The sequence below is a fragment of the Arthrobacter sp. 05T47 genome, assembly GCF_056395825.1.
In genome coordinates, this window is record NZ_JBFTKG010000011.1 from 1 (window position 1) to 57671 (window position 57671).

55 protein-coding genes and 3 tRNA genes (1 of these 58 running past the window's edge) are annotated in these 57671 nt (G+C 66.4%); 26 read left to right on the plus strand and 32 right to left on the minus strand.

Going from position 1 to position 57671, the window contains the following annotated elements; all coding sequences use genetic code 11:
* The 3 genes from AC1DEY_RS09960 to AC1DEY_RS09970 form a co-directional block, all read right to left on the minus strand.
* On the minus strand, positions 1-686 hold a 686-nt coding region (locus AC1DEY_RS09960), incomplete at its 3' end, for a 5-oxoprolinase subunit B family protein (RefSeq protein WP_476867898.1).
* A 198-nt stretch (positions 687-884) separates the two neighbouring features.
* The gene (locus AC1DEY_RS09965) at positions 885-2222 is read right to left on the minus strand and encodes an MFS transporter (RefSeq protein WP_476867798.1); all 1338 of its coding nucleotides are present in this window, start codon (positions 2220-2222) and stop codon (positions 885-887) included.
* Between the two features lie 112 nt (positions 2223-2334).
* Positions 2335-3093: a LamB/YcsF family protein gene (locus AC1DEY_RS09970; protein WP_476867799.1), complete on the minus strand. Its 759-nt coding sequence runs from the start codon at positions 3091-3093 to the stop codon at positions 2335-2337.
* A 107-nt stretch (positions 3094-3200) separates the two neighbouring features.
* On the opposite strand from AC1DEY_RS09970, the gene AC1DEY_RS09975 reads away from it, so the two are divergent.
* Positions 3201-3893, plus strand: a complete 693-nt coding sequence (locus AC1DEY_RS09975; protein ID WP_476867800.1) for a GntR family transcriptional regulator — start codon at positions 3201-3203, stop codon at positions 3891-3893.
* A gap of 36 nt (positions 3894-3929) precedes the next feature.
* Here the strand turns inward: AC1DEY_RS09975 and AC1DEY_RS09980 are convergent, their stop codons facing one another.
* Positions 3930-4979 carry a LacI family DNA-binding transcriptional regulator gene (locus AC1DEY_RS09980; RefSeq protein WP_476867801.1) on the minus strand — a complete coding sequence of 350 codons (1050 nt, stop codon included), beginning with the start codon at positions 4977-4979 and terminating at the stop codon, positions 3930-3932.
* A gap of 1 nt (position 4980) precedes the next feature.
* Complete coding sequence (locus tag AC1DEY_RS09985; RefSeq protein WP_476867802.1) at positions 4981-6246, minus strand: Gfo/Idh/MocA family protein; 1266 nt, start codon at positions 6244-6246, stop codon at positions 4981-4983.
* Between the two features lie 171 nt (positions 6247-6417).
* Here AC1DEY_RS09985 and AC1DEY_RS09990 point away from each other — a divergent pair, with 171 nt between their 5' ends.
* The 6 genes from AC1DEY_RS09990 to galK all read left to right on the plus strand — a co-directional run bounded on the left by AC1DEY_RS09990 (position 6418) and on the right by galK (position 14364).
* The gene (locus AC1DEY_RS09990) at positions 6418-7374 is read left to right on the plus strand and encodes a carbohydrate ABC transporter permease (RefSeq protein ID WP_441409119.1); all 957 of its coding nucleotides are present in this window, start codon (positions 6418-6420) and stop codon (positions 7372-7374) included.
* Between the two features lie 11 nt (positions 7375-7385).
* Positions 7386-8312 (plus strand): carbohydrate ABC transporter permease, encoded by a 927-nt coding sequence (locus tag AC1DEY_RS09995; protein WP_441409120.1) that lies wholly within the window; start codon positions 7386-7388, stop codon positions 8310-8312.
* Positions 8313-8365: 53 nt separating this feature from the next.
* Entirely contained in the window at positions 8366-9739 is a 1374-nt protein-coding gene (locus AC1DEY_RS10000) for an ABC transporter substrate-binding protein (protein WP_476867803.1), read from the plus strand.
* Positions 9740-9859: 120 nt separating this feature from the next.
* Positions 9860-12025, plus strand: coding sequence for an alpha-galactosidase (locus tag AC1DEY_RS10005; RefSeq protein ID WP_476867804.1), 2166 nt, complete (start codon positions 9860-9862; stop codon positions 12023-12025).
* A 30-nt stretch (positions 12026-12055) separates the two neighbouring features.
* Entirely contained in the window at positions 12056-13195 is a 1140-nt protein-coding gene (galT, locus tag AC1DEY_RS10010; protein ID WP_476867805.1) for a galactose-1-phosphate uridylyltransferase, read from the plus strand.
* Positions 13192-14364 carry a galactokinase gene (gene galK, locus AC1DEY_RS10015; RefSeq protein WP_476867806.1) on the plus strand — a complete coding sequence of 391 codons (1173 nt, stop codon included), beginning with the start codon at positions 13192-13194 and terminating at the stop codon, positions 14362-14364. The genes galT and galK overlap by 4 nt, the downstream gene beginning before the upstream one ends.
* Here galK and AC1DEY_RS10020 read toward each other — a convergent pair whose 3' ends face one another.
* From AC1DEY_RS10020 to AC1DEY_RS10065, 10 genes are all read right to left on the minus strand, one after another.
* Positions 14365-15420: a HoxN/HupN/NixA family nickel/cobalt transporter gene (locus AC1DEY_RS10020; protein WP_476867807.1), complete on the minus strand. Its 1056-nt coding sequence runs from the start codon at positions 15418-15420 to the stop codon at positions 14365-14367. It abuts the gene before it with no gap.
* Positions 15420-16250 (minus strand): urease accessory protein UreD, encoded by an 831-nt coding sequence (locus tag AC1DEY_RS10025; protein WP_476867899.1) that lies wholly within the window; start codon positions 16248-16250, stop codon positions 15420-15422. Before AC1DEY_RS10025 ends, AC1DEY_RS10020 begins: the two co-directional genes overlap by 1 nt.
* Positions 16251-16384: 134 nt before the next feature.
* A complete protein-coding gene (gene ureG, locus AC1DEY_RS10030; RefSeq protein ID WP_476867808.1) occupies positions 16385-17002 on the minus strand; it encodes an urease accessory protein UreG in 618 nt (205 codons plus the stop codon).
* A gap of 47 nt (positions 17003-17049) precedes the next feature.
* Positions 17050-17718 (minus strand): urease accessory protein UreF, encoded by a 669-nt coding sequence (locus AC1DEY_RS10035; RefSeq protein ID WP_476867809.1) that lies wholly within the window; start codon positions 17716-17718, stop codon positions 17050-17052.
* Between the two features lie 135 nt (positions 17719-17853).
* The gene (gene ureE / locus AC1DEY_RS10040; RefSeq protein ID WP_476867810.1) at positions 17854-18336 is read right to left on the minus strand and encodes an urease accessory protein UreE; all 483 of its coding nucleotides are present in this window, start codon (positions 18334-18336) and stop codon (positions 17854-17856) included.
* A gap of 19 nt (positions 18337-18355) precedes the next feature.
* On the minus strand, positions 18356-20101 hold the full coding sequence (gene ureC, locus AC1DEY_RS10045) for an urease subunit alpha (RefSeq protein ID WP_476867811.1): 1746 nt from the start codon (positions 20099-20101) through the stop codon (positions 18356-18358).
* Positions 20098-20493 (minus strand): urease subunit beta, encoded by a 396-nt coding sequence (locus AC1DEY_RS10050; protein ID WP_476867812.1) that lies wholly within the window; start codon positions 20491-20493, stop codon positions 20098-20100. Before AC1DEY_RS10050 ends, ureC begins: the two co-directional genes overlap by 4 nt.
* A 9-nt stretch (positions 20494-20502) precedes the next feature.
* Positions 20503-20805 (minus strand): urease subunit gamma, encoded by a 303-nt coding sequence (locus tag AC1DEY_RS10055; RefSeq protein ID WP_476867813.1) that lies wholly within the window; start codon positions 20803-20805, stop codon positions 20503-20505.
* A gap of 201 nt (positions 20806-21006) precedes the next feature.
* Entirely contained in the window at positions 21007-21573 is a 567-nt protein-coding gene (locus AC1DEY_RS10060) for a DUF805 domain-containing protein (protein WP_476867814.1), read from the minus strand.
* A 350-nt stretch (positions 21574-21923) separates the two neighbouring features.
* The gene (locus tag AC1DEY_RS10065; RefSeq protein WP_476867815.1) at positions 21924-22244 is read right to left on the minus strand and encodes a DUF6221 family protein; all 321 of its coding nucleotides are present in this window, start codon (positions 22242-22244) and stop codon (positions 21924-21926) included.
* Between the two features lie 97 nt (positions 22245-22341).
* Between AC1DEY_RS10065 and AC1DEY_RS10070 the strand changes: the two genes are divergently transcribed.
* Positions 22342-22677, plus strand: coding sequence for a hypothetical protein (locus AC1DEY_RS10070; protein ID WP_476867816.1), 336 nt, complete (start codon positions 22342-22344; stop codon positions 22675-22677).
* 34 nt (positions 22678-22711) lie between these two features.
* Here the strand turns inward: AC1DEY_RS10070 and AC1DEY_RS10075 are convergent, their stop codons facing one another.
* Positions 22712-23455 carry a LysR family substrate-binding domain-containing protein gene (locus AC1DEY_RS10075; RefSeq protein WP_476867817.1) on the minus strand — a complete coding sequence of 248 codons (744 nt, stop codon included), beginning with the start codon at positions 23453-23455 and terminating at the stop codon, positions 22712-22714.
* A 102-nt stretch (positions 23456-23557) separates the two neighbouring features.
* Between AC1DEY_RS10075 and AC1DEY_RS10080 the strand changes: the two genes are divergently transcribed.
* A complete protein-coding gene (locus AC1DEY_RS10080) occupies positions 23558-23962 on the plus strand; it encodes a DUF5997 family protein (RefSeq protein WP_476867818.1) in 405 nt (134 codons plus the stop codon).
* 140 nt (positions 23963-24102) lie between these two features.
* Entirely contained in the window at positions 24103-24711 is a 609-nt protein-coding gene (locus AC1DEY_RS10085) for an NADPH-dependent FMN reductase (protein WP_476867819.1), read from the plus strand.
* Between the two features lie 47 nt (positions 24712-24758).
* Here AC1DEY_RS10085 and AC1DEY_RS10090 read toward each other — a convergent pair whose 3' ends face one another.
* Positions 24759-25136 carry a VOC family protein gene (locus AC1DEY_RS10090; RefSeq protein WP_476867820.1) on the minus strand — a complete coding sequence of 126 codons (378 nt, stop codon included), beginning with the start codon at positions 25134-25136 and terminating at the stop codon, positions 24759-24761.
* Between the two features lie 131 nt (positions 25137-25267).
* Between AC1DEY_RS10090 and AC1DEY_RS10095 the strand changes: the two genes are divergently transcribed.
* Positions 25268-25903, plus strand: a complete 636-nt coding sequence (locus AC1DEY_RS10095; protein WP_476867821.1) for a hypothetical protein — start codon at positions 25268-25270, stop codon at positions 25901-25903.
* Positions 25904-25955: 52 nt separating this feature from the next.
* Positions 25956-26594 (plus strand): NADPH-dependent F420 reductase, encoded by a 639-nt coding sequence (locus AC1DEY_RS10100; protein ID WP_476867822.1) that lies wholly within the window; start codon positions 25956-25958, stop codon positions 26592-26594.
* Between the two features lie 34 nt (positions 26595-26628).
* Here the strand turns inward: AC1DEY_RS10100 and AC1DEY_RS10105 are convergent, their stop codons facing one another.
* The 5 genes from AC1DEY_RS10105 to AC1DEY_RS10125 form a co-directional block, all read right to left on the minus strand.
* Positions 26629-27771 carry a hypothetical protein gene (locus AC1DEY_RS10105; RefSeq protein ID WP_476867823.1) on the minus strand — a complete coding sequence of 381 codons (1143 nt, stop codon included), beginning with the start codon at positions 27769-27771 and terminating at the stop codon, positions 26629-26631.
* Positions 27768-29936, minus strand: a complete 2169-nt coding sequence (locus AC1DEY_RS10110) for a multicopper oxidase family protein (protein WP_476867824.1) — start codon at positions 29934-29936, stop codon at positions 27768-27770. Before AC1DEY_RS10110 ends, AC1DEY_RS10105 begins: the two co-directional genes overlap by 4 nt.
* 329 nt (positions 29937-30265) lie before the next feature.
* Complete coding sequence (locus AC1DEY_RS10115) at positions 30266-31795, minus strand: APC family permease (RefSeq protein WP_476867900.1); 1530 nt, start codon at positions 31793-31795, stop codon at positions 30266-30268.
* 14 nt (positions 31796-31809) lie between these two features.
* Positions 31810-32733, minus strand: a complete 924-nt coding sequence (locus AC1DEY_RS10120; RefSeq protein WP_476867825.1) for a universal stress protein — start codon at positions 32731-32733, stop codon at positions 31810-31812.
* A 43-nt stretch (positions 32734-32776) separates the two neighbouring features.
* A complete protein-coding gene (locus tag AC1DEY_RS10125) occupies positions 32777-34171 on the minus strand; it encodes a flavin monoamine oxidase family protein (protein ID WP_476867826.1) in 1395 nt (464 codons plus the stop codon).
* A 177-nt stretch (positions 34172-34348) separates the two neighbouring features.
* On the opposite strand from AC1DEY_RS10125, the gene AC1DEY_RS10130 reads away from it, so the two are divergent.
* Together AC1DEY_RS10130 and AC1DEY_RS10135 are read left to right on the plus strand one after the other, a co-directional pair.
* Positions 34349-35059: a TetR/AcrR family transcriptional regulator gene (locus AC1DEY_RS10130; protein WP_476867827.1), complete on the plus strand. Its 711-nt coding sequence runs from the start codon at positions 34349-34351 to the stop codon at positions 35057-35059.
* Between the two features lie 299 nt (positions 35060-35358).
* Positions 35359-35832, plus strand: coding sequence for an alpha/beta fold hydrolase (locus AC1DEY_RS10135; RefSeq protein WP_476867901.1), 474 nt, complete (start codon positions 35359-35361; stop codon positions 35830-35832).
* Between the two features lie 334 nt (positions 35833-36166).
* On the opposite strand, the gene AC1DEY_RS10140 is transcribed toward AC1DEY_RS10135, so the two are convergent.
* Positions 36167-36249: transfer RNA gene (locus AC1DEY_RS10140), tRNA-Leu, on the minus strand.
* 385 nt (positions 36250-36634) lie between these two features.
* Between AC1DEY_RS10140 and AC1DEY_RS10145 the strand changes: the two genes are divergently transcribed.
* From AC1DEY_RS10145 to pknB, 7 genes are read left to right on the plus strand one after another with little or no spacing between them, the layout of a single operon-like run.
* Positions 36635-37387 carry an FhaA domain-containing protein gene (locus tag AC1DEY_RS10145; RefSeq protein ID WP_476867828.1) on the plus strand — a complete coding sequence of 251 codons (753 nt, stop codon included), beginning with the start codon at positions 36635-36637 and terminating at the stop codon, positions 37385-37387.
* A complete protein-coding gene (locus AC1DEY_RS10150; RefSeq protein ID WP_441409146.1) occupies positions 37384-37866 on the plus strand; it encodes an FHA domain-containing protein FhaB/FipA in 483 nt (160 codons plus the stop codon). Before AC1DEY_RS10145 ends, AC1DEY_RS10150 begins: the two co-directional genes overlap by 4 nt.
* Before the next feature lie 2 nt (positions 37867-37868).
* Complete coding sequence (locus AC1DEY_RS10155) at positions 37869-39644, plus strand: PP2C family protein-serine/threonine phosphatase (RefSeq protein ID WP_476867829.1); 1776 nt, start codon at positions 37869-37871, stop codon at positions 39642-39644.
* The gene (locus tag AC1DEY_RS10160; protein ID WP_476867830.1) at positions 39641-41086 is read left to right on the plus strand and encodes an FtsW/RodA/SpoVE family cell cycle protein; all 1446 of its coding nucleotides are present in this window, start codon (positions 39641-39643) and stop codon (positions 41084-41086) included. The genes AC1DEY_RS10155 and AC1DEY_RS10160 overlap by 4 nt, the downstream gene beginning before the upstream one ends.
* The gene (locus AC1DEY_RS10165) at positions 41083-42540 is read left to right on the plus strand and encodes a peptidoglycan D,D-transpeptidase FtsI family protein (RefSeq protein ID WP_476867831.1); all 1458 of its coding nucleotides are present in this window, start codon (positions 41083-41085) and stop codon (positions 42538-42540) included. The genes AC1DEY_RS10160 and AC1DEY_RS10165 overlap by 4 nt, the downstream gene beginning before the upstream one ends.
* A complete protein-coding gene (locus tag AC1DEY_RS10170) occupies positions 42537-44378 on the plus strand; it encodes a protein kinase domain-containing protein (RefSeq protein ID WP_441409150.1) in 1842 nt (613 codons plus the stop codon). Before AC1DEY_RS10165 ends, AC1DEY_RS10170 begins: the two co-directional genes overlap by 4 nt.
* Before the next feature lie 6 nt (positions 44379-44384).
* Positions 44385-46511: a Stk1 family PASTA domain-containing Ser/Thr kinase gene (gene pknB / locus AC1DEY_RS10175; RefSeq protein WP_476867832.1), complete on the plus strand. Its 2127-nt coding sequence runs from the start codon at positions 44385-44387 to the stop codon at positions 46509-46511.
* Here the strand turns inward: pknB and AC1DEY_RS10180 are convergent.
* The gene (locus AC1DEY_RS10180; protein ID WP_028278232.1) at positions 46421-47062 is read right to left on the minus strand and encodes an anthranilate synthase component II; all 642 of its coding nucleotides are present in this window, start codon (positions 47060-47062) and stop codon (positions 46421-46423) included. The genes pknB and AC1DEY_RS10180 overlap by 91 nt on opposite strands.
* Positions 47063-47538: 476 nt before the next feature.
* Here AC1DEY_RS10180 and AC1DEY_RS10185 point away from each other — a divergent pair, with 476 nt between their 5' ends.
* Entirely contained in the window at positions 47539-47793 is a 255-nt protein-coding gene (locus tag AC1DEY_RS10185) for a cell division protein CrgA (protein WP_390201411.1), read from the plus strand.
* 183 nt (positions 47794-47976) lie between these two features.
* Positions 47977-48582 carry a DNA-3-methyladenine glycosylase I gene (locus AC1DEY_RS10190; protein WP_476867833.1) on the plus strand — a complete coding sequence of 202 codons (606 nt, stop codon included), beginning with the start codon at positions 47977-47979 and terminating at the stop codon, positions 48580-48582.
* 1090 nt (positions 48583-49672) lie between these two features.
* Here AC1DEY_RS10190 and AC1DEY_RS10195 read toward each other — a convergent pair.
* Both AC1DEY_RS10195 and AC1DEY_RS10200 read right to left on the minus strand, forming a co-directional pair.
* Positions 49673-50542, minus strand: a complete 870-nt coding sequence (locus AC1DEY_RS10195) for a rhomboid family intramembrane serine protease (protein ID WP_476867834.1) — start codon at positions 50540-50542, stop codon at positions 49673-49675.
* 9 nt (positions 50543-50551) lie between these two features.
* On the minus strand, positions 50552-51097 hold the full coding sequence (locus AC1DEY_RS10200; protein ID WP_476867835.1) for a peptidylprolyl isomerase: 546 nt from the start codon (positions 51095-51097) through the stop codon (positions 50552-50554).
* Positions 51098-51252: 155 nt separating this feature from the next.
* Here AC1DEY_RS10200 and AC1DEY_RS10205 point away from each other — a divergent pair, with 155 nt between their 5' ends.
* Both AC1DEY_RS10205 and AC1DEY_RS10210 read left to right on the plus strand, forming a co-directional pair.
* Positions 51253-52239: a hypothetical protein gene (locus AC1DEY_RS10205; protein WP_476867836.1), complete on the plus strand. Its 987-nt coding sequence runs from the start codon at positions 51253-51255 to the stop codon at positions 52237-52239.
* A 219-nt stretch (positions 52240-52458) separates the two neighbouring features.
* Positions 52459-53301: a glycosyltransferase family 2 protein gene (locus AC1DEY_RS10210; protein ID WP_476867837.1), complete on the plus strand. Its 843-nt coding sequence runs from the start codon at positions 52459-52461 to the stop codon at positions 53299-53301.
* Between the two features lie 7 nt (positions 53302-53308).
* Here AC1DEY_RS10210 and AC1DEY_RS10215 read toward each other — a convergent pair whose 3' ends face one another.
* Positions 53309-54253: a DMT family transporter gene (locus AC1DEY_RS10215; protein ID WP_476867902.1), complete on the minus strand. Its 945-nt coding sequence runs from the start codon at positions 54251-54253 to the stop codon at positions 53309-53311.
* Positions 54254-54413: 160 nt separating this feature from the next.
* Here AC1DEY_RS10215 and AC1DEY_RS10220 point away from each other — a divergent pair, with 160 nt between their 5' ends.
* Positions 54414-54782 carry a cupin domain-containing protein gene (locus AC1DEY_RS10220; RefSeq protein WP_441409159.1) on the plus strand — a complete coding sequence of 123 codons (369 nt, stop codon included), beginning with the start codon at positions 54414-54416 and terminating at the stop codon, positions 54780-54782.
* 103 nt (positions 54783-54885) lie between these two features.
* Here AC1DEY_RS10220 and AC1DEY_RS10225 read toward each other — a convergent pair.
* From AC1DEY_RS10225 to gyrA, 5 genes are all read right to left on the minus strand, one after another.
* Positions 54886-54961, minus strand: a tRNA-Ala gene (locus AC1DEY_RS10225).
* A gap of 72 nt (positions 54962-55033) precedes the next feature.
* Positions 55034-55189, minus strand: coding sequence for a DLW-39 family protein (locus AC1DEY_RS10230; protein WP_476867838.1), 156 nt, complete (start codon positions 55187-55189; stop codon positions 55034-55036).
* A gap of 30 nt (positions 55190-55219) precedes the next feature.
* Positions 55220-55293: transfer RNA gene (locus tag AC1DEY_RS10235), tRNA-Ile, on the minus strand.
* A gap of 98 nt (positions 55294-55391) precedes the next feature.
* Positions 55392-56018, minus strand: coding sequence for a DUF3566 domain-containing protein (locus tag AC1DEY_RS10240; protein WP_476867839.1), 627 nt, complete (start codon positions 56016-56018; stop codon positions 55392-55394).
* A protein-coding gene (gyrA, locus tag AC1DEY_RS10245; RefSeq protein ID WP_476867840.1) for a DNA gyrase subunit A crosses the window boundary here: on the minus strand, positions 56015-57671 show its 3' portion. It continues 1058 nt past the right edge of the window; only the last 1657 of its 2715 coding nucleotides appear in the window; the start codon falls outside the window, past its right edge — the gene reads right to left on this strand; its stop codon occupies positions 56015-56017. Before gyrA ends, AC1DEY_RS10240 begins: the two co-directional genes overlap by 4 nt.

Below are 57671 nucleotides of genomic sequence, written 5' to 3' on the forward strand. Positions count from 1 at the left end.
GCGCCGGCGCTGTGGACCGTAGGTTCAGCGCCAGACTGCGCGGCTGGCTGTGCCACCGGCTCCGCGGCGGACTCGGTTCCGAGGGTGACCGCGTCCCGGACCGGCCGGAACTGCACCCGGTGGCCGGGCGCGGCCAGGGCGGGCTGCTCCCGGTCCAGGTCCCACATCCTGGCGCTGGTGCGCCCGATCAGCTGCCAGCCGCCGGGGGAACGCCGCGGATACACGGCCGAGTAGKTCCCGGCCAGCGCCACGGAGCCTGCGGGGACGGCCGTGCGCGGCGAGGTGCGGCGGGGCACTTCCAGCTGCTGGTTCTCCCCCACCATGTACCCGAAGCCGGGCGCGAAGCCTGCGAAGGCCACGGTCCAGACCTGGCCGGAATGGGCGGCGATCACGCCCTCGGCTCCAAGGCCGGTGAGCTGGCCGACTTCGGCGAGGTCTTCGCCGTCGTACACGGTRTCGATGACCACCAGCTCGCCGTCGCGCTGCACCGGTGCGGTGAGATCGAGCTGCAGCAGCCGGGCGGCGATACGCCGGGCCGAGGCCGGGGAATCGGCCGTGACCAGGACGGTCTCGGCGGCGGCCAGCACGTCCTGCTGGCCCGGCAGCGGCTTCTCCMGCAGTAGCGCCTGCAGGGCAAGCACGTCCTGCGTGCCGGAGAGCTCGGCGAGGACCGCGCGTGTTCCCACGGCCCGCACGGAGCGGACCTTCTGAACTGGGTGCTCTAGAACCGTGTGCTCTTGAACCGTGTCCTCTTGAACTGCTGCGTTCTCTAGCTTGGGGGTTTCCCCTGCTGTCTCAATCACGAGGTGCCTCACTCATTGTGCCGGAGAAATTTTGCCGGTGGAATTGTGCCGGTGGACAGGATCCGCTGAACCGGATCCGGGTCAGGCGTGGGCTTCCTGCAGGAGCCGTTCTTCTTCGTCGGTATGCGGGTTGCGCCCGATGRCGAGCCCGATCACCGTCACGATCGAGGCGACCGCGAGGTAGCCGGCGATCAGGAACCAGTTGCCGCTGGAGGCGAAGAGGGCGGTGAAGACCAACGGTGCGATGGCGCCGCCGAACACGCCGGCGATGGTGTAAGCAAGCGAGCTGCCGGCGTAGCGCAGCCGGGCCGGGAATTGCTCGGTGATGTARGCGGCCTGCGGGCCGTACATGAAGGCATGGAACGCCAGCCCGATCACGATGCCGATGGTCAGCGTGAGGACCGACTTGTCCTGGATCATGACGAAGAACAGCGGGATGTACAGGGCGGTTCCGACGGCGGCGACGCCGTATACGAGGCGGCGGTTGATCCGGTCCGTGAGGGCGCCCGCCGCGGGGATCAGGACCAGCTGGAAGGCGGAGCCGATCAGGATGGCGCTGAGTACGTTGCTGGTGGTCATGCCCAGTTGCTTGGTGGCRTAGACGGCCATGAAGACGGTGAGCAGGGAGTACAGCACGTCCGGGCCGATGCGGGACAGGGCGGCGGACACGAGAGCGCGGGGTTCCTTGGTGAAGACCTCCTTGATGGGGGCCTTGGGCGCYTCGCCGTKGGCCTGGATGGCCTTGAAGACGGGGGTTTCCTCGAGCTTGAGCCTGATYAGCAGGCCAAAGCCCACCAGCAGGGCCGAGGCGAGGAAGGCCACGCGCCAGCCCCAGGAGAGGAAGGCCTCGTCGGTGAGCGTCGCRGCGAGGATGGCCAGGACGCCGTTAGCCATCAGGTTGCCGGCGGGCGGACCGATCTGCGCGGCCGAGGACCAGAAACCCCGCTTCCGGGGGTCGCCGAATTCGCTGGAGAGCAGCACGGCTCCGCCCCACTCGCCGCCGACGCCGATGCCCTGCGCCAGGCGCAGCAGCACGAGGATGATGGGTGCGGCTATACCGATGGTGGCGTAGCCCGGCAGCGCGCCGATCACCACCGTTGCGATGCCGATCATCAGCAGGGTGGTCACGAGGACTTGCTTGCGGCCGATCTTGTCACCGAGCCGGCCGAAGATCACGCCGCCGATGGGACGGGCGAGGTAGCCCACCGCAAAGGTCGAGAAGGACAGCAGCAGCCCGACGTATTCGTCGTTACCGGGGAAGAAGACCTTGGGGAACACCAAGGCCGAGGCCACGGAGTAGATCGCGAAGTCGTAGTACTCCAGCGASGTGCCGGTGAGGCTSGCGAYGTARGCCTTRAGGGCGCCGGGYGGCATCCTCTTCTTGCTGGCGGCCGGGGTGGCCTGCTGCGGTGTGGTCATGGTTTTCCTCCAGGTGTGCGGGTGCTGCCTGTTGCTGGGGTGGAGCCAGCGGTAAATACGGGGTGGGTCCGGCACGATGCTGTGAACGCCGGCCGGGACGAAGGCAAGTGCCTTAGACGAACGCKGCGGTTTCGATTCCGGCGGCGTTGAGCGCCYCACGTACTGCGGCGGCCATGGTGACGGCTCCCGGGGAGTCACCGTGCACGCAGATGCTTTCSGCGCGGATTTTCAGGATGGAGCCGTCGATGGTGCGGACGGCGGAATCGGTGGCCATCCGGAGGACATGCTCAGYGACGAGAGCGGRATCCTCCAGCACGGCTCCGGGCAACGTACGGGATACCAATGTGCCGTCCGGGTTGTAGGCGCGGTCGGCGAAGGCTTCGGTGACTGCGCGAAGGCCGGCGGCCTCGGTGAGGCGGAGCACTTCGGAGCCCGGCAGGCCCAGGATCGGCAGGTTCGGGTCAACGGACTTTACGGCGTCGACGACGGCCTTCGCCTGGCCGGTGTGCGCGACAATYGCGTTGTAGAGCCCGCCGTGCGGCTTCACATACCGGACCGTGCCGCCCTCTGCGGCGGCCAGCGCCTGCAGAGCGCCGATCTGGTAGACGACGTCGTCCGCCAATTCGACCGGATCGATGTCCAGGAAGCGGCGGCCGAAGCCGGCGAGATCGCGGTAGCCGACATGGGCGCCAATCACGACGCCGGCGGCGACCGCCTCGCGGCAGGTCCGGCGGATAACGCTGGGGTCACCCGCGTGGAATCCGCAGGCCACGTTTGCGCTGGACACMGAGCGGAACATCGCCGYGTCGTCGCCMAGGGTCCAGCGTCCGAAAGACTCGCCAACGTCGCTGTTTAGGTCAATGGTTGCCATTTGTGATCCTCGTCTCATGATAGCCCCCTACCAAGGATGCAWYATTTTCACGGATTGTTCAACAATCCGACGATTCAACATTGGRACGATCGTGTAGATTCGGCACTATGACGACTCCCGATGCAGRTGCCGGATCAGCCCTCGGCGCGGCCGCGGCACGGCTGCGCGTGGCAGTTCCCTCCGTGGCGGACCGGGTGGCGGCCGAACTTCGCCTGCAGCTGGCCGAGGGAATTCTGCTGCCGGGCGCCCGGCTCACGGAATCAACCATCGCCGAAGACCTCGGCGTCTCCCGCAACACCGTCCGCGAGGCCTTCGCCGAGCTAGCGGCCGAACGCCTGGTGGTGCGGCACCCGAACCGGGGCGTCTTTGTGGCAAGCCTGGAGGCCGGGGACATCCACGACGTCTACACGGTCCGGCGCGCCATTGAAGTCAGCGCGATCCGCGGCGGCGGCAGCCCCGAGCGCGTGGCGGCGGTCCGCGCGGCCGTGGAAGAGGGCAAAGCTGCAGCAGCCGCCAACGACGAAGAGGCCCTGGGCAGCGCCAACCAGCACTTCCACGGCGCCATCGTGGCCYTGGCGGGCAGCAGGCGGCTGGATACGATCATGGCCCAGGTCCTGGCCGAGATGCGGCTGTTCTTCCACAAGGCCACGCTGGACGCGCACTTCTACCGCGGCTGGCTGCCGGACAACGAGGAAATCTGCAAGGCCCTCGAAKCGGRGGATCTGGACCGCGCCGGCGAGCTGCTGCTGGCCTATTTGGACCGGTCAGAGSAGCGCCAGGCCGCCGTCCACGGGGAGTGAACCTGCCCTACAGGGAGTGAACCAGCAGCCCGGACCTTACRCTGCSGGCGCYGCCGGCACGGGCACGCAGCCGCAGGACGCCCGGAGGACCAGGTCCACGGGGAAGGTCCTGTTCCTGGTGGGTRACTCGCTGTCGGAGTCGATGAGCGCCTCGACGGCGGCCTCRGCCATGGCCTGCACGGGCTGCGCGACCGTGCTCAGCGGCGGCCAGCTGTACTCCGCCTCRGCCGAGCCGTCGAAGGAGAAGACGGCCAGGTCCTCRGGAATCCGCAGGCCGGCCTCCTGCACTGCGCGCAGCAGGCCGACGGCCTGCAGATCGGAACTGACAAACACCGCGGTGGGCCGCTCCGCGGCCGCGAGCAGCCGCTGCCCGGCGCGGTAGCCGCCCTGGCGGTCGAAGTCGCAACGCACAATCGGCCCTTCCGGGAGCCCGGCCTCCGCGAGCCCCTGCTGCCACCCGATCTCGCGCCCGTCGAGGTCATTGCCGACATTCATGCCCATGACCAGCGCGATCTTGCAGTGGCCATGGCCCACCAGATGCTCGACGGCGCGCCGGGAGCCTTCTTGCAGCTCCACGCCCACCGAGTTGAAGCCCGGCACCTCGCTGCTGTGGTTCAGCAGCACGGCAGGGATCTCCGAATGCTCAAGCTCGGTCAGGTCGGGTTCGAACAGCACGCTGGAGAGGAAGACGCCGTCCACACGGCGGCTCGCGAGGTTCTTGACCTGGCGGCGTTCGCTGGCCGCCGAGCCGCCCGAGTTGGCCAGCAGCAGCGCATAGCCGCGCGCCGCTGCGGCTTCCTCCACGGCGCGGGCCAGGGTGGCGAAGAAGGGGTTGGTGGTGTCCGGAACCACCATGCCGAGCATCTCGCTGGAGCCCAGTTTCAGTGCCCTCGCCGCGGCGTTCGGCCGGTACCCCAAGGCACTGATGGCCTCGCGCACTTTCGCGGCCGTCCCCGGGGAGACCCGCTTGGGGCCATCGTTCACCACATAACTGACCACGGCGGTGCTGACACCAGCCAGCCGGGCCACGTCTTTGCGGGTGATCGTGGGCCTGGCGGAGGCTGGCGRGTGTGGCACAGTGACCATGCTACCGCCGGAGTTCCCCGGCAAAKCCTTCCCCAACTGATGCTTCGCGGCCGGATCCCGGTGCGTGCAGCCTGGCCGGGGCGTCGCCGTGGTCCGGCACGGGCAGCCGCTCCCCGCCGCGGAGGGCGGACTCGTGCGCCACGATCCCCGGGAGGGTGTAGCGGGCGGCYTCCCAGGCGTTCACCGGCGGCAGCGTTCCCGTGTCGACGGCGGTGGCGAAATCGTCYACCAGGAAGTGGTGGCTGCCTTCGTGCCCGTTGTGAAGTCCGCGGAACTCGGCGGGAAGCCGGCCGGCGTCGTGCACGGGCGCCAGGCCGGARCTGAAGGCGTCCCGCAGGGCCGGTGCGACSTCGGCCAGCGCAGGATCGTCAGCCGCAAGCGTGGCCCCGGTGGCCAGTTCGGCGCTGACATCGGTCACTGATTCCTTGTCCTGCCACACGCTGACCGTGGCCAGCTGCTCGAAGCTGGCTTCGGTGCCGAAGTACCGGAAGCGGCTTTCGCGCAGGTGGGAGGGGTAGCCGACGCGGCGCATCTCGTTGATGCGCATGGACCCGCCGGTTGAGAGYTCGAACAGCGCGGTGGCRTTGGAGAAGTCGTTGCCGAACATGCTSACRTCYTTGTCGAACACGCCGTCGCCGCGCTCGTCGGGGACGCCGATGCAGCTGACGCTGACGGCGTGGCCKCCGATTGCGCCCAGCACCCCGCCGGTGGAATGGGTCGGGTACAGCATGGGCGGGTAGCTGGCGGTGCGCTTCCAGTCCTCCCCGCCGCTGTACTGGTAGGCCTCGTAGAAGCCCAGGTCCATGTCGTGCACATAGTCGCCCTCGGCGTAGAARATGCGGCCGAACGCGCCYTCGGCCCKGCGTTTGCGGGCGTATACCGTGGCGGGGTTGTAGTAGCTCGTCTCGCCCATCATGTAGGTCAGCCCCGTCTCGCGGACGGCSTCGATGATCCGGGCGATTTCGTCCTCGCTGATGGCCATCGGCACCGCCGAGTAGACRTGCTTGCCGGCGCGGAGYGCCTGCAGCACCAGCGGCCCGTGCGTCCAGCGCTGGGTGAAGATCGCCACGGCGTCCACGCCGCCGTCGAGCATGGCCTCGAAGCTGGGATAGGTCCCGGCCAGGCCGAGCCGCTCCCGGAGGGCCTCGGCCCGTTCCGGCAGGACGTCGGTGACGTGGACTTCTGAAATTGCGGGGTGGGCGTCGAAGAGTTTGGCGAATGCGCCTGCGAACTGGCCGGCGCCAACAATGCCTAGTGAGAACGTCATGCACGCAAGTTTCACACCAGTTTCTACTCGAGTCAATAGCTGGTGGTGGGGGAATGTTTTCCGCCCGGAAACATTAAGGAAACGGTTGCGCATTGGAAAGTTACTCGTGTAGATTCAGGCCTCAGTTGTAATCCACGTCACAGCATCCACGTAACTGCGGAGGAACCACAAATGACCACCACAACTGCCCGCGGAGCCGCCCCGGCCCGCAAGGCGACCGGTACGGGAACGGGCAATGCTGCCCCCCGCCGCCGTCGCCGCCCCCGGACCGACCTGAAGGTTGCCCTGCTCTTCATCGCCCCGGCGATGCTCGGCTTCGTGGTGTTCTACCTTGTRCCGAGCATCCGGGGCCTCTACCTGAGCTTCACCGAATACAACATCCTCGGCACGCCAAAGTGGATCGGCGGCGCCAACTATGCGGCCATCGCCAAGGACCCMCTGTTCTGGAACGCGCTGGGCGTCACCACCCAGTACGTCCTGATCAACATCGTGCTGCARACGGTCCTGGCCCTGGGCCTGGCCCTCCTGATGCACCGGGTCGCCAAATCGACCTTCATCCGCGGCAGCCTGCTGCTGCCCTACCTGATGGCAAACGTCATCGCCGCGCTCCTGTGGTTCTGGCTGCTGGACTACCAGATCGGCATCGTGAACAACCTCATCGACGCCGTCGGCCTGCCCCGCGTCGCCTTCTTCGGCAGCGAGGAATGGGCCATCCCCACCCAGGCCCTGATCAAYACGTGGCGSCACATGGGCTACACGGCCCTGCTGATCTTCGCCGGCCTCCAGGCCATCCCCCAGGGCTTGTATGAGGTSGCCAACCTGGACGGCGCCTCACCCCTCCAGACCTTYTGGAAGATCACCATGCCGCTGCTCCGGCCCGTCGTCGTACTCGTCCTGATCGTCACCGTCATCGGCTCGTTCCAGGTCTTCGACACCGTCGCCGTCACCACGCAGGGCGGCCCCATCAACGCCAGCCGCGTCCTGCAGTACTACATCTATCAGCGGGCCTTCACGGAGTCTGACTTCGGTTACGGTTCGGCCCTYGCTGTCATCCTCTTCGTCATCCTCGCCCTGGTGGCCTTCATCCAGATGAAGTTCCTCAAGGGCAACGAGTCGGACCTGGACTAAGGAGTCCCAGCATGACTACTGCCACTTCAGCCATTCCCGCCAAGTCCCGCCGAATCACCGGCCGCCGCTTCAACTGGCGGCGCGCCGGAGCCTGGGCCCTCGTGGTCCTCGCCGTCGCCGTCTCGGTACTGCCCTTCTACTGGGTGCTGCGCACCTCGCTGTCCACCAACAGCGCCCTGGCTTCCAACGCCTCGAACCTGCTGCCGGCCGACTTCAACCTTGGTGCGTACAARCGGGTCTTCGGCCTCCARAGCGCCCAGGAGGCCATGGCGGAGGGAGGCTCCGGCGCCAAGATCGACTTCTGGATCTACCTGCGCAACACCGTGATCTTCGCCGGCATCACCACCGCCGGCGCCGTCTTCTTCAGCGCCATGGCCGCCTACGCCTTCTCCCGCTTGCGCTGGCGCGGCCGCAACGCCGTGTTCAGCCTGTTCCTGGCCACCATGATGGTGCCGCCGATCTTCACCGCGCTGCCCAACTTCCTGCTGATCAAGAACCTTGGCCTCCTGAACACCATGCTCGGGATGGTGCTGCCCTACCTCTTCATGACCCCSTTCGCGATCTTCTTCCTGCGGCAGTTCTTCCTGAACATGTCCCGGGAAGTGGAAGAGGCCGCCATGCTCGACGGCGCCAAGCACGTGCGCATCTTCTTCCAGATTGTGCTGCCAAACGCCGCGGCCCCGCTCGCCACCCTGGCGCTGCTGACCTTCATTGGGCAGTGGAACGAATACTTCTGGCCGCTGCTGGTCGGCAACCAGGARAACGTCCGCGTGCTGACCGTCGGCCTGGGCGTCTTCAAGTCCCAGTCGCCCCAGGGTGCCCCGGACTGGTCCGGCCTCATGGCCGCCACGCTCATCTCGGCCGTGCCGGTCCTGCTGCTCTTCATCGCCTTCGGCAAGAAGATCGTCAACTCCATCGGCTTCTCCGGCATCAAATAACACCCCATCCCAAAAGCCCACCCCAGATMCACCGTCCCGAAAGGACCCCCAGCATGAACAAGAAAGCATCCGGCAAGAAGGCAGTCGGCGCCCTCGCCGCCGCGGCCGCCGCTGTCCTAGCCCTCTCCGCCTGCGGAAGCGGCGGAGGCGCCTCAGCCGCCTCCGGCGAGGAAGCCAAGGGCGAGATCAGCTACTGGCTCTGGGACGCCAACCAGCTCCCGGCGTACCAGCAGTGCGCCGATGACTTCCACACGGCCAACCCGGACATCACCGTCAAGATCACCCAGCGCGGCTGGGACGACTACTGGAGCACGCTGACCAACGGCTTCGTCGCAGGCACCGCCCCGGACGTCTTCACCGACCACCTGGCCAAGTACCCCGAATTCGCCAAGACCGGACAGCTCCTGGCCCTGGACGAYGCCGTCGCGAACGATCACGTCGACCTCGCCCAGTACAACAAGGGCCTYGCCGATCTCTGGGTGGGCGAGGACGGCAAGCGCTACGGCCTGCCCAAGGACTGGGACACGATCTCCCTCTTCTACAACAAGAAGCTCACCGCCGACGCCGGAGTCACCGATGAACAGATGAAGGGCCTGAGCTGGAACGCGCAGGACGGCGGCACTTATGAAAAGGCGATCGCGCACCTGACCGTGGACAAGAACGGCAAGCGCGGCGACGAGGCCGGCTTCGACAAGACCAAGGTCGCCGTCTACGGCCTCGGCCTGAACAGCTCCGGCTCCGGCCAGGGCCARACCGAGTGGAGCTACCTGACCGGCACCACCGGATGGACCCACACGGACAAGAAYCCCTGGGGCACCCACTTCAACTAYGACGACCCCAAGTTCCAGGATTCCATCGCCTGGTTCGCCAGCATGGCGGAGAAGGGTTACATGCCCAAGCTCGAAACCACCGTCGGTGCGAGCATGGCGGACACCTTCGCCGCCGGCAAGTCTGTCATCAACGCYCACGGCTCGTGGATGATCGGCCAGTACACCGGCTACAAGGGAGTCAACGTCGGAATCGCCCCGACCCCCACCGGCCCCGACGGCAAGCGGTCCTCCATGTTCAACGGCCTGGCCGACTCCGTGTGGTCCGGGACGAAGAAGCCCGTTGCTGCCGTGAAGTTYGCCGAGTACCTGGGCTCCGCCGCGTGCCAGGATGTCGTGGCCTCCAAGGCCGTGGTGTTCCCCGCRATCACAACCTCCTCGGACAAGGCCGAAGCCGCCTTCAARGCCAAGGGCGTGGACGTGACCCCSTTCACCCAGCAGGTCAAGGAAGACACCACKTTCCTGTTCCCGATCGCCGACAAGGCGGCCAAGGTGGACGGCATCATGAAGCCGGCCATGGACGCCGTGGTCTCCGGCAAGCAGCCGGCCAGCTCCCTCTCGCAGGCCAACGACCAGGTCAACTCACTTTTCAACAAGTAAGCCTGTTCAAGTAAGCCTCTGAAGCCACAGCCGCCGGCAACTGCGGCGCCCGGTGCGCGGGGTCCCCAGCCGGATCCCGCGCACCAGCACCTGACTTCCGCACTACTGAAAGCGAATCCCATGCACCCCGTGCACCTGCGTTCTGCCGGCACCAGCCTCCTGCTGGCCTTCGACTCCGGCGAGGCCGAGATCGTCCACTGGGGCGCCGACCTCGGCGAACACCTCCCCGATCTGGCGATCCTCCGGGGGCCCGTCCCCCACTCCGCCCTCGACATCCCSGTCACCGCCGGGCTGCTYCCGCAGRCCTCCTCCGGCTGGGCCGGACGCCCRGGCCTCCGCGGGCACCGGACCACCGACGGCCGCCCCGGCCAGGACTTCTCGCCGGCCCTGCGGGTGGTTTCCGCCCRGGTGCAGGACGGCGGCCGCGGGGTGCTGATCATCCACCGGGATTCCGAGGCCGGACTCGAGGTCGCCTCGGAGCTCACCCTCCACCCCGGCGGCCTCCTCGAACTGGCGCACACGCTGACCAACAGCGGCACGGCCGAATACCAGCTCGAGGAACTGGCYACGGTGCTGCCGGTGCCGCGGGACGCCACGGAACTGCTCGACCTCACCGGACGCTGGTGCCGYGAAAACCACCCGCAGCGGCACGCCGTCCAGCAGGGAACCTGGGTCCGCACCGGCCGGCATGGMCGGACCGGCCACGATTCCTCGCTGCTGGTGGCAGCCGGGACCGCCGGCTTCTCCAACCGCCGGGGACAGGTGTGGGCCACGCATTTGGGCTGGAGCGGCAACCACGAACAGTACCTCGACAGCCTCACCGACGGCCGGCGSATGCTCGGCGCCACGGAACTGCTCGGCTCCGGCGAAGTGGTGCTCCACCCCGSCGGCAGCTACCGSACGCCGTCGCTCTTTGCCGCCTACTCCGGCCAGGGMCTGGACGGCATCACCGAGGCCTTCTACGACTGGTTCCGCGCCCGCCCGCAGCACGTGGACACCACCTCCGGGCGRCTGCGCCCCGTGGTGCTCAACACCTGGGARGCGGTCTACTTTGACCACCGCCTCGAACCCCTGCTGGAACTCGCCGAATCGGCCGCCGGGCTCGGCGTCGAACGCTTCGTCCTCGACGACGGCTGGTTCCGCGGSCGYCGCGACGACCACGCCGGCCTGGGCGACTGGTTCGTCGACGAGGGTCTGTGGCCCGGAGGCCTCACGCCGCTGATCGACGCCGTTACCGGCCACGGCATGGAGTTTGGCCTGTGGGTGGAGCCGGAGATGGTCAACCTGGACTCCGACGTCGCCCGCGAGCACCCGGAGTGGMTCGTGGGCCCGTCGGCGCTTTCCTACAAGGACGGCGGCCGGCTCCCGCACACCTGGCGCAACCAGCAYGTCCTGGACCTCGCCAACCCGGAGGCCTGGCAGTACATCTACGGCCGCCTCGACGCCCTGCTGCGCGAAAACAACATCGCCTACCTCAAATGGGACCAGAACCGCGACCTCACYGAGCACGGCCGCGGCGGCAGCCCGTCCGTCCACGAGCAGACGCTCGCGGCCTACCGGCTCTTCGACGCGCTCAAGRCAGCACACCCGGACGTGGAGATCGAAAGCTGCTCCTCGGGCGGGGCACGCGTGGACCTCGGCATCCTGCAACGCACCGACCGCGTGTGGGCCTCGGACTGCAACGACGCCCTGGAACGCCAGACCATCCAGCGCTGGACCCAGGCCATCCTGCCGCCGGAACTCGTCGGGGCGCATATCGGACCGACCACCTCGCACACCACGGCACGCACCCACGACATCTCCTTCCGCGCCATCACCGCACTCTTTGGCCACTTCGGCATGGAGTGGGACATCCGCGCGGCCACGGACGAGGAGCGGGCCACCCTGCGCCGCGTGATTGCGCTGTACAAGCGCCACCGCGCCCTGATCCATTCGGGCAAGCGGGTAAACGCGGATACCGCCGAGCCCACCTTGAGTGTCCACGGCGTGGTCGCCCACGACGCCGGCGAGGCCCTGTTCGCTGCCGTGTCSCTGGCGTCCTCCCCGACTGAGGTCCCCGGACTGGCCTCGCTGCCGGGCCTTGACCCGAAGCGGAGCTACCGCGTCCGGGCCGAACTGCCCACGCCCCTCGACGGCGACTACGCGCACACCTTCACCCAGATCCAGCCKCCGGCCTGGCTGGAAGACGGGGCCGTTGCCACCGGCGCCTTCCTCCAGCACGTCGGCCTGCCCCTGCCGGTCCTGAACCCGGAGCACGCCCTGCTCCTGCACGTCCAGGCCCTCTGACCGCCCGGCTCCACCCCCTGAAGGAACCCCATGACCAGCATCATCAGCCGCAGCGACGCCCCGGCGTCGGTGTCCGCGGTCACCAGTACGCGGCTCGCCGACGGGCGCGAACTCCTGTATTTCGACGACACCGACCGTCCCCGGCAGCGCCSGTCCAGGGACCGCCGCGAACTCCCCGAACGCGCACCCGCCGGGGAAATCCGGTACGACGCGCTGACCGGGGACTGGGTGGCGGTCGCCGCCCACCGGCAACACCGGACCCACCTGCCGCCGGCGGACGAGTGCCCGCTGTGCCCKAGCACCGAGGCGCGKCCCTCGGAGATCCCGGCGGCGGATTACGAYGTCGCCGTGTTTGAAAACCGCTTCCCCTCGCTCGGCCCGGAATTCGCCGCTGCCCCGGCAGCGCCGGGCTGGGGMACCCGCGGAATCGCCGGYGGCCGGTGCGAGGTCGTGGCSTTCACGCCCGAGCACACGGGGACGTTCGCCGCRCTCAGCAGCCGGCGCGTTCGCACGGTGATCGACGCCTGGGCGCACCGGACCGAGGCGCTYAGYGCSCTKCCGGGSGTGGCRCAGGTGTTCTGCTTCGAGAACCGCGGCSAGGACATCGGCGTGACACTGCAYCACCCGCACGGCCAGATCTACGCCTACCCCTATGTCACRCCSCGGGCCGCGGTSATGGCCTCGGCCGCCSGGCRGTTCCACGARGCGGCSGGCGGGACGGCCACCCTGACCGGGAGTATTTTGGCGGGCGAACGCGCCGACGGCGCCCGGATGGTGGTGGAGGGCGAATTCTTCAGCGCKTATGTGCCGTTCGCGGCCCGCTGGCCGTTGGAAATCCAYCTGGTTCCGCACCGCCAGGTTCCGGACCTGGCRGCGCTGACCGGCGCCGAGCGCGACGAGCTCGCCGTCCTGTAYCCGGACCTCCTGGGCCGCTTTGACGCGCTCTACRGCAGCCCGACGCCGTACATCAGCGCCTGGCACCAGGCCCCCGTTGACCCGGTCCTGCGCCGRTCCGGCTACCTGCACCTGCAGCTCACCTCGCCCCGGCGGGCYGCCAACAAACTCAAGTTCCTGGCCGGCTCCGAGGCYGCCATGGGCGCCTTCATCAACGACACCACGCCCGAAGAAGTCGCCGCACGGCTCCGGGACGCCAGGACAGGAACGGCATGACCACCACCAACAGCACACGGACGGCCCCGGCGGAGGCGCTGACCGGAGCCTTCGCCAGRCATTTCGGCCGCCRCCCCGACGGCGTGTGGCAGGCGCCGGGGCGGGTCAACCTGATCGGCGAGCACACCGACTACAACGAGGGCCTCGTCCTGCCTTTCGCCATCGACCGCAGCACCACCGTGGCCCTGGCAGCCCGGCCGGACCGCACCGTGCGGCTGGCCTCCGGGTTCCCGGGCGCCGAACCGGTCGAATTCGATCTCGACACGTTCAGCCCGGACCAGGCCGCGGGCTGGTCCGCCTATCCGGCCGGSGTGGCCTGGGAACTGGAACGCGCCGGCATCACGGTCCCYGGCTTTGACCTGTTCGTGTCCTCCGATGTRCCGGTCGGGGCCGGGCTGTCCTCCTCCGCCGCCCTGGARTGCGCCGTSGCCCTGGCCSTGTCMGATCTCACCGGRGCAGGCCTGGGCCGCCCCGAATTGGCGGACATCGGCCGGCGTGCCGAAAACAATGTGGTCGGTGCGCCCACGGGCATCATGGACCAGTCSGCCTCGATGCTCGGCACCARGGATTGCGCCGTCTACCTGGACTGCCGGGACCTCAGCTCCCGCGCTGTGCCGCTTGGCCTGGCGGAGGCCGGGCTTCTCTGCCTGGTCATTGACACGAAGGTTTCGCACGCCCACGCCAGCGGCGGGTATGCCCATCGCCGGGCCTCGTGCGTCCGGGGTGCGCGGGAAATGGGCGTGGGCGCCCTTCGGGATCTCGGCGCCGAAGACCTGCCCAGGGCTGGGCGCATCCTCGACGACGTGACCTTCCGCCGGGTCCGGCACATCGTTACCGAGAACGAACGGGTCGCCCGGACGGCGGAACTGCTCGGGACCCGCGGGCCGCTGGCCATCGGGGAACTGCTGGACGCCAGCCACCGCTCCATGCGGGACGACTTCGAGATCTCCTGCCCCGAACTGAACCTGGCCGTTGAGGCCGCCCGCGCCAACGGCGCGATCGGTGCACGGATGACAGGTGGCGGATTCGGCGGCTCGGCTATCGCCCTGGTTCCCGTCGACGACGCCGATCGGGCCAGGTCCGCGGTCCTTGCCCGCTTCACCGCCCGCGGGCTGCCGGCTCCGGACGTCTTCGCTGTCCTTCCGGCAGAAGGGGCGCGGCGGCTGTAATCAGCGCCCGTAGCGGGCACGCGCGGATGTCCGTCCGTGCAGCGCTGCCGCGGCCCAGGCGGACATCAGCAGCGCCACCAGCAGCAGGCCGGCGTCGCCCAGTTCCACGGACCCGAGCCAACTGGCCAGGGGGTCTCCGAGGCCGAACACCTCATGCATGGCCCCGCCCAGGGTGAGGACCGCAATGAAGAGGGCGGACACGGCAGAAATGCCCGTGATGGCGGCATTGAAGCCGAGTTTGCGCCGCGGATCCGTCAGGGCMGAGCGGTACATCCGCATCATGGCCACGCCGTTGACGGTGTCGCACAGCGTCATGGCGGCGGTGAACGCCAGCGGAAGCGCCATCAGGGCAAGCGGTGAGACGYCGGCCAGKGATGCCGCCGTCGYCATGACCAGCAGACCGATCGTGGWGGCGGTGTCGAAKCCCAGKCCGAAGAGGAACCCGATCACGWAGATGTTCCGCGGATGCCKGACCCGGGCCAGCGGACGCGMGAGCAGCCGGGCCACCARGCCCCTCGCGGCCAGRTCCTCGTGGGTGATSGAGGCACCATCGCGTGCACTGCGGTAAATCTTCAGCGTCCGGAGGAACGCCGAACCGTTGAAAGCGCCCAKGRCCAGCAGGAACAGCCCCGAYACGCMGCTGCCGATGATCCGCAGCAGCAGGTTTCCGGCAGTCCCCTCCTCCATRAAGCTGCCCACCAGCGAGGCCCCCGCGACCACGAGCACGCCGGCGAGGACCACCACGGARCTGTGGCCMAGGCTGAACGCGAAGCCCACACTGACCGGATCGCGGTGCTCGGCCGCGAACTTGCGGGTGGAGTTGTCGATCGCSGCGAGRTGGTCCCAGTCGTAGCTGTGCTTCACTCCTGCCAGGTATGCCGTCAGCACCAGCCCGASCCCCAGCGGCTGTCCGCCKCCKGCCGCACYGGAGMCCAGGAGYACGACGGCGGCAGCATGCAGCGCAGCCACCGCACCGAAGGTCACCAGGAGCCGCGTCCGCAGCGGCAGGTGCGCMCGCCGCCGGTACACGGCCGCCATCTGCCCGATCGTGGCCATCAGTATTTCCTCAAATCCAGMGGCTCCTGGCCGTACCAGCGCTTCCGCAGCAAGGTGGTGGCGGCTCCCGCAACCCGCCKCAGTTCTTCCGTGCTGTTSGAGAGCGACCTCATCACCAACCCGGCCGTTCCCAGCATGCTGGCGGTGAGCGAAATGCCGGTATGGGCACCGTAACCGGCCATGATCCCGTGCAGTTCATCGGCAAGTTCCTGGTCCACCCGCGGGTCCACSACAATCAGTGACCCCAGRTGGCTGTATCCCTCCATGAACGCCATGCCGGTGACRTCGGCCAGSGARGGGCGGAGGAGCACGTTGTCCAGGACCAGCAGCCCGGCCGCTTCCCCGGATTCGACCCGTATCTCAGTCCGCAGCCGCAGCTCCTCGTAGCGGAACGAGGCCCCGTCCGGMGACCACCCGGGCGTCACAATCTCGGCCATGATCAGGCTCGACGACGGCCGCACCGTCACGTGGGTATTCTGCCGGTAGCTGGCCTCCCGGTAGGCGATCAGCTGGTCCGGGGCGAGCTCCAAACGCGCCCCCTCCCCCAGCCGCAGCCGCATCCGCTGCTCGGCAAAAGATCCCGGAGTCCGGTAGATCTTGGTGGCCGACTGCGTCGCGAGCAGCARCTTCGCCCCRTCCGCCACCTCCACATCAATCACATAGAGGTCGGCCCCCARAWAGGCCCCGCCCGGGTTCACCAGSACATAACAAACCTGCCCGGASTCATCCAGGTAATGCGGCCGCAAAATCCTTAAAGCCCCGCGATGGTACTGATGCGTGGCCACCGAACGTCCTGCCCGATCGGCGACCAGAAGCTCAAGGTGACCCATCACGGGCCGATCAGCGGACGCGGGTGAAGGGGGCCGCGGCGTGGCGGGCACCGCGGAGCGGGCMCGGCCCCCTTCACCCGCGGGCGCCGGCCCAGGTGAGACAGCCGCCTGGGACTGAACGGCCGCCGTCGTGCTCATGACGCCAGGTCGAGCATCAGGACTTCGCGCCGCACCCATTCGATGACGCGTTCCAGGCCTTCGTCGGTCTTGAGGTTCGTGAAGCAGAACGGCTTCTCGCCCCTGAATTCGCGGGAATCCCGTTCCATGACGGAGAGGTCCGCGCCGACGTGGGGCGCCAGGTCGGTCTTGTTGATGATGAAGAGGTCGGACTTGATCATGCCCTGGCCGGCCTTRCGCGGGATTTTCTCCCCCTGGGCCACGTCGATGATGTAGATGGAAAAGTCCACCAGCTCGGGACTGAACGTCGCGGAGAGGTTGTCGCCGCCGGATTCGACAAAGATCACCTGCAGGTCCGGGTGCCGTTTCTTCAGCTCCTCGATGGCCGCCGTGTTCATGGAGGTGTCCTCGCGGATGGCCGTGTGTGGGCAGCCGCCGGTTTCGACGCCGATRATCCGGTCCAGCGGMAGGATCCCGTTGGCGGCGAGGATCTTGGCGTCCTCGATCGTGTAGATGTCRTTGGTGATGGCCGCCATGGAGATGGCCCGGCTCATGTRGCGGGTGAGGCGCTCCACGAGCTGGGTYTTSCCGGCACCCACCGGGCCGCCGATGCCGATGATGATGGGCTCAGACATATWCTTCTCCAGACATATTTCTCGTCAGCATTTCTTGTAAAGTTCTGCTAGCTCATGAACATGCGGGCGCGCTGGCGTTCGTGCCGCATCTGCGAAATTTCGAGTCCGGGGCTGACGGCCCCAAAGTCGTCGGGCGTGAGGTGGCCGGCCCGCTCGGCGGCSGCAGCGACGCCGTCGGCCGCCTTCCGCAGCAGCCGCTGGCCGGCGTTCTGTCCCAGCGGAATGGCCCGGACCGCGTTCTGCGTCAGGGACGTGACCGTCGCGAACAAGTAGGCAACCAGGGCCTCGGGGAGCGGCGCATCCAGCGAGCGGGCGATCACGGCGAACGCGAGCGGCTGGTGCCCGGCAGCYCGGCCGGAAGCCACCAGCTCCCTGTATTCGGCCARTGCCGGGGACGGGAAGATCTCGGACCCGATCTCCAGCAGCCGTCCGCCCATCTTGATACTCGCCTCGCGCACTTGCCGGGGCAGCAGCTGGGCGCTCAACAACTCATCCAGCTCAGCAACAGCAGCGCCCTCATAGAGAAACCGAATGGCCAGGGCGTCCGAGTAAGTCAATTGCTGCGAAATGAACGCCGCCAACCAAACCCCAAAGCTCGCCTCATCCCGCACCAGCCCGCGCTCAATATAAGTCTCAAACCCAAGCGAGTGAGCAAAAGCCCCGGTAGGAAGCGCAGAATCGGTGAGCTGCTGCAAAGCGAGCTGGTATCCGTTCACTGAAGTGCCGCCCAGAGTGAGGAAGCAAAGCGATGCCCCGGTTTGGGGGCCGCGGCGTGGCGGGCACCGCGAAGCGGGCACGGCCCCCAAACCGGGGTGGCGCACCCAACCGCCGCCGCGGCTTTAACTGCGGAACTAGTGGCTGTGTTCAGCATGGCGGAAGGGGACGGGCATCACGCGCTTCTGGCGGTCGTAGGGCGCTCCGACGTGTTTGAGATAGTCCTCCACGGTGTGGTCGTACTGGCACACCATCACCTCGGCCCCGTACTCCGAAGCGGCGTCGAAGAACTGGGCCTGCAAATGCCGGTTGCCCAGGCTGTGCGCCACCACGCCCATCTCGTGGATGGAKCGCGGGGCGATCACCAGGACGTCGGTGGGCAGCACGGAGATCACGATCATGTTGCTCCCGGCCACGTGCAGGATGTCGCCGTCGCGCAGGTCTGAAGMAGCGGAGGGGAGCCTGATGCCYAGCTCTTTGCCGTGGTCGGTGGTGACGCGCTGGATGCGCTTGACCAGCTGGGCGCTGGGCAGCACCACCTTTTCCCGGTGGAGCCCGGCATACGGGTCCGGCCCGGGCGGAAGGTCGTGCGTGTTGCCGAGGACCTTTTCGATGATCATGTTCGTCTCCTCTGGATCCCTAGAAAAGGAAATAGCGCTGGGCCATGGGCAGCACGTCCGACGGTTCGCATGTGACGTCCTCGCCGTCGACGCTCACCTGATACGTTTCCGGGTCCACCTCAATGTYCGGGGTGGCGCCGTTGTATTTGAGGTCCGCCTTCGTGAGGTTTCGGATGCCGGACACCGGCCGGATGACCTTTTCCAGGCCGAGCTCGGCCGGGACCCCGGCGTCGATGGCKGCCTGRGAGAGGAAGGTGATGGAGGACTGCTGCAGGGCCTTGCCGTAGGYRGCGAACATCGGCCGCATGGTGCGCGGCTGGGGTGTGGGAATGGAGGCGTTGGCGTCGCCCATGAGGGCGTAGGCGATCTGGCCGCCCTTGAGCACCARCTCCGGCTTCACCCCGAAGAACGCCGGGTCCCAGAGCACCAGGTCGGCGAACTTYCCGACCTCCACCGAGCCGATCGAGTCCGCCATGCCCTGCGCGATGGCCGGGTTGATGGTGTATTTCGCCACGTACCGCTTGAGCCGGAAGTTATCGCTCTCCGCCCCCTGCCCGGCAGCGGCGCCGTGCACRCCSCGGTSGGGGTCTTTGAGCACACCGCGCTGTTTCTTCATTTTGTCCGCCACCTGCCAGGTGCGGATGATCACTTCGCCCACGCGGCCCATGGCCTGGGAGTCCGAGGACGTGATCGCGAAGATGCCCAGGTCCTGSAGGACGTCCTCGGCCGCRATGGTCTCGGCGCGGATCCGGGAGTCGGCGAACGCCACGTCCTCCGGRATGTCCGGRTTCAGGTGGTGGCAGACCATGAGCATGTCCAGGTGCTCTTCGATCGTGTTGCGCGTGTASGGCAGCGTGGGGTTGGTGGACGCCGGCAGSACGTTGGGCMRCCCGGCGATCTTGATGATGTCCGGCGCRTGCCCGCCGCCGGCRCCCTCGGTGTGGAAGGTGTGGAYCACGCGGCCGTCGATCGCGCGGATGGTGTCCTCCACGAAGCCGCACTCGTTCAGGGTGTCGGTGTGRATGGCCACCTGGACGTCGTATTCGTCCGCGACCTTCAGGGAGGTGTCGATCGAGGCCGTGGTGGATCCCCAGTCTTCGTGGACTTTCAGTCCGATCGCGCCGGCGCGGATCTGTTCGGCGAGCGGTTCGACGGCGGAGGCATGGCCCTTGCCRAAAAGGCCGATGTTAATAGGGAGTCCTTCGGCGGCCTGCAGCATCCGCTGGATGTGCCATTTGCCGGGGGTRACGGTGGTGGCCTTGGTGCCTTCGGCGGGGCCGGTGCCGCCGCCCACCATGGTGGTCACGCCGCTGCACAGGGCGGCGGTGACCTGGTCCGGGGAGATGAAGTGGATRTGGGAGTCCACCCCGCCGGCCGTCAGGATTTTCCGCTCRCCGGCAATGATCTCGGTGCTCGCGCCGATCACGATGTCCACGCCGTCGGTGATCTGCGGGTTGCCGGCCTTGCCGATCCGGAAGATGTGGCCGTCCCGGAGCGCGACGTCGGCCTTGTAGATGCCGGTGTAGTCMAGGACGACGACGTTGGTGATCACGGTGTCCGGKATGTCCTCCCCKCGGGTCAGCTGGCCGTTCTGGCCCATGCCGTCGCGGATCACTTTGCCGCCGCCGAACACCACTTCCTCGCCGTAGACGGTGAGGTCTTTCTCRATCTCGAGGAACAGATCGGTGTCGGCCAGGCGGATGGCGTCGCCCGTCGTCGGGCCGTAGAGGTCTGCGTATTGCCTGCGGGATAGCTCGAAACTCACTGCGCGTCACCTTTCCCTTCGGAAACACGGGGGTCGGAAACGTGTAGGTCGGAAACACGGCGTCCGGTCTCGCGGAGTCCGGTCTCGTTGAGTGGTCCGTTGACGGCGTTGCTGAGCCCGTACACTTCCCGACTGCCCGCGAGTTCTATCAGCCGAACGGTCCTGCTGTCCCCGGGTTCGAACCGTGCGGCGGTGCCGGCCGGGATGTCCAGGCGCCGGCCATAGGCGGTCTGCCGGTCAAAGTGCAGTGCCGGGTTCGCCTCGGCGAAGTGATAGTGCGAGCCCACCTGGACTGGGCGGTCACCCGTGTTGGTCACGGCGACCTCCACTGCCTCACGCCCGGCGTTGATCAGCAGCGGAGTGGCGCTGAGGACGTATTCTCCCGGAATCATCGAAACTCCCTAGCGGATGGGGTCGTGGACGGTGACGAGCTTGGTGCCGTCCGGGAAGGTGGCCTCGACCTGGACGTCGTGGATCATTTCCGGCACGCCCTCCATGACGTCGTCGCGGCCAAGGAGGGTGGTTCCGTAGCTCATGAGGTCCGCCACGGTCCGGCCATCCCGGGCGCCCTCGATCAGTTCGTAGCTGATGACGGCGACGGCCTCGGGGAAGTTCAGCTTCAGGCCGCGGGCCTGGCGACGGCGGGCGAGGTCCGCCGCGACCACGATCATGAGCTTTTCCTGCTCGCGGGGCAAGAGGTGCATGACGGAATCCCTTCAAGAACCGCACCGGCGGGCGGACCGCAGATGCCGCGGTGTGACCAGCGTAGGCCGCGGAGATTTCCTGCAGGTTTCCGGCGTCACATTTGTCGGCTTCTCGTGGCTGGCGGCGCTCAACTGAGCCGGCATCAGGACGCAGAAGGGCCACCGGAGCGTACCGCCCCGGTGGCCCGTTGACCTGCGCGCCTACCAGGTCGGCTGGTCGAACCGCTGACCTTCAGGCTTGGGGCCCATCAGGATGAAGACGAACACAATGATGGGACCGGCCAGAGGGATCAGAACCAGAAGGTACATCCAGCCGCTGTAGTTGGCGTCGTGGAGGCGCCGGACCGTCAGCGCCAGGGACGGAACGAGAACTGCCAGGAACCAGATGGCGGCCAGAACCAGCCCGACAACGTAACCTGGGCCCGGGACGCTCGTTCCGTCAGGACGTAGCGTTGCGCCGGCGGAGCCGCCGACAAGCATGATGACGTCCAAGACGAGCGAGATGATGCCGGCGACGAGCGTCCACCACCAGTATTCGCTCCGGCTSGCCCKGCCTGAGAACGTTGCGTAYTTCTTGAAGAACCTGGACACGGCCTCCGGCAGGGAGGCRCCGTACAGGGGTGCCCAGAGCGGCASCGGSCCGGACGCCGCGCCCGGGTACGCCGGCGCGCCGTACGGGTTKGACGCCCACCCCGGGTTCTGCCGGGGCTGCTCGCTCGGCCACTGCTGCCGGCCGGTGTCCTGCGGGAACTTATGCGGATCTGACATGTCGCTCTCTTTCAATGGACGGTTMTAGCGGCGTCGGTTGCGGCTGGATCGATGAACTGCMGGTCTTTACTGAACTGCGSGTCTYTACTGMACTGCGGGTCTCTACTGCTGCTTKCCTGRCTCTGCGGTGCCGGGGCAGGCCTGGGCGCGCTTGACCTGCCAGATAGCGGTTGTGYGCGATGGTTCTCCCCCATTTTCCGGGGCACCACAGGAGGCCCCGGGTGCCATGGTAGCGGCGATACGTCGCCTGCGGCAGGGGTGAGGAAGGATTGTTTTCGCAGGTCAGGGCATGAAAATAGGCGGCCAGGTTGCAACCGGGTCTGCTTCGAGTGGAAGAAAGCCGAAGACCGCTATCCCGTGATCCGCCACCGGGACTGGAATTCGGGGTGGTCCGCGTACGGCAGGGCCAGGGTGTGCAGGGACTGCGTGGTCCACTCAATGACGTCCGGCACCCAGCCGGCGTCGGCGGGCTCCTGGCTGACCAGGGCTGCCAGCACGGACTGGCGGGCGGATTCGATGATGCCGATGAGCTGGCGCTTGGCCTCACACTCGCGGAGCAGGCGGCGTTCATACCACTCCCCGGAGACGGCAAGCGTGGGGTCGCCGAGAAGTTTCAGTGCGGCAGCTTCGTCTTCTTTAATGCGTGCGGTCAAGAACTCGACGATGTCCACGAACCGAGCCTATGCGCGCCTGTGCTCACACGGCTATGCCTAGGGTTTCCCCTCTTTCGGGGACCCCGGCACCAACAGTGCTTGTTAGGGTGGATGAATGAAACGACGCCTCGCCACTCTTGCCGCTGCCGCCGCGTTGATCGCCCTGAGCGGCTGTGGCCAGGTGCAGGGCGCCGCCGAAAAGGCCGTCAACGACGGGGCATCCCAGGTTGCAGCGGCGGCCGGCAGTGAAGTGAAAAAACAGGCCTGCGCCCTCGTGAAGGACGGCCTCGTCAGCGTCAAGGACAAGGAACTGCTGGGCGGCCTGGTCGCCGGCGCGGAAACCGCCGGCACACCCGCTGAGATCACCACGCCACTGCGCCAGATTGCCGATTCCGGAGACCAGGTTCCGGCCGAATCCGTCAAGGCCCTTCAGGACGCCTGCGCCAAGTAGCGGCCGCGGCAACGGGGGAACGTCCGCGTATCCCCTAGCGTTTGCCTTTTTTCCGYGATCCCTTGCCACGGCCCTTGTCCGGGTTTGGCGCGTAACGCTGCGCCACCTTGGGCTTCTTGGTGGCAGATCCCGTGCCGCGCCGGTCCGGCTTGGGCTCCCGCTTGGGTTTCTCCTGCTGCGCCGAGGGCTGGCGGGAGCTCGCCGCGGTGCGCCCGCGGACAATCCCGATGAATTCCTCGATCACCTCGTCCGTGGCGTCGCTGGGCCAGGCCAGGGCGATCTCCGTGCCGGGCGCACCCGTGAGCTTCCGGGCCACAGTGTCCTTGACGTTGAAGTGCCGGGCCACGGACATCGGCAGGATCACCAGTCCGGCACCGGACGCCACCACCTGCAGGGCCATCGCAGGGCCGCCGAGCTCCTGCACGTCAAGGAARGTCTCCTTGGACAGATCCGCCARGTCCACTTCCTCGAACRCGGTGACCTCGTGCCCCTTGGGTACCACCACCACGGGCTGTTCCTCGTAGAGCGGGATGACGCTCAGGCCCTCGCGGTCCACGGGGAGCCGGACGAAGCTCAGGTCCGCCGAGCCGTCGCGGAGCACRGCGAGCTGCGCGCCGTCGTCGGACATGAARGAGTGCAGCGGCACGTCCGGCATACGTTCCTCCCAGCGCCGGATCCATTTTCCGGGGGTCACACCGGCAACGTACGCAAAGCGCAGCTCGCGGACCTCGGGCTCGGACGGTGTGGCGTTTTCGGGGGTTTCTTCTGCGGCGGACACACGTTCACAGTACCGCCACCGCCGTCGTACGGCTCTKTTGCACGRAGTCCGCATGGTGCCGGTGTGGTGCCTTGCGGCTTTGTRGCCGGATACCCTTGAACCATGACCTCTGCAAACTCCCAGTCCATGAAGCCGGCCACCGTTGCCAAGAAGCTTGGCATCTACCTGCCGGCGACACCCCAGGAGTTCCAGGATTCGGCCATCACCCGCGCTGACTTCGCCGAGCTCCAGGCCAACCCGCCGGAGTGGCTCGTGGAATTGCGCCGCAACGGCCCCCACCCGCGGCCCGTGGTGGCGCAGAAGCTCAACGTCTCCATCAGCGGCCTGGCCCGCGGCGGCGTTGAGGAAGCGCTGACGACGGCGGAAATCACCGCGCTGCTCCAGGCTCCCCCGGCCTGGCTGGTTACCGAGCGCTCCACCCACGCCGCCGTCCGCGCCGAGGCCCAGCGGGTCAAGGACGAGGCCGCCAAGAAGGACGCCAAGAAAGCCCGCRCCAAGGCCGAATAGCGGCACCCGGCTCCTTCCGGCAYCTATTTTCATCCCGCGGACKCAGGGCTATGCTCGCGGAATGAGTCGGGTCCGCCGGCCCGATCGCCTCTGTATCCCARTCCACCAGCCTCCGGCGGAGCACCGGGAAGGAACAGGCCATGGCCTACAAGATCGGGTATTTTGTCGGGAGCCTCTCCAGCACTTCCATCAACCGCACGCTGTCCAAGGCSCTGATCCGGCTKGCACCCSCGGAGCTGGAGTTCACGGAGATCCCCATCAAGGACCTGCCGTTGTACAGCCCGGATTTCGATGCAGCCTTTCCGCCCGAAGGTCAGGCCCTCAAGGACGCCGTTGCCGCMTCCGACGGCATCCTGTTCGTCTCCCCTGARTACAACCGCTCCATCCCGGGGGCGCTCAAGAACGCCATCGACTGGGGATCCCGGCCCTGGGGCACCAATTCCTTCGCSCGCAAGCCCACCGGGATCATCGGCGCTTCCCCCGGCGGCATMGGCACYGCCGTGATGCAGTCSTCGTTCCGGAGCGTGCTGAGCTTCCTTGATGCGCCGCAGCTCAATGCGCCGGAGGCCTACATCCGCTTCACCCCGGAGGTCTACGGCGAGGACRGCGAGGTCAAGGACGAGGCMACAGCCAAGTTGCTGGGCCACTACATGGACGAATATGCCTCCTTCGTCGCGCGCGTCCTGGCCGCCAACGCACCTGGCCACATCGGCGACGAGMACCCGGACAAGGACAAAGTAAACCGCTAGGCCCCGTGTCCGGTTTGGCGCCGGGTGCGGCCAGGCCCGGCCCGCGTCTAGTCCTGGTGCAGCTGCACGAAGTTCCCGCAGCCGTCATCCATCACCACGGACGTCCCGCCGGGCCCCTCGGACGGCTCGCYCTGGAACATCACGCCCCTGGCAGCCAACCGGTCATATTCGGCCCGCACGTCCGGCACGCCAAACACGATCGCCGGGATTCCGGCGTCGTGCAGTCCGTTCATGTACGCCGCCCCGAKCGGGTTGTCACTGGGCTCCAGCAGCAGCCCGGCGCCACCGGCGCCGCCTGGATCCTTGACGATGAAGAGGTTGTGCTCCGGCATCGCCATCAGGGTCTCGAAACCCAGGATGCCGGTATAGAACTCATGGGCCGAGGCGGGATCCTTGACGTGAATACTGCACATTTTCAGTCGCATGGCCCCTAGGCTACGCCGGGACGCTCCGTGACGGAACGTCCCGCGCGGGGCATTGACGGCCCCGCCGCAAGGGATTCCAATGGAACTAGCGGAACAGCGCCCGCCCGGGATGGTTCCGCCGGAGGTGTGCAATGACGTCGCTTTCAGACTCCGGAGCCCTTGCGGTCTGGCAGTTCCTCGCCCTCGCCGTCCTGGTCGTCGGGGCGGCGTTCATCTCGGTCTACTTCGCCCGCAAACACCTGGCGGCCCAAGACGGACCSTCAGAGGGCGCGGACGGCGCGTTTTGGGACGTGTTCGCCGGACTCGCCGTMGTTGTGCCCGCYATCGTCCTTGCATCCTTCACGTGGCCCTGGGCCGGTCTGGCGCTCGGAATGCTGGCCGGCGGCGCAGCCCTGGCGGCCCTGGCCGCTGCACCCCGGCTGCTCCGCCGGCAAAAAACCCGCCGTGCCAGCCGCGAGACCCAGCTCCTTAACGAGGCGGCGGCCGCACGGCACCGGAACGCCCTCGCCCGGTGGCAGCGCTACGAACTGGACCCGCGGTTCTCGATTGACTACCCCGCCATGAKCGATACCCGGCGCCCGGAAACTGCYGCGCTGATCCGGGCAATCAAGGCCGCCGAGCGTYTGGGCAGCYCAACGGACCGCCCGTGTTCGGATGYTGCCTACGCCCCGGCCGTGGACCGGCTGGAACAYGCCCTGGCTGAGGCTGAACGCGCGGCCGGCGTCAMCCCCGCAGCGCTGCCTGGCCMGGACCACGCGCACARCTGATTCCTTCAATTGTTGATCCGGCAGTTACCGGCCACCTCGGAAAGGTTCCATCATGACTGACATCACGATCATTGGCAGCGGCAACATGGCACGGGCAATCGGCACCCGTGCTGTCGCCGCCGGCCGCTCCGTCCAGGTGCTGAACCGGACACCGGATAATGCCGCCAAGCTCGCTGCTGACCTTGGCGGCAACACCACCTCCGGCGGYCTGAGTGAAGTTCCCGAGGGCGACATCGTGGTCCTGGCGCTCTACTTCGGACCTGCCAAGGAGGTTGCCACACATTTCGGCGATACGCTCAGCGGCAAGACGGTGGTGGAGATCAGCAACCCGATCGACACGGAGACCTTTGACTCGCTGGTGGTCGCCCCGGGAACGTCGGCGGCCGAAGAAATTGCGGCGCTGCTGCCAGGCGCACGGGTGGTGAAAGCCTTCAACACCACCTTCGCCGGCCCACTCGGCGCAGGGGCTGCCGGTGGCCTGCCAGTGGATGTCTTCATCGCCTCTGACTCCGAGGAGGCCCGCAACGACGTCGCCGCCTTCGCCGAAGCCGCCGRGCTGCGTCCGATCCAGGTGGGCGGGCTGCGCCACGCCCGTGAACTCGAGGGCTTCGAGCAGCTGGTCATGGCGTTGCAGGTCAACCCCGCATATCCAACCTTCAATTGGGGCACCAGCCTGAAAATCATCGACTAGGGCCCGCCTCAAAAACCGGCCGGACCCGTGCACCTCACTGGTGGCGGACGGTGACCGGCTCGTGTCCTGAGCTATCCGGGTTGCCGAACCAGGCCGGGGCGGTGCCGGCGAGACCCAAAACGCCAACGGCGATCGCCGCCACAACCGTGAGCGATCGGATGTGGGCTGATACCTGTGGGCCCCTGGACAGCTGGTCTTTGTCACGGAGCAGGGCGCCGGCAGCCAGCAGTGCGCCCAGTTCCAGGACCCCGGCAGCAATGTCGGCCAGACCGGCCGGTTCGGGGGTGCCGGCCGCCGGTCCGAACGGCAGTCCGACGGTCCGGGAGCACACCCACAGCACCAGCGGAACAATCGAGGCTCCCGCGACCGCCAGGAGCAGGGCGCGGTGCCGCCGGCCCAGCGACAGGAGGCCAAAGGCAAGCTGGGCCGCAGCGAGAATTGCGAAAAACATACCGGCGGCAGCCCACTCGCTGAGATGCTCCGGTATGACGGCGGTGTGGATGGCTGCGCTGCCGAACAGCGTTCCAGCCAGAAGAATCTGCCGGTGGTCCTTTCCCCACCGGGCAGTTCGCCCTCGGATGCTGCTGACGTCCAACCGGCCGCCCCGGATCGCCACCACCCAGCCCACGAGGACAAAATTGGTGACCAAGAGCATCCCGCTGCCATAGCCCACTGCTCGCACCTGGAGTCCGAGCGACGCCTGCTCCTGCAGCGCCACGCATCCGTCCTGCGGGCAAGTGTGGCTCATCGAGCCGATCAGCTGCAGCTGATCGGCTTGCAGCCGGTAGTCATAGGCGGAGCTGACGGTAATGAGCACAATGCCGACGCCGGTTCCGGCGGCGACTACCAGCAGCGCCGTCAGGACGGTGCTCCACTTGCGCGGCTCCGGCCCGAACAGGTGGAGCGCCAGCGCGAGGGCGCCAAGAACAGCGACGACGAAAACCGGCAGAACCAGGGTGGACTCACGCAGCCAGCTCACGAATGGCTCCTGGGTGCGTTCAATGGCACCCACGGCACCGCGCAGCGACATCATCCAGAAGCCGTCAGCATAGGCCATCACAACCGCGAGGGATGCGACCGTCAACCATGGAACGGCTGCCGGGCCAGGATTCAGGCCGCTGCGTTCAATGTGGGCGTCGGGGAACTTTGCCTTCTCGATCACCTCCCTCTGCTTCATGGCCGGATCTCCCAGCCGAACATCATGGAGTGGTCCTCATGCGCAAGGTTGTGGCAGTGCGCCACGTATGGCCCGACGAAGTCCCGGAATCCCCGGTAAAGGATCACCGACTCGTTCGGGTCAAGCGCCGCCAGATCTTCTTTCGAGACGTCGTCGGGGTGCCCGGCATCTGCCTTAACAGTGACGTCCTTGCCGTTGCGCATGACGGTGCGGTGTTCCTCCATATGCAAGTGGAAGGGGTGCACCCATCCGCCGCCGCCGTTGCGGATCTCCCAGAGGTTGAAGCTGTTCTTCTTCGGCGCGGCCAGCGGCGTCGCGCCAGCATTGTTTCTCAGGCTCGTCGCCACSGTCGTCGGGTCGAAGGGTTTGCCGTTGATGAGCCACTCGATCTCGCCGCCCAGGGCACCCCGCTTCACCTCGAAGATCAGGCGGTTATCCAACAGGTTCCGCCAGTTGCCCGGCAGCGGCGGAAGCGGRCGSAGAGGCGTCAGGGCCGCCGGCATCWGGCTGTCGTCCTGAGCGGWGTCGCCGATCACGAACTTCAGCAACGGCACCCTATAGGCCGGATCGGGGAAGAAGCGGGACGAGTTGGACCACATCCGCCCGTTGGGCATCTTCAAGACGTTGGTGAGGTAGACGACGTCGCCCTTGGTGGTCGGCGTGCCGTCCTGGTACCGCGTGAAATCGATGATGACCTCGCGCCGCTTGGCCGGCCACAGCTCGAACGAGTCCCGCTTGATGGGGAACGGCAKGAGCCCGCCGTCTGAGGCGATCTGGGTGAACTGCATGCACTGCTGGGCGTCAGGGATGCGGTACTGGCCCTCCAGCTCGTCATCGACAAAGCCGAGCGACGCCGAGGACTTGGGGCCCTGCGTCGAGCTCATCAGCTTGAATTCATAGATCCTCGAGACCGAGGCGTCCAGGAACCGGAAGCGGTACTTGCGCCGCTTGACCTCCAGCAYCGGGAAGGCCGTCCCGTTGACCGCGCAGATRTCGCCCACGAAGCCGTGGTTGGGGAAGTGCTTGTAGAACGTCTTGCCCCACCACTCGGGATGCTTGGCTGGGTTCTTCGCGGCCGGGAACTCGCCCTGCACGTCGTGGATGTCCTTGTGCACCGTGTCACCGTCATCAAGGCGCAGATCGGAGAAGGCCAGCGGGATGTCGTACCTGACGTCGAAGGAGCCATCCGAGTTGTCCTTGCGGACGCCGGGCAGCCGGAGGCCCCGCCGCTCGTCTCCCATGTCCAGGCCGTTCTTCGGGTCGTAGATGGGGTAGAGGCCCATCAGGCCCTTGTAGACGTTCGAGCCGGTGTGGTCCATCGTGTGGTCGTGGAACCAGAAGAAACTCTGCTTCTCCCGGTCGTCTCCGCCGGCCGGCCAGTTCAGGTACAGGTTGTCGACGAACATCTGCGGCCTGAAGCCCGGATGTTTGGGSCCGGCCACCATCGAGTAGTGCGGGTTGCCGTCGCTCTCGGGCGCGGTGTGACCGTTGTGCAGGTGGGTCAGGAAGGACCAGTCCGGGGAGCCAAAATCCTGGCGGTCGAGGTGGAGCGGGTTCTCGTCCAGATGGTTTTCGAAGCGGATGAGCGCCGGCTTGCCGTACTCGGCGTTGATCATCGGTCCGGGGAGSGTGCCGTTGAAACCGTAGATWGTGCTCGGCGGCAATGTSCGTTTMGTSCCGGCCGCGTAGGTCTTGCCGGATGAGTCGTACGAGACTGTCGGCWGTCCTTCCGAGTCGATCGGCAGCACTTGGGACTTGGTGAAGGAGTGGGTCCGAAGCAGTAGRTCGATCTTGTAGACGATGGGATCCGGRKAGCCGATCTGGCTTGGCCAGATCTGGTGCCGTTCGTTGAGCAGCGARTTYTGCTGCCCGGGTCCTGGCCCCGGCGGCTTCGGCCAGGCGCTGTACACCGACCTCGGCACCGGGGSGAGCGCCCTCGGGATGGGCAGCTGGTCGCGGAACGGCTCCAGGATCAGCGGGCTCGTCGGGAACTTTTCGATGTAGAACAACGCGTCACTGAGCGCTGCYGACGTCGCGGCGAACGCGCCGTCGGCCGTGAGCAGGCCCCGCTGCGCGAGAAACGGCACGCCCAAGCCCTTCGCGGCAACCAGGGCGGCGCCGGCGCCCCCGGCCGCCCCCAACCTCAATARGGTTCGGCGGGACACCCYGCCTGCCTCYTCATCCTTATCCATCACGAGTCCCCGTCCCCTTCGTATGGGGACGTATGGCCGCCCTGAGGCCTGCGGACGCCATCCCGTGCGCATCGTTGCGTGAAATGAAGAGTGATCACGAGGAAACTCCCTACCCTGCGGGCTCAGCTTCGCTTGGCCCTCMGCCGCTGACCCCCTCACTATGCGTCGCAGACCTTTGGAATCACTTGATCGGCTGGAACCTGCCTCCAACGCAGGAAGGTCCCCCTCCGGCCAGCCGTTTGGTAAGTGGGCTCACTTTCCAAACGGCTGCCGGACGGGGACCTCCCGGACCCGGCCGCGGATCAGATCCCGCGGGAGAGGACCTTGCCCTTGAAGAACTCGGGGCGGACCCTGGCCATGACCAGCATGAGCACCACGCCCAGCAGGATGACGCCCATGCCCAGGATGAAGACCAGGCCCACGCCACCGATTGACGAACCGGAACCGTACGCGGGATCCATGGAGTCATAGGCGGTCTTGACGAACATGACCAGCAGGATGACKCCGCCCAGGAGAGGTGCAAGGAACTTGAAGAAGAACGCCTTCGCCCCGCTGAACGCCTCGGCGCGGAAGAACCARACACAGGCCAACGCGGTGATGCCGTAGTAGAAGCAGATCATCATGCCCAGGGCCGTRATGGTGTCCCACAGMGCGTTTTCCGACGTCGTGCGGGTAATGACATAGAACGCTGCTGCTGCCGCAGCCGAGGCGATCGTCGCATAACTCGGCGACTTGTACGTGGGGCTGATCCGGCCGAACTTTTTCGGCAGGSCCTTGTAGTGGCCCATGGACAGCAGSGTGCGCGCCGGMGAGACGAACGTGGACTGCAGCGACGCGGCGGAGCTGCTCAGGATGGCCAGCGACATCAGGATGGCGAAGGGGCCCATCACCGGCCCCGCGAGGACCGCGAAGATGCTGCCCTGGTTCTCCGGGTTGCCGGCACCCAGGCCGGTATCGCCGACGCCGGCGAAGGACAGTGTGGCCAGGGCAACGGTCATGTAAATGATCACGATGACCAGCACGGTGACTGTGGCGGCACGGCCCGGGGTCTTCTCCGGATTCTTGGTCTCCTCGTTCATGGTCAGCGTGACGTCCCAGCCCCAGTAAATGAAGATGGACAGCGAAACGCCGGCGGCAAAAGCGGAGAAGGATCCCACCGCGAAGGGGTTGAACCAGTCCGGGGCGATGGCAGTCGCGTCAAAGGCCGTTCCGTTGGCCACGTGGCTGAACGCCGCCACGGAGAACCAGCCAAGGACCAGCAGCTGGAATCCCACCAGCACGTACTGGACGCTCTTGGTGGTTTCCATGCCGCGGTAGGAGATCCAGCACGCGAGGGCAATGAAGACCAGCGTGGTGGCGATATTCACCGGCAGGTTCGTGGTGAGGTCGGCGAGGTCCGGGTTRCCMGTGAGCTGCGCCAGCATGAGGTAGAAGAAATCCACCGCGACGGCCGCCAGGTTTGAGAGCACGATAATGGTCGCAGCAATCAGGCCCCACCCGCCCATCCAGCCGATCCAAGGGCCAAAGGCCCGGGTGGACCAGGTGAAGGAGGTGCCGGCGTCGGGCATGGCGTTGTTCAGTTCGCGGTAGCCGAGCGCCACCAGCARCATGGGGACAAAGCCCACCAGGAAGATCGCGGGCAGGTGCACGCCGACCTCGGCCACTGTGGGGCCCAGTGCCGCCGTGAGCGTGTACGCCGGGGCGATACAGGAAATGCCGATGACGACGGCGCCAATCAGGCCCACCGATCCGGCCTTCAGGCCCTTCTCRCTGAGCCCGTGCTGGTCGTGCTTCTGGTCGTGCTGCTGTCCGGGYTGCGATGCCTTGGACATCGCGGGTTCGGTACTCATTTTTCTGCCTCTCGGGGGACGTCATTCGACGCTGAATGGTTGAGCCGCTTGAGTTCATAGTCGCTGGGCACCACGATCATCGGCACGGGCAGGGCGCGAAGGATGCGGTTGGCCGTRCTGCCGAGGAAGATGGACCGGCCCTTGGCAAGCCGGCTGGAACCAATCARCAGGACCTCGCCGTCTTCCCAGCTCAGACGGTCTACAGCTTCCTCGATGCTGCGACCGTGCGCGACGACGACTTCCGTCTTCGCCTCCTCCYGGACCTCCTGTTCGYCSYCGGGMAGGGCGGCGGCCAGGCGTTTCGCCGCGTACTCGCGGGCCGCCTCGGCGGTACCGGCCGCATCGGCCKCATCGCCGCCGTCGAGCGCCAGAAGCGACACCACGCGCAGCGGCACGTCCCGGTTCGACGCCATGCCCAGKGCGAAATCGAGCAGCTTTTCGGCGCCCGCCCGGGTTCCGAGTCCGCAGCTGATCCGGGTCAGGGCCTCCTGGCGGTGGTAGCCGTGCGGTGCCAGGGCCACAGGAACGGTCGAGGCGTGGAGCAACGCGCTGGCCACCGACCCGATGGTGAAGCGTTTGAAGATCCCGTTGCTGGTTGCGCCGATGATGAGCATGTCCGCGCCCAGTTCCTCGGCCGCCTCGATCAGTGCGTGCGCGTCGGAATCATGGCCGCGGACGTGCGCCTGCGCCGGGACACCGGGCGGAACCAGCGCCAGCGCCTGGTCGAGCCACTCCTGGGCCTGCTCATTGAGCAGATTTTCGAAGCCAGCCTTCGGTGCGAGGGCGTGCCCGGAGTGCTGCACTTCGGGCACCACCAGCACAAGGTCCAGGCTCGCTCCRCGTCCGAGCGCCAGGGAGACGGCCAGATTGACCGCATCGTGGCCCCTGGCATTGGCTGAGTACCCCACTACGTAACGCATCTGGCCGCTCTCCTAACTGAATTGACGTGAATTGYTGGGAYTTCTACGCCCGCGACGCGACGGACGCACGATCCGCGGCGGCGACGATCCGTGCTGCCGTGGCCTGTCCCATCCGGACGGCGCCGTCGACATGCTGGTAGCCCTCGGCCGCGAGATCGGAGCAAGACCAGTAGATGGGCCCGACCGGCTTCAGCTGGTCCTTCCCGTACCGGTGCAGCCCGCCAAGGTCGTAGCTGGCGGCGTAGGCTCCGCGGGTCCAYTCCTCSGARCCCCAGTCGGACTCGTAGTAGACCTCGGGATCCAGGGCTTTTTCGCCGAGGAAGGACGCAATCGATTCGAGGATGGCCCGGCGGCGGTCCTCTGCGCTGAGCTCGAACATAGCGTCGGCCTTTTCATCCGAGACGAAGCCCACCAGCGTGCCGCGGGGGTCCTCGTAGTTCGTGTTGTCGTAAACCTCCTGGACAATGGCGCCGGCGCCGAAGCCGGTACCTGAAAGTCCATCCTCCCGCCAGAAAGGCGTGCTGTATACGGCGTGGACCTTGATGACCAGGCCAAGGGACTGGTGCTGGTGCATCTGGTGCTGGCGGCGGGGCAGCGGCGGGTTGAACGACACCCGGGAGTAGAGGTTCGGCGGCACGGCCATGATGACGAAGCGGGCGTTCACGGTGGCCCGTTCGGAGACTGCCGTGACGCGGTATCCCCCGCTCGCGTCCTCGGCCCAGTTGATGGTGCGGACCGGGCTGTCCAGGACGACGTCCTCGCCCAGTTCCGCGGCCTGCAGCAGCGAAACCTGCTGCATCCCGCCGACAACCCGCTTGTCGAGGATGAAGTCCTCATCCGTGAGATTGCTGAAGGATCCGGCGGAGGCAGCCATCAGGACGGCCTGCAAGGCGGAGAATGCGTGGGCGGGCTTGGTCAGCATGCCGCCGGCGATGAAGAGGCCGATGTTGTTGCAGGCTTGCTCGTCCGTTGAGTTCTGCCGCAGCCAGTGGTGGAAGGAAATGGTGTCCAGCTCGCGGGCCTTGGGGTGCGCCCACGGCTCCTCGGGGCCGATCTCCGCGGCCAGGGAATCGAGCAGGGCCGTGAGYTTGTCCATTTCGGCSGCGGTGGTTTCGCTGACGGGGAAGGTGTCGCCGGTGTACAAGGTGCGCTTGCCGTCTGCGCCGATGAAGACGGATTCGCCGTCGCGGTAGCGGGAATAGGTCTGCAGCCCGAGGTCTTTGAGGAGTCCCAGGAGCGCCGTCTGGTCCGGGGAGACCCACTGTCCGCCGATTTCGAGCATGGCCCCGTCRATCGTGTCGGTCCAGGTCCGGCCGCCCACGCGGTCCCGTGCCTCGAGGACCGCCACGCTCAGCCCTGCCTTCTTCAGCTCGCGGGCTGCGGTCAGTCCCGAAGGCCCGGCCCCTACGATTACGACGTCGCGTTCAAGTTCCAGCATGATGTCCTCCCTGTGGCCGCTGGAGTGATGCGGACCACTAAATGAATGTCGTTCATTTAGAATGATAGACCTTCCGTCCGCTTCGGGGAAGACCCCTGYCCAGGGAAWTTGGCCCGTAAAGTAGGGGCAGAATGGGATGACCCAGAAACCGCCCGCAGAGTTAGTAGGAAGTCCGGAATGACGGCATCAACCAGCGTCCCCGCCGGCCCGCACAGCCCGGCAGACCAGCACAGCCCCGCCGCCGGGCCGCGCCGCCGCGTGGGCAGGCCCGCCGCAGCCGTGCTGGACCAGGACGGCATCACCGCGGCCGCGCTGCAGCTGATCGGCAAGAGCGGCTACGACGGCTTCACCATGGCTGCGCTGGCGCGGACCCTGAACGTGGCGCCGTCGGCGCTGTACAACCACGTCTCCTCCAAGCGGGACGTCCTGGTCCTCGTCCAGGACCACTTGACCTCGTTCGTGGACGTCACCGCCTTCGAAAACGGGCCCTGGGAGCAGGCCGTGAGGGACTGGGCCTGGAGCTACCGCGATGTGTTCTCCAAGCACACGCCGCTGATCCCCGTCATCGCCGTCCTCCCSGTGGCGGATGCGCCGAAGACCCTGGCCATGTACGAGACTGTCAGCGCYGGCTTCAGCCGYGCGGGTTTTCCCCAGGAGCGCATCGTCCCGGCCATCGTGGCGTTCGAATCCTTCATCTTTGGCTCCGCCTACGACGTCACGGCGCCGCCGGACATCTTTGATTCCGGCAGCATGGCGTCGTCGACCCCCAATTTCACCTCCGCCGTCAACCGCCTGGCCGAGGACAGCCATGAAAAACCGGCCGACGTCGCCTTCAGCCTGGGACTGGAGGCACTCCTGGCCGGGCTGGGTGCGCTGCGGGTGCCCTGACGGGCGGGGTTAGTTTGCCGGACAGTCTCCCGGGTTGGCASTCAGCCCAGCGGMGTGTGTCCAGCGGACAAAAGTGAAGGGAGAGGGCCRAAGCCCTCTCCCTTCACCGGTCGGTCCCTCAGCCGAYGTGGATGCCGGGCCTGAGAGCCGGTKCCTGCTCGACCTCGCGGAGGATTTCACGCACCAGGGGGGGCCGTGTCGCCCTCGCCCAGGAACAGGTACCGCATGAGGTGKCYTACCGGGCTGCCCTCCGACTTCACCTGTTCCCACTACCTGAACAGGAGAGCACAATGAAATCCATGAACACATCAAGGACCTATGTGCTGGTGCATGGTTCATTCGTCGGGGCCTGGTGCTGGTCGCGAGTCGTCCCTCTGCTGGAAGCTGCCGGGCATGAGGTTTACGCGCCGACGCTCACCGGTGTCGGAGAACGCGCGGGCGAAGCGACCCCGGAGGTGGGGTTGCTGTCGCACATCGATCAGATCACCAGCCTTGTCGAGGCGAACGACCTTGGGGCAGTCCGCCCTGGACATCTTGCCGTCGCTCCGCGACGCCTTTGCGAGCCTGGCTCTGCCCGAGCGTCCATGGCTGTTTGCGCCATTCCCGCTCGAGGCACTCGGAGTCGAGGACCCGCAGGTACGGGAGTGGGCCGCGCCGCTGCTCACACCCATGCTGTGGAAGGCCGTCGACRAAAAGCTTCCCGACGAKGCAGGAGATCTGAGCACCGTGCGAATCGTCTTTGTGCACTGCGCSCGCGGGCAGTTCTTCGATGACACCGCCATCGACTTACGGTCCCAGGGGATCCCCGTCCTGACCCTGGACGAGGGGCACATGGTACACCTCACGAACCCAGGGCGCCTTGCCGCAACGCTCATSGAGGCAGAGCATGAGCTCGGCAGCCTGACGGAGTGAGGTGGTCCCGCTCGTCGTTGAATTCGGTGGACCGGGTGGGCCCTAGAAACACWGGCTAACTCATGACACGGGGTCCGGTCGGGCCCCACAGCGCGCGGTCGCGTSTCGGGAGTCGTGTGGGCGAACAGGCSTCTGGCGTGGGTAAAGACAAAAAAGGACCCCGGGAAATCGTTGATTTCCCGGGGTCCTGATGCGTGCGCGAGGGGGGATTTGAACCCCCACGCCCTTTCGGACACTGGCACCTGAAGCCAGCGCGTCTGCCGTTCCGCCACTCGCGCGCAACTTCTTCCACTCGGATAGGTCCGATTTCCCGGACCGCCAACCTCGTAAAAGCAGCGAGATCAAGCATAACGGACAATTGCCGGAAAACACCAATCGAGCCAGAGCGGCCCCGGATCACGGTCGCTTCCCAGCCAGGCGGGCCCGGTTGCCGAACGTTACGTCGGGCAGCTCCGACAGGGCCGGGCGGGGGATGTCCGCGCACGTCAGGGCGCGGTATGCCCCCATTTGGGCGGCCGCCCGGCSGTGCGCGTTGAGGCCATTCCCAGACACGCCCAGTAGTATCTGATGTAAGAGTGTCTGCTGATCGCGGGCTCGCAAAAGCTGGAAACCGAGTTCCGGAAACGAACGCTGCCCCGCAGCCATCAGGAAAGGAGAGGGACCATGGGATTGCTGGACAAAGTCGAGCGCGGCATCGAAAAGGCCGTCCGCGGAGTCTTCTCCACCGGTTCTCGCGCCCAGGTTGAGCCTGTCGARATCGCAAGCCGACTCCGCAGCGAGGTGGACAACAAAGCCATCACCATCGCCGCGGGACGCACCCTTGCCCCRAATGTTTTTGACGTGCTKCTYAGCAGYGACGACTTCCAGCGCGCCCAGGAATGGGGCACACCGCTGGCGGAAGAACTGTGCGACGTCGTCATCAACCACGTCCGCAGCCAGGGTTACACCCTCCAGGGGCCGGTCCGGATCAGTTTCCGCCGCGACGAAGAGCACCGCGCCGGGAATTTCGACATCACKTCGCGGACCGAGAAAGCCACCGCCCCTTCCGCCCCGGCCCAGCCGGCAGGCGGCCAAGGCAACCTACCGGCGGCTCCGACGCGCCRGCCGGCACAGCTGCARCCCGTATTGGACATCGACGGTCAGCGCTACTCGCTGAAYGCGCCCTCGATCGTCCTCGGGCGSTCCTCGGAAGCAGACATCCTCATTGACGACACCGGCGTTTCGCGCCGTCACCTGGAAATCCGGACSGGGCCGGGCACAGCCCAGGCGATCGATCTCGGCTCCACGAACGGCAGCTATGTCAACGGCCAAAAGATCGTGGGCAGTTCGGAACTTACTGACGGCGCCACGATCACGATGGGACGGACCAAAATCATCTTCCGCCTACTGACCGCCAACACAGGCGGCCGCGCATGAGCGAACTGACCATCACGGCCCTGCGCTTCGGGTTCCTTATCCTTCTATGGGTGCTGATCTTCAGCATTGTCTCCGCCATGCGCCGCGATCTGATGATCGGCCGYAAGGCAGCCGCCGGGGCYCCCACAGCGCGCCAGGTCCGCAAGAATCCGGCCCTCGCCGAGCCCCCGCCCGCGCCCGTCAAGCAGCAGGCCCGCCAGCTGGTGGTGACCGAGGGTCCGCTYAAGGGCACCACCATCCCCCTSGCGGCGAGYCCCATCCTCCTTGGCCGGGCGCAGGAGGCCACCCTTGTCCTGGAGGACGACTACGCCTCGGGCCGCCACGCCCGCCTGTTTCCGCARGGCAGCCGCTGGTTCATCGAGGACCTCGGCTCGACTAATGGCACATAYCTGGCAGACCAGCAGCTGACCCGGGCACTCCCGGTGGAGCTGAGCGTCCCCGTGAGAATCGGCAAGACGGTCATCGAATTGAGGCCGTAGCCATGGCTGCCCCGGATATTCCCGCAGACAGGGCCGAAGGCAAAACAACTKCCCCSAAGCGGCCGCTCATCATGCGTTATGCCGCGCGATCAGACGTCGGCCGAGTGCGTGCCAAGAATGACGACTCCGCCTACGTKGGCCGGCACCTCGCCGTCGTTGCCGACGGCATGGGCGGCCACGCCGGCGGTGACGTCGCCTCCGCCGCGACCGTTCTGGACATGATCCACCTGGATCATGACGACTACGACGGCGACGCGGGCACCGTCCTYGCGGACGAGATCCAAACGGCCAACTCCCTGCTGTCCGAGCTGGTGCATGTCAATCCCAAACTGGCAGGGATGGGCACCACGGTCACRGCGCTGCTGCTCGCYGARGGCAAGCTCCACTTCGCCCACATCGGCGACTCMCGSGCCTACCGCCTSCGCGATGGCGAGTTTGAACAGGTCAGCATCGACCACACCTTTGTCCAGCGGCTGATCGACGARGGCCGGCTGCGCCCCGAAGAGGCCGAAACGCATCCGCACAAGAACGTCCTCATGCGCGTGCTGGGGGACGTCGATGCCAGCCCGGAGCTGGACCTTGACACACTGGACGTCCACGCCGGGGAACGCTGGCTCCTGTGCTCGGACGGCCTGAACTACGTRGCCGGCCACGTCGTGGAACGCACSGTRCGGGAGACGAAGRACCTCGCGGAATGCGCCGAGGTSCTGATCGACCTGACCCTGGAGGCCGGTGCCCCGGACAACGTCACTGTGGTGGTGCTCGACATCGCCGAAGAGACGCGCGACGACGTCCGGACCGCCGCCGTCGACGTCATCCCCGCGCCGGCAGCGGCGGCAGCGGCGGCATCGTCGCCCGCGGCATCGGCCGCACCGCCGACCGGCAGCACGATTGGTGCCGCGAAGTCCCCCGGGCCGGGAAAGCCGGAMGACGCCGGCAGTGCCGCCGGAGCTTCTTCCGGGGCTGCGACGCCCCAGRCRTCCGCCAAACCTRTCCCCGGSATTCCGGCCGACGGCACGCCGGCYGGTGCCTCCGAGAAGGCTGCCGAAAACAAAGAGCCTGAGACCACCACCGACCCGCACCTGGGCGAACACCTCTCGGCCGAAGTCCTGCGTGAAGAACTCTCCTCCCGCCCGCACGAACTCGTCGGGGCCGCCGCGGCAGCAGCGGATTCGGGGTCCATTCCTTCAATCGCCGGACGCACCGTCGCCCGGCGCGCGGCCACCGTCCTGACGCACAARTCGGAACAGGCCCGCGAGGACACTGAAGAGGACAGGCCCACCGGCCGCCCGCGCCGATGGCTCACGGTGTCCATCGCCGCCGCGATTGTCGCACTGCTGGGCATCGGACTGTGGCTTGGCTACGCCTGGACCCAGACCCGCTACTACATCGGCGAGCACGATCAACATGTGGCCATCTTCAACGGCGTMTCCCAGCGCCTTGGGCCCATCCAGCTTTCCACCCTTGAAGCGGTGACCGATATCAAGATGTCCGATCTTCCCGAATTTTCCCAGCAGCGCGTTCGTCAGACCGTGCCCGCCMGAGATCTCTACGACGCGCAGCGGATCGTCAAGAATCTCGAGCGCACTGGCACCACCGCCCCGGCCGATGAGTGCCTCACGGCATCGCCAACGGCAACAGCCACCGGCAYCACGCCATCCCCGGGCGCCACAGCCACGCCAAGTCCCGCGGCGACGCCAGGTTCCACGGCCTCCCCTGGAACGGCCAAGCCGTCGCCGTCCGYCACCCCGACTACGAATTGCGAGGGGGCCAAATGACAGCCATCGACCCCGTGCCCAAGCCAAGACGAAACGTGGAGCTGGTCCTTCTGGTGCTGGCCCTCGCGGTTGGGATCGGCGCCCAGGCCCTCGTGGGTGTGGACCGGCAGAAAGCGTTCGACACCGACTTCTGGTTCCAGTCCAGCCTGCTGGCAGCAGCCGCCCTCGCCTTCCAYGTYGTGCTGCGGATCCGCGCGAAATATGCMGATCCGGTAATACTTCCSCTTGTGGTGGCCCTCAACGGACTGGGCCTGGCCATGATCCACCGGCTAGACCGGGTGGGCGAGGACACCGGAAATAACCAACTGCGCTGGACAGTCGTGGCCATGGCGGTCGCGATCGCGGTCATYTGGTTCCTCAAGGATCACCGGATCCTACGGCGCTTCACCTACATTTCGCTGGCCGTCAGCGCCGTCCTCCTTATCCTGCCGCTCGTTCCCGGCATTTCGGCCGGAGAAGTCCTGGGCGCCAGCGTCTGGATCAAGATCGGGTCCAGCACCTTCCAGCCGGGMGAAATMGCCAAGATYACGCTGGCCATCTTCTTCGCCGGGTACCTGTCCTCGAACCGGGACCTGATCCTGCTSGCCGGCCGCAAGATCGGCCCGCTGCAGTTCCCGCGGTTCAAGGACATGGGCCCCATGATCACCGCCTGGCTCGTGAGCATCGGCGTGCTGGTCTTCCAGCGCGACCTCGGCACCTCGATCCTGTTCTTCGGCCTGTTTCTCGCCATGATCTATGTCGCCACGAGCCGCATCAGCTGGGTCATCATCGGCCTCGTCCTGATTGTGGTGGGCGGCTTCGTGGCAGCCAAAGCGTTCTCGCACGTGGCCCTCCGGATCGACGGCTGGCTCAACGCCTTCACCCCTGAGGTCTACGGCCGGGAGTTCGGCGGCAGCCTCCAAATTGTCGARGGCCTGTTCGGCATGGCCAACGGCGGCCTGGTCGGYACCGGCCTGGGCCARGGCCGCCCGAACCTTGTCCCCTTCGCCAACAGCGACATGATCATCGCCTCCTTCGGTGAAGAACTCGGGCTGATCGGCGTCTTCGCGATCGTGCTGATGTACCTGCTGCTGTTCACCCGGGGCTTCCGCGCCGCGCTGGGCACCCGCGACGCGTTCGGCAAGCTGCTCGCSACCGGGCTCTCCTTCGCGATCGCGCTGCAGTGCTTCGTGGTGATCGGCGGCGTGACCCGACTGATCCCGCTGACCGGACTCACCACACCGTTCCTCGCCGCCGGCGGGTCCTCGCTCCTGGCGAACTGGATCATTGTGGGCTTGCTGCTGATGATTTCGCACTCTGCACGAGGTCCGGTGGACACGACGCCGCTGCCGCCCGGCCAGGGAACAGACGCCGGCAGGAAACTCCCCGCAATTCCGTCCAAACCGGCACCTGCCCCCCAAACCAGTCCCGACGCACCCACTGAGGCGGTGAAACAGCTGTGAACCAGGCCATCCGCAATTCATGGATCGCCGCGATCGCGATGTTCGTGCTGGTCTTCGGCGCGCTCAGCTATGTACAGGTGGTTGGCGCCGACGAGCTCAAAGCCAACGCCTGGAACAGGCGCGCCATCTTGCAGAATTACTGCAACGACCGCGGCGCAATCATTGTCGGCGGCACCCCGGTGGCCGAGTCCGTGCCTGCCACGGAGAGCTGCAAATTCCAGCGGACCTACTCCCAGCCTGAGCTCTACGCCGGCATCACCGGTTACTTCTCGAAGAACTACGGCCTCACCGGGCTTGAGAAGTCGATGAACGATGAGCTGGCCGGCAGCTCGGACCAGCAGTTCCTGGACCGCGTGGGCCAGTTGTTCCTCGGCAACCAGCCCAAGGGAGCGTCCGTGGAGCTGACMCTGGACCCCAAGATCCAGAAGCTKGCCTACGACCTGATTCCGGACGGCCAGCGCGGGTCCATCGTGGTGACCAACCCGAAGACCGGCGCAATCCTGGCCATGGTCTCCAARCCCTCCTATGACCCCAACCTGATTGCCACCCAGGATGCAGCTGCCGAACAGGCCAACTACAMCCAGCTGAACCAGGTTCCCGGGATCAACCTGAACCAGAACGTCAGCGGACCCACGGGCGCATTGCTGGCGCCCGGCTCGGTGTTCAAACTCATCGACACGGCCGCGGCGCTCAACTCGGGCAAGTACAACAAGGACAGCGTCCTGCCCAACCCGGCGGAAATGTCGTTCCCGGGCATCGACTACAAGCTCCCCAACTACGCGGGAGGAAACTGCTACACCCGCAGCACGGCGTCGTTCGCCTTTGCCCTGCAGCAGTCCTGCAACACCCCGTTCGCCAGCATCGCCCGGGACCTGGGACAGAAGTCCATCGCCGACCAGGCGGAGAAATTCGGCTTCGGCCAGGACTTCGGCGGCCAACTCAAGCTGGACAGCGCGCCGAGCTTCTTCCCGACCGAGCCGCTGGACGAGGCCGGACTGGCGCAGTCCTCGATCGGGCAGCGCGACGTCCGCGCCACACCSCTGCAGATCAACACGATGACGGCCGCGATCGCCAACGACGGTGTGCAGATGCAGCCGAACCTGATCAAGGCCGTCCGCGCGCCGGACCTYCGGGCGATCAGCGAGCCRAAGCCCCAGGCCCTGCGCACCGCCACGAGCCCGGAGATCGCACGGCAGATCAACGAGTGGATGGTCAGCGTCGTCGACGACGGCATCGCCAAGAGGGCRGCCGTGCCCGGGGTGCAGGTGGCCGGCAAGACCGGTACCGCCGAACTCGGCAACGGCCTGAACAACTCATGGTTTACCGGGTTTGCCCCGGCAAATGACCCGCAAGTGGCTGTCACCATCGTCATGGAAGGCGTAGACATCACCACWGGCGCAAACCTAACCAGTCCGAACGCGAAGAAGATTTTTGAGGCGGTGTTGAATAAGTGAGGCCTACTTCGGGAATCACCCTCGGCGGCAGATTCCAGCTGACCACGCGCATAGCGATCGGCGGCATGGGAGAAGTCTGGAAAGCCAAAGACCTGATCCTTGGCCGCATYGTCGCCATCAAGGTGCTCAAGGAGGAATACACGGGTGATCCCGGATTCCTGCAGCGCTTCCGCGCCGAGGCCCGSCATACCGCACTCCTGAACCACGTGGGCATCGCCAACGTCTTCGACTACGGCGAAGAGGAGGGTTCTGCCTACCTCGTCATGGAACTGGTTCCGGGGCAGCCGYTGAGCAGCATCATCGAGCACGAGCAGGTGCTKTCCCCSGACCGGACCCTCTCGATGATCGCGCAGACAGCCCGTGCCCTGGCCGTCGCCCACGCCCAGGGCCTCGTGCACCGCGACATYAAACCCGGGAACCTGCTCATCACCCCGGACGGCCGGGTCAAGGTCACCGACTTCGGCATCGCCCGCCTGGCCGACCAGGTTCCGCTGACCCAGACCGGACAGGTCATGGGCACCGCCCAGTACCTGGCACCGGAACAGGCCACGGGCCAGACCGCCACCGGAGCCTCGGACATCTACTCCCTTGGCGTGATCGGCTACGAGTGCCTCACGGGCCACCGGCCGTTCTCCGGGGAATCCCAGATCGCCATCGCCCTGGCCCAGGTCAACGACGCGCCGCCGCCGCTGCCTGACACACTGCCCAGGCCCGTCCGCGCCCTGCTGATGTCCATGCTGGCCAAGGATCCGAAGAACCGCCCGGCTGACGCCATCAAGCTGTCCGAGGCAGCCGAGGCCATCCGCAACGGTGACATCCCCGCCGCGCACGCGGCMGTGCCGGGCATGYTGCTCTTCGAGGCGGCCACCGGACCCATCACGGCCCCCGTGGATGTCCCCACGGCAGCRACCAGCGTCATCGGTTCCAGCGCCGCGGAGGACAAGTCGAGGTCGGCAACGTCTGCGCTGCCCGTCGTCGGCGCGGCCGGCGCGGGTGCGGCGGCTGGCCTGGCGGCCGGTGCTGCCGCCGCCAGTGGCTACGGCGCGCGCAACGCGCTCAACCGCGCAGATGCCCTGGCGGCCGAGCGCAGCTGGGCGCAGGATGAGGAACAGGAAGACTACGACGACGAGCCGGAGGAGGCGCCGAAGCGCCGCGGCCGAAGCCCGTGGACCTGGCCTCTGATTGCCCTGATCCTGCTGGTCGTGTTCGTGCTCGCCGGTGTGGTGCTGAGCCAGGCCGGCAATCTCTTCCCYTCGCAGGCACCGGCCACGACCGGCGCCATCTCCACCTCCGCGAGGCCGAGCAGCGCCACYCCGACGGCGTCSTCCGCGTCGCCGTCGGAGACTCCAACTCCCAGCGCCAGCTCCGCGACACCCACGGAGTCCACGCCGGCTGCCATCAACCTGATCCCKGACGCCTACCTTGGGCGGCCGTACAACGAGGTCCGCAATGAGCTGATCGGCAAGGGCTTGCAAGTCACCGGCGCCGAGGTGGTCAACGACGCGACACCTGGCACGGTCACCAATATTGACCCGTCCGGTCCGGTCCAGCCYGGGACCACCATCACCGTGAGCTACTCCAAGGGCCCGGAAATGGTTTCCGTTCCGTCCATCAAGGCCGGCGCAAGCGAGGGTGAGGTCCAGCAGGCCATCCAGAATGCCGGGCTTCGCTGGGCCAAGGGAGCCGACGTCAGTCCCACGAACAAGAACGAAGATCCGGGCACTTTCGTAAGCTCGGAGCCTCCTTCGGGGAGCAAGGTGGCCTCCGGCAGCGTCGTGACCTATCATCTCGCCAAGGCCTCGGCCACAACTCCTTCCCCTACCAAGTCCGGACCCTAAGCAATCATGAGCAATACACCCCGCACACCGTCGCACAGGGAGGATCGCCCTGTGAACACGCAGCGCGTCCTCAGTGGGCGCTATGAGCTGGGTGAACTGATCGGCCGAGGCGGCATGGCGGACGTGTTCCGCGGCGTCGACACGAGGCTGGGACGCACTGTCGCCGTCAAGCTGCTTCGTCCGGACCTGGCGAGGGATCCCCAGTTCCAGGCACGGTTCAAGCGCGAGGCCCAGGCTGTCGCCGCGCTCAACCATCACTCGATTGTGGCTGTCTTCGACACCGGGGACCAYGCGGTCCCCGGTGACCACGACGACAGCGTCCGGGTGCCGTACATCGTGATGGAATACGTTTCCGGCAARACCATCCGGGACATGGTCAGGGCCAAGGACGTCACGATCGACCAGTCGATCGATTTCACGCTGGGCGTGCTTTCCGCGCTGGATTACAGCCACAAGGCYGGGATTGTGCACCGCGACATCAAGCCCGCCAACGTRATGTTCTGCCCGGATTCGAACAGCATCAAGGTCATGGACTTCGGGATCGCCCGTGCCATCGCTGACTCGTCGGCCACYATGACGCAGACGCAGGCCGTGGTKGGTACCGCCCAGTACCTGTCCCCGGAACAGGCGCGGGGCGAGGCCGTTGACGCGCGCAGCGATCTCTACTCCGCCGGATGCCTCCTGTATGAAATGCTGACCGGCCGGCCCCCCTTTATTGGGGACAGCCCGGTCTCCGTGGCGTACCAGCACGTCCGTGAGATCCCCGAACCGGCCAGCAGCCTCAACCCTGAAGTCTCCGCGGCGCTGGACAGTGTGCTGATGAAGGCCCTGCAGAAGAACCGGGCGGACCGGTTCCAGGACGCAGCCGCTTTCCGCCGTGCCCTGCGGGCCGCCCGCAGCGGGGTCCCCGTGGCCGCGCCGACCGCCAGTGAGGCCCCTACMGACCCCACGAACGCCGTTCCCCGGCACGACGCTTCGRCACCCACGTCGGTMTTCTCCCTGACCGGGGCCAAGTTCCTCGACGATACCCCCGGCGGCAGGCTGCGGCCCGCGGAGGAAGAAGCACCGGACGAGGATCCGTTCCTGCTACCCGCCGACACCGAGCTGTATGGCACCGCGGACACCGGAAGCCTGCCCTTGGCGCTGCCGGCCGAACGCGACCACACGCCGGGCCAAAAGTCCCGCCGCCGCACCTGGATCGCGACGTTGGTGGTCCTTACACTGCTGGTGCTGGCCGGGGGCGGTCTGTGGCTATACAGCCTCACCAACCAGGCCCCGCCGCAGGCAACCAAGGTCCTGGTGCCCACCGTGACGTCCTTGACGGAATCAGAGGCCCTGCAAAGGCTCTACAACGCCGGGTTCAAGCCGCAACTCAGCCGGCTGCAGCACCAGACCATMCCGAAGGGCACCGCCATCGGTACGGTGCCGACGTCGGGAAGCTCGATGGACGCCAACTCGGACATCATCCTGAACATTTCCGAGGGGCCCAGCGCCATCACCATYCCCACCGACCTGCCCGGCCGGACGGAGGCGGCGGCCCGCGATCTCCTGCACCAAACGGGACTGACCGGTTCYCTCAYCACCAAGATGTCCAACAACCCCACGGTCCCGGTCGGCATCGTCATCACCACGAATCCGGCCCCGGGCCAGGTRGTGGCCGTAGCCGAYGCCGTYGAAATCGTCGTGTCCACCGGAAAGGTTGCGGTGCCGCAGGTGATCGGCCTGCCGCTGRCGGARGCCGAGGCCAAGCTGAARGAGCARGGGCTGAAGCTCAACGCCACAGAGGTGGAAAATTCGCAGGTMGGWCCGGGAAAGGTCACYGGCCAGGCCGACGCCGCGGATTCGCTCGTGGAGCAGGGCAARACCATCACSGTGACGGTGGCGAAGGCACCTGCACCGCCGCCCCCGCCATCTCCCACGCCGACTCCGAGCAAGACCACGTCCAAGGAGGAMGCGGTCCTGGGCGGGCTGTTCCCCTRRTCCGGGCGGGGCTGCGCGGCMGGGCCTCCTACCGYTGCGCCGGCTGTGCTGTATCTACTGGMTCAGTGCTTGATGAGCGGGCTTAGGTCCGCTGCCCGTTCGGCGGCGCCGGCCATGCCGAGCGACTCAAGCCAGTTGCCCAGCATCTGRTAGCCGCCCTCGGTCAGGACAGACTCCGGGTGGAACTGCACACCGCACAGCGGCGCGGTGCGGTGCTGCAGGCCCATCACAACACCYGTGCCCGTTTCCGCGGTGATCTCCAGGACCTCCGGGATGCTCTCCCGGACAGCGGCCAGTGAATGGTACCTCGTGGCCGTGAGGGGCGAGGGGAGCCCGGCAAACACACTGGTTCCGTGGTGTTCAACCAGCGAGGTCTTGCCGTGCATCAGCTCGGGAGCGTGCGTGACCGTTCCGCCGTAGGCCTCTGCCAGCGCCTGGTGGCCAAGACACACTCCCAGCATGGGTTTGTCATGGCTGCCGCACCACTTGATCAGCTCAATGCAGACCCCGGCCCCTGCAGGGTTCCCCGGACCGGGAGAGATGAGGACCCCGTCGCGTGCCTCGGCCATTTCGATCGCCTCGGCGAGCGTGACGTCGTCGTTGCGGACCACGGTGGTCTCCGCACCGAGCTCCTGGAGATAGCCCACCAGGGTGTAGACAAAGCTGTCGTAGTTGTCTACGACCAAGATCTTGGTTGTGCTCATGGGTGCTTTGCTGAACCAATCGTTGAATCTGTTAACTGGGTGAATTGCGCCAGCCAGGGAAAAAGGAACTGAACCATCAATACCAGTGCTCCGGCCGCCAGCACCAGCGCAGTCGCAATCTTGAGCCGCAAGGGGCCGGTAAGGCGGCGGAAAAGCCAGGCATACATCCATCAGCCGCCCCCGGCCGCGTCGGCACCGTCAACAGCACATCCGTCCGCGAGGAGAGGACTATCAGGCTGTTCCTGAACACGTAGACATAATAGCCTTCGCGGGTCTGGACGTAGATCCGGTCCCGGGGCAGTGCGGGTTCTCCTTGGGGGCGGATGCGGGGTCCGACGGTGCGGCCTGAACTACAGCTAGAATTGTGCGACAAAAGAATTCAAACTCGACCAAGAGCGTGTTGGCCGCCGGGGCTCAGTTCCTGCAGGATATCAAGCAACGCTGCCGCTCTTGTTCCAGCCCGCCAAGGAGGATCAGTGCCCGAGTCGAAGCCGCGTAAGAGGACTGCCCGTGTRGCGCCGCAGACTTCTGCTGCGCAGGCCTACAAGCCCAACCCGGTCTGGTTCAAGCCCGTCATGTTTGGCTTGATGATCATTGGCCTGCTGTGGATTATCACGTTCTACATCACCGAGGGCGCCTTCCCGGTGCAGGCATGGGCCTCGTGGAACATCGTGGCCGGTTTCGGCATCGCGATCATCGGCTTCCTGATGACCACACGCTGGCGTTCCTGAACCAAGTCCCAGCGACGCAWTTCCCTGACGGGCCGGCACACACTGTGTGCCGGCCCGTCAGCGTTAAACCGGCGCTGCTCCCGGCGTTCCCGGYGCTCCSGCGKCCGGYCGTCCGGCGCCGACCGGCGAGGTCTTTGTGACCGATAATGCTGGGAGAGGCTTTACCCCAGCGAAGGATTCCAGATGACCCCGGCAGTAAACGGCTCAACAATAGGCGACGACGGACTGGCACGGCCCGTGTGGGCATCCGTGGATCCCATGCTGCGTGAGTACTACGACACGGAGTGGGGCATGCCCGTCCGGGATGAGCAGGGCCTCTACGAACGGATCAGCCTCGAGGGGTTCCAGGCGGGCTTGTCCTGGGCGACGATCCTGCGCAAGAGGCCCGCATTCCGYGCCGCCTTCAAGGACTTCGACCCGGAACTGGTCGCCCTCTTCACGGACGCCGATGTCGAACGGCTCATGCTCGATGCCGGAATCGTCCGGAACCGGTTGAAGATACAGGCAACCATCACCAACGCCCGGGCCACTCTGGCGATGAGGGACGACGGCGGCCTGGTTGACTTCGTGTGGTCCTTCCAGCCGTCCACAACACCGCGCCCCAGTTCCCTSGACGAAGTCCCCACCACCTCGGCCGAGTCCGTGGCCCTTTCCAAGGCGCTGCGCAAGAAGGGCTTCGCGTTCGTCGGGCCCACCACGATGTTCGCCCTCATGGAGGCTATTGGAATGGTGGACACCCATTTGGTGGACAGCCACCGGCGCGGCACTTCTGGAGTCTGGCAGCACTGACGCCCGCRYGACGGCACGGCGGTTTCGCCGCYCTCGCCTTTATCCACAGCTGTGCACAAGTCTGGGGAAACTTATCCACACTGTTCATAAGTTTCSCTCCAGCCGCGCGTTCCGGGCCCGTTCGACGGCCATGKCGGGGCGCACAGGCGRCGGCGGCATTCCCGYCAGGGGTTGAATTACAGSGCTGTAAGTTATTAACAGTGTGGATTGCCTGTGGACAAGTCCCGCTGACCGGCCATCGGGCTGGTGTTKGGCCCCGGGCGCCGCTCTGRGGKCAGGCCCGGCCCCGAACGGAGCGGCCTGGCAGGGCAGGAAAGGCRCCGGGGAAGTTRTCCACTTAATAACACTYCACTACCCACACGTTATCCACAGYTGGGGATAACATCCGGGKTTKARCGGCAGCGAACCCTGCTGTGCCGCCCTAGGCGGGTTTGATTCTCGGTGACACTTGGACCATCAAGTTATTAACACTGTGAATAACCCTGTTGAAACACAGGCGGGCTCCGCTGCACACCCATGCAGCAAGCACAGCCTGTATGGGCGCACTCCAGCCCCAGGCAGGCGCAAGTCCGCTGTGTCGTCAGGGTTGTGCCCGCAGGACGCCAATGCGGTGGCGGGGTGCAAAGGGCAGAGTGCAAAGGGCGGGCCGCCAAGGACAGTGCGTCGAAGCCTGCACGGCCGGGAGCCACGAAAAGACGACGGACGATCACGCCAGACTGTGAAACTTTTCAGCCTCAGCGCCTGAAGTTTTCCACTTACTCACAGGCCAACCCACAGAAGTTATCCACAGGTGTGGAGATCGAGCCGGCAGCCCCGCCCGTGCGCTGCAAAATCGCCAGCCCGGGCTGTCAGATCGGGGATGGGGGCATGAACTACACGCTTGTAAGTTATTAACAATGTGGATAACCCTTGTGGAAAACCCTGGAACCTACACCTGTGGGTTGGGGCGCTGGGGCCAGGCCAGGGGTTTGCACGCAAAAGGGAGCACACCCCGTGGGAACCAAGGGGAGGGTGAGGGGTCCCAGGCAGCAGACTGCGGCTGGAAATATCATGCTGGRAACATCTCGCAGAGGAGAGCTCCAGGAGCGGGCTAGACGGCGGCGCCGGCCATTCGGACGACAGACGCGACGATCACAACGGCAAGGACTCCGACGAGGCCGATGGCCTGCAGCAGGSTCTGCCGGGGGCCGCGSGGGGTGTAGGCGATGACAGCGGCACTCAGCGCACCGGTGACGAGGCCGCCGAGGTGGGCCTGCCAGGCGATCTGGGGGACCATGAAGCCGACGACGCCGTTGATGGCTATCAGGACCAGGAGTTGGCGMACGTCTCCGCCGCGTTGACGCTGGACCACCAGCAGGGCGCCGAACAGTCCGAAGATGGCGCCGGAGGCGCCGACGAGGCCCACGGGGCCGTTCAGGGGATAAACCGGGGTCAGCAGGAGGAAGCCCGCCGAGCCGCCGACGGCCGAGAGCAGGTAGATCGCGAGGAAGCGGGCGTGGCCGAGCAGCGGCTCAAGGATCTGGCCGAAGATCCACAACGTGTACATGTTCAGCACAATGTGGAGCAGGAATCCCTGTGAGTGCAGGAACGCCGAGGTGAGCATCCGCCARGGTTCACTGTCCGTCAGGGCKGGCGCRTAGGCCAGTTGCTGATAGATCCCGTCATTGGGAACRATCCATTGCAATGCATAGACAAGGGCGCACAGYCCGATGATCACGTAAGTGACSACSGGCTTGCCGGCGGTGACGGCGCCRCCGTAGACGGTCCTGACGGCCGGCGTCGTGCGCTTGGTTTCGTTGACACAGTCAACGCATTGGAATCCGACGGCGGCCGCCCGCTGGCAGTCGGGGCACGCCGGGCGCCCGCACCGCTGGCAGCGCACATAGGCGGGCCGGTCCGGGTGCCTGGGGCATACCGGGACCTCCGCGGACGGCTCAGCCGCCGGAATTCCGTAGCTCATGATGTGGTGCTAGAGCTTTTCGATGTCAATGCTGTTGATGGTGACATCCTCGACGGGRCGGTCGCCCATGCCGGTGCGGACGCCCTCGATCGCGTCGACGACCTTCTTGGATTCGTCATCTGCAACTTCACCGAAGATGCTGTGCTTGCCCTGCAGCCAGCCGGTGGGGATGGTGGTGATAAAGAACTGCGAACCGTTGGTGCCGCGGCCCATCTGGACACCGGCGTTGGCCATGGCCAGCTTGTAGGGCTCGTTGAACGTCAGTTCCGGGTGGATTTCGTCGTCGAACTTGTAGCCCGGYCCGCCCGTGCCGCGGCCCAGGGGATCGCCGGCCTGGATCATGAAGTCTTTGATGATGCGGTGGAAGATSGTGCCGTTGTAGAGCGGCGTGCCGGTCTTGTCCTCGCCCGATTCCGGGTGGGTCCAGGCCTTCTCACCGGTGGCCAGCCCGACGAAGTTGTCGACSGTCTTCGGCGCGTGGTTGCCGTARAGGTTGACGACGATGTCGCCGAGGCTCGTGTGGATGGTGGCTTTTGCTGTTGCGTTGGCAGTCATAGGGCCTATTCTTCCATGACGGCTCTGCCCGTATAGGGCCGCACAGTCAGTTCCGCGCTGGGTGAAATCCACTGGAAATCGGTCTGAAGAATAGCCGGTGCGTTCCTAGACACGTAGGCTAACAGCAGRACCGTCACATTAATCGGGAGGTAGTTGTGAAGAAAACGGATCGTATTGCCCGTGACCTGGAGCAGTCAGTCARCACTGGAGTAGACAGCGCCAAGGATTGGGCATCSCCGMGGGTTGAGGCTGCCGTGAATTGGGCTGTTCCCCGCCTGCAGCACGGGCTGGATACCGCCTCTCCCAAGATCCAGGAGGGGCTCAAGTCGGCGGCCCACAATCTGGCCGGCAGCGTTGCCACGGTTACCCCGCGCCTTCAGGATGGCCTGGCCCAGCTTGCGCCGAAGATCCATGAGGTCGCGGAAAGCACCCCTCCGCGSYTGCACGACGCTGTGGACAAGGCWGCACCGGTGATCCTCAACGCACGCGACCGGGTGGTTGTCGAGTATCTTCCCAGGCTTTCCGACCAGATCGGGCAGGCYTCCGTGGTTGTCCACCGCACACTGGAAAATGCCCCGGCCCACGTGGACGCCGTTGCACAGAAGCTTGTTGATTCCGGCGTGGTCCACACCGTCCAGGCGCAGGCCGAGACTGCCAAGGGACACGCAAAGAAGGCCGGAAAGAACATCAAGGCGGCCGCCAACGAGGTCAGCAAGACCGCGAATGCCAAGCTMGCCAAGCAGCAGAARCCCAAGCACCGCGGCCTGCTGATTTTCGCCGTCATCGCTGCCGCAGTTGCCGCCGGCGTCGCCGCTTGGAAGGCGTCCCGGCCGGTGGAGGACCCGTGGAAGGTACCGACGCCGGTAACGCCGGCCCCTGCGGCCACCCCTGCCGGCGAAACGCTGAAGGACGCCGCCGACAAGGCCGGCTCCGCAGCMGYYGMTGCWGCGGACTCCGCGGCCGATGCTTCCAAGGATGCAGCCGGTTCCGTGGCTGCTGCCGCGGACAAGGCCACGGAGGCGGCCAAGGATGCTGCCGGCACCGCCGCGGACGCCGCTGCCAAGGTTGCCACCGATGCCAAGACGGCCGTTCGCAACATCGCGRCCAGCCTGAACAACGGCACCGACAAGCCGGCCAAGTAATTCCGGCTGGCACCTGCCGGCCGCGACGGGGCCCTGCCAAGGGCCGAYCGGCTGCCGGCAGGTGCCCTGCAACTCTCCCAGGGAGGGATTCCGCCACCGGGCGGGATCCCTCCTTTTGTTCATCCGSMRTRCCCGTCGCCGCGCCGCCGTCCGGCTTCAAACGGCAGGCTAGGTGCTAAGTTTGTGGTGATGTCACCCCATAGATCACCCCAGGATGCCATGCTCGTTGTTGCGCCGCCGGCTGTATCTGTTGTGATCCCGGCGTACAACGAGGAAAGCGTCATCCGGCAGTGCCTGATCGCCGCGGTCTACCAGTCAGTGCCAGCCCACGAAATCATYGTCGTGGACAACATGTCCARGGACCGCACGGCGGAGATCGTGCGGCAGATGCAGCTGGAGTACCCGGAGAGTCCGATCATCCTGCTCAGCCAGGACCGTGAGCAGGGGCTCATCCCGACGCGCAATTTKGGTCTGGACCATGCCACCGGCGATATCCTCGGCAGGATCGACGCCGATTCGGTGCTGGAACCGGACTGGGTGGAGCAAGTCCAGGAAGCGTTCGCYGACGAATCCGTCCACGCTGCGACCGGCCCGGTGGTCTACTACGACATGCCCYTGCGCCGGTTCGGGCTCAAAGCAGACGACAGGATGCGCCAGCTGATGCTCAGGCTGGCCAAGCACCAGTATCACTTTCTTTTCGGCTCCAACATGGCGCTCCGCCGCTCTGCCTGGGAAGCCATCCGTGCAGAATCCTGCCGGGACGAGCGGGACGAGATGCACGAGGACATTGATCTGTCGCTGCATTTGGCCGAGCACGAGCTCCGGATCCAGTACTGGCCGCAGATGGTCTCGGGGATGTCAGCCCGGCGGCTGGAGGACTCGCCGCGGGACTACCGGTACTACGTGACGCGCTTTGACCGCACGTACAAGGCTCACAACGTCAAGAAGATGGCCTTGAAGGCACCCATGGTTGTCTTCTTCTCGGTYTATTTCCCGGCGAAACTGCTCCGCGCCATCCACACGGTCAACACTGCCCAGCCRGCCCGCCGCGGCGGCCAATAACAGCGGCYTAGTCGGTGCCGAGCTCCGCCAGCCGCTCCGGACCGGCCCCCTCSGCTGTGCGCCCCTTTGCMGCGCCCCTGGCGGARCCTGAGCCSCGCTGGCCCAGSAGMACGACGGCGAGCSCCACCAGGATCATCGCCAGTCCGGCGTAGGTTCCGGCCGGCAGCGTCTCGCCCAGGAACGCCGCGGCCAGGAGCGCSGCGCCCGGTATTTCCAGCAGGATGATCATGGAGACGAGCAGCGGGCTCATGGTCGCCAGCAAGTGGTTGAAGGCTGTGTGCCCCACCAGCTGTGCGCACACAGTGATGGCCAGGATTCCCAGCCAGCCGCCGGATTCGAACCCTGCCAGCGGCGCCCCWACGAACAGCGCCAGGACCGCCACAATCGCGGCGCACATGCCGTARCACAGGGTGGTGTAGACGCYGGTGCCCATGCTCTGCCGCGCCTTGCCTCCCGCGAGCGTGTAGATGCCCGCCAGGGCTCCGCCGGCGACCGCCAGGAGATCGCCCACGAGCGCCCCGGGCGAGGTGCCCATATCAAACCCGGTGATCGTCACGACACCGCCGAAAGCGAGCCCCAGCCCYACCAGGACCGGCCAGCGGAGCCGGACTCCCCGGAAGAGCTGGAAGATCGCGATCCAGCCGGACTGCAGGCACACMAGTGCCGTCGCCGCCGCGACCGACGTCAACTGCAGGGAGGTGATGAAGCAGGCAAAGTGCAGGGCCAGGGCCRCCGCCGCGGCGAGCGACCAGCGGAACTCGGCTCCGGTGACGCTTGTGAACTGRCGCGGATTGCGGACCACCACCGGGCCRGCCATCACGACTGCTCCAATGGCGTTGCGCCAGAAGGCAATGGCGAGGGCGCTGACCGATGTGGCACCCAGTGTGGCGGCGATGAGRGGCCCGGAGGACGCCACGCCMAGTACRCCTACGGCYGCGAGGAAGAAGTTCACGCTCCAACACTAATGGGACGGACCTCGGCGCCCTTACCGCGGYCTGGACCTATGCCGTGCCSATAGCTGTGCCTATGCCTTGACCGGCGTATGGCCCGGTGCCAACCTTAAGTCGCGGTCTCACATCCCGATCTCGCCAWTATCGAAGAAGGAGACCATCATGGCGTCAATGATTCGCAAGAGCCTGGACGAACCAGAAGAATCACGTCCTGTAGCCCAAGGCATGGGCCGGGTGGACCTCGTCAACCTCGACTCCGGCCCCGTTGGGCGGGCCACGTTCCTTCCGGGCTGGAAATGGTCGGATCACGTCAAGCCGATCGCCAAGACGGACAGCTGCATGGCCAGCCACATCGGGTACACGATTTCCGGCCGCATCAAGGTGGTCATGGACGACGGCGAAGAACTCGAATTYGGTCCCGGCGACTTCGGCGTCATCCCGCCGGGGCATGACGCCTGGGTGCTCGGCGACGAGCCGTATGTGTACATCGACTGGCAAGGGATGGCCGACTACGCCAAACCGAAGGAGTGAGGGGACAGGCTCCTGCCGTGCCCGCCGCGCATGCAAACAGCGCAGACTAAAATGGCATGCAAAAAGCCCCGGACCGCGTTTCCGCGGTCCGGGGCTTWTYCTATGGTGGAGGCACGGGGACTCGAACCCCGAACCCCCTGCTTGCAAAGCAGGTGCGCTACCAATTGCGCCATGCCCCCATAAGAAGCAACCCGTCAATCATACCYTAGGACCGGAGCGCTGATCTCCAGCGTCCAKCCCCAGGCTCCGGGCTAKTCAACCGTATCGGTTGAATTGCTCCAGATCACTTTCCGGGCTTCGGATTCCTGCACTTTCCTGTAGAGGAGGACGCCTGCGACCGTGGCTGCGATAACCAGCAACTTCTTCACATGCACCCCGTTCCGGTTCAGTCTTCGACGAACCTTCACTAACCTCTGCCAGAACCAGTACAGGTTCCGTGGGCGTACCAGGACTTGAACCTGGGACCTCTTCGTTATCAGCGAAGCGCTCTAACCGCCTGAGCTATACGCCCCGATGCCTCATCGGGCCGAGATATGACTGTACAGCACATCCCGGCCCGATCTCAAATCGAGGCTTTTTCCCGCGGAATTCCGGGGAAAAGTACGGGAATTAGTCGTCCGTGAGGGTCACGCCRATGCCGCCCACGAGCGTCGCGGCAATGTTGTACAGCACCGCGGAAAGCATCGACAGGGCGGTSAGCAGCACCACGTTGATCACSGCGATGATGGTCGCGAAGGACGCCACCTGTCCCAGGGAWGCCACCTTCTTCAATTCAAARCCGCCGCCCTCGGAGCCGGCGAGGGTCCCCAGCAGGCTGTCCACCTGGTCAAAGATCCCGGTCAGGTCCAGKACGGTCCAGAGCACGATCGCCGCCACGACGGTGACGATGCCCAGGGCCACAGAGAGCAGGAAGGCCATCTTCAGCACGGACCAGGGGTCCACCTTGCTGACCAGCAGCCTGGCACGGCGCACCTTGGCCTTGGGTGCCGGCTTGATCAGCCCGCCCTGKCCGCCCGCCTGGGCGGGGCGCTGGCCCGGAACAGCGGGGCGTTGTCCGGGGACCGTGGGGCGCTGGCCGGGGGCGGGGGGACGCTGTCCCGTTCCGTTGGCTGCGCCGGACACGCCGGGGCGCTGCTGCGGACGCGAGGGGGCGCCTACGCGCGGCGCAGCGGYGGGTTGCCGCACCCCGCCCGGCGCGCCGCTGCTCGGCTTGGGATATGAGTCGGAATTACTCACTCGTTACCTCCGGTGTTGTCTTCGTCCAGCTCGGCATTGCCTGATGACTCATCTGACTCCGGGGCCGGTACTGATTCTGCCGTTGCGGACTCGTCCTGCTGTCCGCCATCTTCAGCCAACGTTACGTCATCCGRCGAGGAAGCCCGATTTTCTGCGTCCTCACCCGCCGCTTCGCCGTCGGCCAAGTCCTCGCTTTCCAGCCCGCGTTCGCTGTTKCGTGCAACGGCGATGATGCGGTCGTTCTTGTCCGGCTTGGCAAAGATCACGCCCATGGTGTCGCGGCCCTTGGCCGGCACACCGGTGACCGAAGAGCGGACCACCTTGCCGCCCTCCATGACCACCAGGACTTCGTCCTCTTCCTGGACAATKAGGGCGCCCACRAGGTGCCCGCGYTCTTCCTGRTACTTGCCGACCTTGATGCCGAGACCGCCGCGGCCCTGGAGCCGGTATTCCTCCACAGCGGTCCGCTTGGCGAATCCRCCCTCGGTGACKATGAAGACGAACGAGCCGTCCTTGACRACGTCGGCCGCGAGCAGTTCATCGTCYTCCCGGAACTTCATGCCCGTCACACCGGAGGTGGCGCGGCCCATCGGGCGCAGCGCATCATCTGTCGCGGTGAAACGGACGGACTGGCCCTTGCGGGAGACCAGCATGAGGTCGTCGGTTTCGGAGACCAGCTGGGCCGAGACGAGTTCGTCGCCGTCGCGCAGGTTGATCGCGATCACGCCGGCGGACCGGTTGGTGTCGTAGTCCTCCAGCCGGGTCTTCTTGACCAGGCCGCGCTTGGTGGCGAGCACCAGGTACGGGGCGTGCTGGTAGTCCCGAAGGTCCAGCACCTGGGCGATGTGCTCATCCGGCTGGAAGGCCAGCAGGTTGGCCACGTGCTGGCCCTTGGCGTCRCGTCCGGCTTCGGCGAGCTCGTAGGCCTTGGCCCGGTAGACGCGTCCGAGGTTCGTGAAGAAGAGCAGCCAGTGGTGCGTGGTGGTGACGAAGAAGTGCTCGACGACGTCGTCGCCGCGCAGCTGGGCGCCCTTGATGCCCTTGCCGCCGCGCTGCTGGGAGCGGTAGTTGTCGCTGCGGGTGCGCTTGACGTATCCGCCGCGGGTAATGGTGACCACCATTTCCTCTTCGGGGATCAGGTCCTCCATCGACATGTCGCCGTCGAATCCCATGAGCACCTTGGTGCGGCGGTCATCGCCGTGCTTGGCGACGATTTCGGCCAGTTCGGTGCTGATGATCTCGCGCTGGCGCTCTTCGGAGGCCAGGATCGAGTTGTACTCGGCGATCAGGGCCTCRAGCTCGGCATGSYKGTCCTGGATCTTCTGGCGTTCCAGSGCSGCAAGCCGGCGCAGCTGCATGTCCAGGATSGCSMTGGCCTGMASCTCGTCGATGTCGAGSAGYTSCATGAGSCCGTCGCGKGCRGCCTSGGTGGTGTTGGAGGCGCGGATSAGGGCGATGACCTCGTCGAGCATGTCCAGCGCCTTGAGCAGGGCGCGGAGGATGTGCGCTTCCTCCTCCGCCTTCCGCAGCCGGTACCGGGTGCGGCGGGCAATGACGTCCATCTGGTGCGTGACCCAGTGCCGGATGAACGCGTCCAGGCTCAGCGTGCGCGGCACGCCGTCGACAATCGCGAGCATGTTGGCGGCGAAGTTG

Excerpts from the sequence above, each read along its gene's own strand:
- AC1DEY_RS10050 (WP_476867812.1), bottom strand. The coding sequence starts at position 20,493 with ATGATTCCGGGAGAATACGTCCTCAGCGCCACTCCGCTGCTGATCAAC.
- AC1DEY_RS10055 (WP_476867813.1), bottom strand. The coding sequence starts at position 20,805 with ATGCACCTCTTGCCCCGCGAGCAGGAAAAGCTCATGATCGTGGTCGCG.
- AC1DEY_RS10070 (WP_476867816.1), top strand. The coding sequence starts at position 22,342 with ATGAAACGACGCCTCGCCACTCTTGCCGCTGCCGCCGCGTTGATCGCC.
- AC1DEY_RS10105 (WP_476867823.1), bottom strand. The coding sequence starts at position 27,771 with ATGAAGCAGAGGGAGGTGATCGAGAAGGCAAAGTTCCCCGACGCCCAC.